At 43.2% G+C, this 50,237-nt stretch carries 40 protein-coding genes and 1 riboswitch; of the genes, 12 read left to right on the forward strand and 28 right to left on the reverse strand.

Features of this window, described 5'->3' with window-relative positions:
- Nucleotides 1–11 precede the first annotated feature (11 nt).
- Nucleotides 12–1,241, reverse strand: a complete 1,230-nt coding sequence (locus tag YK48G_RS11685; protein WP_203630889.1) for an MFS transporter — start codon at nucleotides 1,239–1,241, stop codon at nucleotides 12–14.
- A gap of 465 nt (nucleotides 1,242–1,706) precedes the next feature.
- Here YK48G_RS11685 and YK48G_RS11690 point away from each other — a divergent pair, with 465 nt between their 5' ends.
- Nucleotides 1,707–2,483: an acetoin reductase gene (locus YK48G_RS11690; protein ID WP_203630890.1), complete on the forward strand. Its 777-nt coding sequence runs from the start codon at nucleotides 1,707–1,709 to the stop codon at nucleotides 2,481–2,483.
- A gap of 54 nt (nucleotides 2,484–2,537) precedes the next feature.
- On the opposite strand, the gene xylB is transcribed toward YK48G_RS11690, so the two are convergent.
- Together xylB and xylA are read right to left on the reverse strand one after the other, a co-directional pair.
- Nucleotides 2,538–4,052, reverse strand: a complete 1,515-nt coding sequence (gene xylB / locus YK48G_RS11695) for a xylulokinase (RefSeq protein WP_203630891.1) — start codon at nucleotides 4,050–4,052, stop codon at nucleotides 2,538–2,540.
- A 115-nt stretch (nucleotides 4,053–4,167) separates the two neighbouring features.
- Nucleotides 4,168–5,505: a xylose isomerase gene (xylA, locus tag YK48G_RS11700; RefSeq protein ID WP_203630892.1), complete on the reverse strand. Its 1,338-nt coding sequence runs from the start codon at nucleotides 5,503–5,505 to the stop codon at nucleotides 4,168–4,170.
- A gap of 441 nt (nucleotides 5,506–5,946) precedes the next feature.
- Between xylA and YK48G_RS11705 the strand changes: the two genes are divergently transcribed.
- Nucleotides 5,947–6,387: an Lrp/AsnC family transcriptional regulator gene (locus YK48G_RS11705; RefSeq protein ID WP_203630893.1), complete on the forward strand. Its 441-nt coding sequence runs from the start codon at nucleotides 5,947–5,949 to the stop codon at nucleotides 6,385–6,387.
- 595 nt (nucleotides 6,388–6,982) lie between these two features.
- Nucleotides 6,983–8,380 (forward strand): amino acid permease, encoded by a 1,398-nt coding sequence (locus tag YK48G_RS11710; protein ID WP_203630894.1) that lies wholly within the window; start codon nucleotides 6,983–6,985, stop codon nucleotides 8,378–8,380.
- Between the two features lie 104 nt (nucleotides 8,381–8,484).
- Here the strand turns inward: YK48G_RS11710 and YK48G_RS11715 are convergent, their stop codons facing one another.
- Nucleotides 8,485–9,651, reverse strand: a complete 1,167-nt coding sequence (locus tag YK48G_RS11715; protein ID WP_203630895.1) for an ROK family protein — start codon at nucleotides 9,649–9,651, stop codon at nucleotides 8,485–8,487.
- A 284-nt stretch (nucleotides 9,652–9,935) separates the two neighbouring features.
- On the opposite strand from YK48G_RS11715, the gene YK48G_RS11720 reads away from it, so the two are divergent.
- Entirely contained in the window at nucleotides 9,936–11,315 is a 1,380-nt protein-coding gene (locus tag YK48G_RS11720; protein WP_203630939.1) for a sugar porter family MFS transporter, read from the forward strand.
- 267 nt (nucleotides 11,316–11,582) lie between these two features.
- Here the strand turns inward: YK48G_RS11720 and YK48G_RS11725 are convergent, their stop codons facing one another.
- From YK48G_RS11725 to YK48G_RS11740, 4 genes are all read right to left on the reverse strand, one after another.
- On the reverse strand, nucleotides 11,583–12,917 hold the full coding sequence (locus YK48G_RS11725; RefSeq protein WP_203630940.1) for a glycoside hydrolase family 30 protein: 1,335 nt from the start codon (nucleotides 12,915–12,917) through the stop codon (nucleotides 11,583–11,585).
- Nucleotides 12,918–12,995: 78 nt separating this feature from the next.
- Entirely contained in the window at nucleotides 12,996–14,216 is a 1,221-nt protein-coding gene (locus YK48G_RS11730; protein WP_373300223.1) for an MFS transporter, read from the reverse strand.
- A 186-nt stretch (nucleotides 14,217–14,402) separates the two neighbouring features.
- A complete protein-coding gene (locus YK48G_RS11735) occupies nucleotides 14,403–16,631 on the reverse strand; it encodes a glycoside hydrolase family 3 C-terminal domain-containing protein (RefSeq protein WP_232365369.1) in 2,229 nt (742 codons plus the stop codon).
- Nucleotides 16,632–16,740: 109 nt separating this feature from the next.
- On the reverse strand, nucleotides 16,741–18,735 hold the full coding sequence (locus tag YK48G_RS11740; RefSeq protein ID WP_203630897.1) for a beta-galactosidase: 1,995 nt from the start codon (nucleotides 18,733–18,735) through the stop codon (nucleotides 16,741–16,743).
- A 153-nt stretch (nucleotides 18,736–18,888) separates the two neighbouring features.
- On the opposite strand from YK48G_RS11740, the gene YK48G_RS11745 reads away from it, so the two are divergent.
- Nucleotides 18,889–19,767, forward strand: coding sequence for an AraC family transcriptional regulator (locus tag YK48G_RS11745; protein WP_203630898.1), 879 nt, complete (start codon nucleotides 18,889–18,891; stop codon nucleotides 19,765–19,767).
- A gap of 681 nt (nucleotides 19,768–20,448) precedes the next feature.
- Here YK48G_RS11745 and YK48G_RS11750 read toward each other — a convergent pair.
- A complete protein-coding gene (locus YK48G_RS11750) occupies nucleotides 20,449–22,974 on the reverse strand; it encodes an excinuclease ABC subunit UvrA (RefSeq protein ID WP_203630899.1) in 2,526 nt (841 codons plus the stop codon).
- Nucleotides 22,975–23,425: 451 nt separating this feature from the next.
- Here YK48G_RS11750 and YK48G_RS11755 point away from each other — a divergent pair, with 451 nt between their 5' ends.
- A complete protein-coding gene (locus YK48G_RS11755; protein WP_203630900.1) occupies nucleotides 23,426–24,196 on the forward strand; it encodes an acetoin reductase in 771 nt (256 codons plus the stop codon).
- Between the two features lie 324 nt (nucleotides 24,197–24,520).
- Nucleotides 24,521–25,372, forward strand: coding sequence for a hypothetical protein (locus YK48G_RS11760; RefSeq protein ID WP_203630901.1), 852 nt, complete (start codon nucleotides 24,521–24,523; stop codon nucleotides 25,370–25,372).
- Nucleotides 25,373–25,460: 88 nt separating this feature from the next.
- On the opposite strand, the gene YK48G_RS11765 is transcribed toward YK48G_RS11760, so the two are convergent.
- The 3 genes from YK48G_RS11765 to pyrF are packed head-to-tail and all read right to left on the reverse strand — an operon-like array spanning nucleotide 25,461 to nucleotide 27,751.
- On the reverse strand, nucleotides 25,461–26,405 hold the full coding sequence (locus YK48G_RS11765) for a dihydroorotate oxidase (RefSeq protein WP_203630902.1): 945 nt from the start codon (nucleotides 26,403–26,405) through the stop codon (nucleotides 25,461–25,463).
- The gene (gene pyrE / locus YK48G_RS11770) at nucleotides 26,395–27,042 is read right to left on the reverse strand and encodes an orotate phosphoribosyltransferase (protein ID WP_203630903.1); all 648 of its coding nucleotides are present in this window, start codon (nucleotides 27,040–27,042) and stop codon (nucleotides 26,395–26,397) included. The genes YK48G_RS11765 and pyrE overlap by 11 nt, the downstream gene beginning before the upstream one ends.
- Complete coding sequence (gene pyrF, locus YK48G_RS11775) at nucleotides 27,032–27,751, reverse strand: orotidine-5'-phosphate decarboxylase (RefSeq protein ID WP_203630904.1); 720 nt, start codon at nucleotides 27,749–27,751, stop codon at nucleotides 27,032–27,034. The genes pyrE and pyrF overlap by 11 nt, the downstream gene beginning before the upstream one ends.
- Before the next feature lie 763 nt (nucleotides 27,752–28,514).
- Between pyrF and YK48G_RS11780 the strand changes: the two genes are divergently transcribed.
- Both YK48G_RS11780 and YK48G_RS11785 read left to right on the forward strand, forming a co-directional pair.
- Nucleotides 28,515–28,745, forward strand: a complete 231-nt coding sequence (locus YK48G_RS11780) for an antitoxin of toxin-antitoxin stability system (RefSeq protein WP_203630905.1) — start codon at nucleotides 28,515–28,517, stop codon at nucleotides 28,743–28,745.
- A 115-nt stretch (nucleotides 28,746–28,860) separates the two neighbouring features.
- A complete protein-coding gene (locus tag YK48G_RS11785) occupies nucleotides 28,861–30,105 on the forward strand; it encodes an MFS transporter (RefSeq protein WP_308440183.1) in 1,245 nt (414 codons plus the stop codon).
- A 127-nt stretch (nucleotides 30,106–30,232) separates the two neighbouring features.
- Here the strand turns inward: YK48G_RS11785 and YK48G_RS11790 are convergent, their stop codons facing one another.
- Nucleotides 30,233–30,946 carry a thiaminase II/PqqC family protein gene (locus tag YK48G_RS11790; protein WP_203630906.1) on the reverse strand — a complete coding sequence of 238 codons (714 nt, stop codon included), beginning with the start codon at nucleotides 30,944–30,946 and terminating at the stop codon, nucleotides 30,233–30,235.
- An 83-nt stretch (nucleotides 30,947–31,029) separates the two neighbouring features.
- A riboswitch (TPP riboswitch) is annotated at nucleotides 31,030–31,120 on the reverse strand.
- Nucleotides 31,121–31,449: 329 nt separating this feature from the next.
- Between YK48G_RS11790 and YK48G_RS11795 the strand changes: the two genes are divergently transcribed.
- The gene (locus YK48G_RS11795; protein WP_203630907.1) at nucleotides 31,450–32,085 is read left to right on the forward strand and encodes an HAD family hydrolase; all 636 of its coding nucleotides are present in this window, start codon (nucleotides 31,450–31,452) and stop codon (nucleotides 32,083–32,085) included.
- Between the two features lie 93 nt (nucleotides 32,086–32,178).
- On the forward strand, nucleotides 32,179–33,057 hold the full coding sequence (gene pepI, locus YK48G_RS11800) for a proline iminopeptidase (protein WP_203630908.1): 879 nt from the start codon (nucleotides 32,179–32,181) through the stop codon (nucleotides 33,055–33,057).
- Between the two features lie 579 nt (nucleotides 33,058–33,636).
- Here pepI and purD read toward each other — a convergent pair.
- The 11 genes from purD to purE all read right to left on the reverse strand — a co-directional run bounded on the left by purD (nucleotide 33,637) and on the right by purE (nucleotide 45,355).
- On the reverse strand, nucleotides 33,637–34,878 hold the full coding sequence (purD, locus tag YK48G_RS11805) for a phosphoribosylamine--glycine ligase (protein ID WP_203630909.1): 1,242 nt from the start codon (nucleotides 34,876–34,878) through the stop codon (nucleotides 33,637–33,639).
- Between the two features lie 398 nt (nucleotides 34,879–35,276).
- Complete coding sequence (gene purH / locus YK48G_RS11810) at nucleotides 35,277–36,806, reverse strand: bifunctional phosphoribosylaminoimidazolecarboxamide formyltransferase/IMP cyclohydrolase (protein ID WP_203630910.1); 1,530 nt, start codon at nucleotides 36,804–36,806, stop codon at nucleotides 35,277–35,279.
- Nucleotides 36,806–37,393, reverse strand: a complete 588-nt coding sequence (gene purN / locus YK48G_RS11815; RefSeq protein ID WP_203630911.1) for a phosphoribosylglycinamide formyltransferase — start codon at nucleotides 37,391–37,393, stop codon at nucleotides 36,806–36,808. Before purN ends, purH begins: the two co-directional genes overlap by 1 nt.
- Nucleotides 37,394–37,395: 2 nt before the next feature.
- Nucleotides 37,396–38,406 carry a phosphoribosylformylglycinamidine cyclo-ligase gene (purM, locus tag YK48G_RS11820; protein WP_203630912.1) on the reverse strand — a complete coding sequence of 337 codons (1,011 nt, stop codon included), beginning with the start codon at nucleotides 38,404–38,406 and terminating at the stop codon, nucleotides 37,396–37,398.
- A gap of 10 nt (nucleotides 38,407–38,416) precedes the next feature.
- The gene (gene purF, locus YK48G_RS11825; protein ID WP_203630913.1) at nucleotides 38,417–39,859 is read right to left on the reverse strand and encodes an amidophosphoribosyltransferase; all 1,443 of its coding nucleotides are present in this window, start codon (nucleotides 39,857–39,859) and stop codon (nucleotides 38,417–38,419) included.
- On the reverse strand, nucleotides 39,844–42,075 hold the full coding sequence (purL, locus tag YK48G_RS11830; RefSeq protein WP_203630914.1) for a phosphoribosylformylglycinamidine synthase subunit PurL: 2,232 nt from the start codon (nucleotides 42,073–42,075) through the stop codon (nucleotides 39,844–39,846). Before purL ends, purF begins: the two co-directional genes overlap by 16 nt.
- Nucleotides 42,068–42,751 (reverse strand): phosphoribosylformylglycinamidine synthase subunit PurQ, encoded by a 684-nt coding sequence (purQ, locus tag YK48G_RS11835; RefSeq protein WP_203630915.1) that lies wholly within the window; start codon nucleotides 42,749–42,751, stop codon nucleotides 42,068–42,070. The genes purL and purQ overlap by 8 nt, the downstream gene beginning before the upstream one ends.
- Nucleotides 42,748–43,011, reverse strand: coding sequence for a phosphoribosylformylglycinamidine synthase subunit PurS (gene purS / locus YK48G_RS11840; RefSeq protein ID WP_203630916.1), 264 nt, complete (start codon nucleotides 43,009–43,011; stop codon nucleotides 42,748–42,750). The genes purQ and purS overlap by 4 nt, the downstream gene beginning before the upstream one ends.
- A complete protein-coding gene (gene purC / locus YK48G_RS11845; RefSeq protein ID WP_203630917.1) occupies nucleotides 43,011–43,751 on the reverse strand; it encodes a phosphoribosylaminoimidazolesuccinocarboxamide synthase in 741 nt (246 codons plus the stop codon). The genes purS and purC overlap by 1 nt, the downstream gene beginning before the upstream one ends.
- A gap of 1 nt (nucleotide 43,752) precedes the next feature.
- Nucleotides 43,753–44,886 carry a 5-(carboxyamino)imidazole ribonucleotide synthase gene (purK, locus tag YK48G_RS11850; protein WP_203630918.1) on the reverse strand — a complete coding sequence of 378 codons (1,134 nt, stop codon included), beginning with the start codon at nucleotides 44,884–44,886 and terminating at the stop codon, nucleotides 43,753–43,755.
- A complete protein-coding gene (gene purE, locus YK48G_RS11855; protein WP_203630919.1) occupies nucleotides 44,867–45,355 on the reverse strand; it encodes a 5-(carboxyamino)imidazole ribonucleotide mutase in 489 nt (162 codons plus the stop codon). Before purE ends, purK begins: the two co-directional genes overlap by 20 nt.
- A 277-nt stretch (nucleotides 45,356–45,632) precedes the next feature.
- On the opposite strand from purE, the gene YK48G_RS11860 reads away from it, so the two are divergent.
- Complete coding sequence (locus tag YK48G_RS11860; protein ID WP_203630920.1) at nucleotides 45,633–46,610, forward strand: aldo/keto reductase; 978 nt, start codon at nucleotides 45,633–45,635, stop codon at nucleotides 46,608–46,610.
- Between the two features lie 129 nt (nucleotides 46,611–46,739).
- On the opposite strand, the gene YK48G_RS11865 is transcribed toward YK48G_RS11860, so the two are convergent.
- The 4 genes from YK48G_RS11865 to YK48G_RS11880 form a co-directional block, all read right to left on the reverse strand.
- Entirely contained in the window at nucleotides 46,740–48,071 is a 1,332-nt protein-coding gene (locus tag YK48G_RS11865) for a dihydrolipoyl dehydrogenase family protein (protein WP_203630921.1), read from the reverse strand.
- An 88-nt stretch (nucleotides 48,072–48,159) separates the two neighbouring features.
- Complete coding sequence (locus YK48G_RS11870) at nucleotides 48,160–48,969, reverse strand: TraX family protein (RefSeq protein ID WP_203630922.1); 810 nt, start codon at nucleotides 48,967–48,969, stop codon at nucleotides 48,160–48,162.
- A 343-nt stretch (nucleotides 48,970–49,312) separates the two neighbouring features.
- On the reverse strand, nucleotides 49,313–49,876 hold the full coding sequence (locus tag YK48G_RS11875; protein ID WP_203630923.1) for a ferritin-like domain-containing protein: 564 nt from the start codon (nucleotides 49,874–49,876) through the stop codon (nucleotides 49,313–49,315).
- A gap of 9 nt (nucleotides 49,877–49,885) precedes the next feature.
- The gene (locus YK48G_RS11880; RefSeq protein WP_203630924.1) at nucleotides 49,886–50,110 is read right to left on the reverse strand and encodes a heavy-metal-associated domain-containing protein; all 225 of its coding nucleotides are present in this window, start codon (nucleotides 50,108–50,110) and stop codon (nucleotides 49,886–49,888) included.
- Nucleotides 50,111–50,237 lie beyond the last annotated feature (127 nt).

The following is a 50,237-nucleotide window of genomic DNA, read 5'->3' on the forward strand; positions in this document are numbered from 1 at the left end:
TAATTTAACGTTCAATCGTTATCTGAAAAAATGGCTACGTTAACCCGATCACGTTTATAAGCATAAATCACAACGCCAAGATTGATTAACACCAACAGCGTCGTCATCAAAAAGACGTATCGATAGTCCAAGACGCCAGCTACTCCAGAGGCTAGCATTGGTCCTACAACAGCACCCATTGCTTGAAATGATTGATTATAACTAAAGATTCGACTTACTGATCTGGCAGGTGCTTCCAAGGTCATAACGGTCTGCGTAATCGGTAGTAACGCTGCGTTAGCAATCCCGATTAAGAATCGCAGAACGCCTAACATCAAAACTGTGGTAACAAAAAACATTGGAAAGAAAACTAATCCCGAGAAGATGAGGCCGGCCAACAGAATTTTTTCAGGGCCAACGTGATCACCCAAACGCCCTAAGTAAGGGGCGGAAAACAGTGTCGCAATTCCAGGCAATGCCGCAATAATCCCACTGGCAAAGGCAACATTCCCGTGGTTGTGCATCAATTCTTTGACAAATAAACTAATAATTGGATTGATCGAAGTGGTTGCCGCCATAATGAGCATGGAAGAGATAATCATGGCGATGACAACCCGCTTGTGTTTAATGCCAACAAAGGCATCCTTAATCCCGGTTTTAGCCGTCTTCTTAGCTGGCTTAAAATCTTCTTTAACAAAAATCCAAGTTGATAACGAGGCTAAAAGCATCATAAAACCAAACATATAAAACGGCAGCCGGTAACCAAAAATCCCGGAAAGATAGCCACCGATGATCGGCCCAACTAATTGACCACCGACGTTACCGGTTGTCAGCGCGCCCATTGTCCGCCCACTTTGGTCACGGGGAACCTCGCTAGCCACTAACGCATAGGCATTATTAATGTAACCAGAAAAAGTGCCTTGAATCAATCGAATCGCAATTAACATCCACACGTTAGTCGATAAGCCAGTTAGCGTGGCACTAATTGTCATCCCAATCGATGCCCGTAGCAGCATTGGCTTTCGGCCAGTTCGATCGGCTAGATTTCCCCACAACGGCGACACAATCGCCTGACTGAGAAAGACACTGGAAAAGGCCAGGCCGGCGTATAAGGTCAATTGCCATTTTGGAAAATTACCCATTTCATTAATAAATAGTGGTAAAAACGGCATCGACATGCTGGCGCCGGCACCGGTTGCAAAGTTACCAAACCACAAAGCGTACATATTCTTTTGCCACTGTGGCCGTTTTGTTTTTGTCATTATTTCAGGATCCTTACTAAAATCGAATTTTTACATATAAATTTTATTATAACGATGGTGATTGTAGGTGGCAAGTTGTTTTCTGGTCGGAAAAGTTGCTGTAATCCTTTACAAGGGTTTACCACTGGCTCCCAATGACAATGAAAAAAATTACTGTTGCTATCAATCTATCGCCCCACTCCCCCTTGTTTGAGAAGTCACTGAGCGTTATTGGCTTGTTTATTAGGGGCTTCAACAAATGAACTAATTCACAGTCAAATCTTGTGCAATCGAATACCCCATGCCGTATTATGTAAGCGTATACAGATGTGATTCAATCAGTTTGTTTTTGTCAGCCGGGCTAAGTTATCGCATGGATGTAAGTAAGCTTCGCAAATGCTTCATTGAAGATTTACAAGCCAATCAGCCTATTTTACAGTTATGAGGTTCTTTGCACCGCTGACAGTTTTAGGGGAGGTATCAACAATGACAGAAAAAGTTGCGGTTATTACTGGTTCAGCTGGTGGCTTGGGGAAAGGCATCGCTGAACGACTTGCAAACGACGGCTTTGATATTGTACTCCACGATATCAATCAGGACCTGTTGAACGAAACCGAAAAGGAATTTACGGATAACGGTTTTAAAGTGACCAGCTTTGTTGGCGACGTTTCCAAACGCGAAGATCAATTCGCGCTGGTTAAGCATGCTGTAGACACTTTCGGTCGCCTCGACGTCTTCGTTAACAACGCCGGGGTTGAAGCCGTTACCCCGTTAATGGATATTGACGAAAAGGAACTTTCAAAATTATTCTCAATTAACGCTTTTGGGATGCTTTTTGGTACTCAAGCTGCGGCCGCTCAGTTCATCAAACAAGGTGGCGGTGGTAAGATTATCAGTGCATCGAGTATTGCCGGCCACGAATCATATCCAATGCTGGGCACTTACTCGGCTACCAAGCACGTGGTTCGTTCATTTACCCAAACGGCCTCAAAAGAATTAGCAAAGTACAAGATTAACGTCAACGCTTACGCACCCGGCGTGGCTAAAACAAAGATGTGGGATCGAATCGATGCCGAAATGGTTAAACAAGACCCATCGCTGAAACCAGGCGACGCTTTTGCCCAGTACACGGCTGATATTTCATTAGGCCGTTACGAAGTGCCAACAGACGTTGCCAACTTAGTCTCATTCTTAGCATCACCGGATTCTGACTACATTACCGGCCAAACAATTCTGGTTGATGGCGGAATGGTTTACAGATAAATTTAATGGCGCATACAAAAAGAACCGCCCTTCAAAATTCGGGACGGCTCTTTTTTATTGTGCTTCATTTTCTCGACGATAAGCCACTAGCTCATGAGAAATTTGCTTGGTACTTGGATAAATTTGCTTGTAAATCTCATGAAGCTGCTGATATTTCGCAACCTCATTTTCTTCAGGTAAAAAGACATCCTTAAATTTCACGAAGACCTTGGTGCAATCTTGCATCGTTTGGAACCAGCCAAGACCAACGGCCGCTAACATTGCCGCTCCAAGACCCGGTCCCTGCTCATTTTGTAAGGAAACAACTCGGGTGTTAAAGATATTGGCTTGAATCTGCTGCCAAAGCGGACTCTTGGCGCCGCCACCAATGGAAACGACGGTATCAAATTTGGCGCCCTCTTTTTCGTAAATATCCAAAAGATCTCTAAACGAGAAGATAATCCCTTCAAGAACCGCCCGAACAAAGTCGTAGCGTTGATGAATCCCATCGATGCCGATAAAGCTACCACGAATGTCAGCATCGGCGTATGGTGCCCGTTCGCCGACAATGTACGGCGCAAACAGCAAGCCATTAGCCCCCACCGTTGATTGTGCTGCACTTTCGACCACGTCCGTAAAGTCTTCTTTTTCAGCGAAAGTCTTTTTAAACCAACTGAGCGAGAACCCGGCTGCCAAAGTAACGCCCATTGAATAGTAGGCATCTGGAATGGCATGGTCTTCATATTGTAAAACGCCCTGGTAGTTGGTTTGCTTTTGAGGTTCGTATTTCAAAATCACCCCAGAAGTCCCAATACTGGAAAGGACTTTTGTCGGGCTATCGATTCCAGCACCGACTGCGCCACAAGCATTATCAGCACCCCCACCAAACGTCACCGTATCGGTTGATAAGCCGGAATACATTGAGTACCATTCATCAATGTTACCAGTGTTGTCGATTGAACGCACTAACGGTGGGCACAAACTGACTGGAATACCAAAAGCATCAAGAATTTCTTGACTCCACTCCTGTTGGTCAACGTCCAACATCACCGTGCCAGTCGCATCCGAATAATCAATTGCGAGCTTGCCAGTCATTCGGAATCTCAAATAATCTTTTGGTAAAAGCATGGTTTTGGCTTTGGCAAAGATTTCCGGTTGATTTTCCTTCACCCAAAGTAATTTAGGCAGCGTGAAGCCTTCCAGTGGTTGATTGTGAGTGATTTCAACAAAGCGATCGCCCATTTTAGCCATAATTTCTTCACGTTGCTTAGTCGAACGGGTATCGTTCCAAAGCATTGCCGGTCGCAATACTTGATTGTTTTCATCCAATAGAACCAAGCCATGCATTTGACCGGAATAGCTGATCCCTTTAATTTGTTCTGGTTTAAGCGAATCATTTAAAATGAGTTTAACAATCGCCACGGTTGTCGCGTTAACCCAATCATTGGGATTCTGCTCAGCATAGCCTGGCTTGGGTTGGTTTAACGGGAAATCCATTCCTTCTTGGGCAATGATCTCACCAGCTTGGGTGACGGCCGAAACTTTAACGGCGCTGGTGCCAAGATCCACTCCTAATACACAGTCGGTCATGTATGTGATCCTCCTTCAAGCATGCACTTTAATTATCGTCACAAAGGGGCCGGGAGCAAAAACCAACGTTTTGTCCCAGCCCCTCACATTGTATTTTACTAAATTCCTACCATTATTACTTTAGTGTTTGAATAATGTAATGGTTAATTGTATCTTTAATTTCTTCCAAGTGATCTGAATGAGTTGCGTCTCGCAGTTCTTTTTGGGTCTTATCAAGGGAGTAATTTTCAAGATCGGCCATCGTTGCTTTGCCGCTTTCGATATCAGCGCCAATGCCTGAATCAAATGAACTGTAGCGATTCTTGATGATGTTGTCAAGGACACCATCGTCTTTCATGGCAACGGCAACCCGCAAACCTGCTGCGAAGCTATCCATACCAACAATGTGGCCATAGAAGAGGTCTTCTGGTTCAAATGATGAACGACGTGGCTTAGCATCAAAGTTCAAGCCGCCGCGAGGGCCAATGCTGCCATTTTCAACCACTTCAGTCATGGCTGCGGTTGTTTCATAAAGGTTTGATGGGTATTCGTCAATATCCCAGCCGATTAACTTGTCACCTTGGTTAGCATCAAGAGAGCCCAACAAGCCGGCTTCTCGCGCAACGCGGATTTCGTGTTGATAAGTGTGACCAGCCAAGTTTGCATGGTTACCTTCCAAGTTCAACTTGAAGTCTTTGTCCAGACCATATTCTTTCATAAAGGCAATCGTGGTTGCGGCATCAAAGTCGTATTGGTGAGTGGTTGGTTCCTTTGGCTTTGGTTCGAGTAACATTTGCGCATCAAAGCCAATTTCGTTGGCATAATCCTTAGCCATGTGGAATAATTTAGCAGCGTGTTCCTGTTCACGCTTCATGTCAGTGTTCCAAAGGGATTCGTAACCTTCACGACCACCCCAGAAGACGTAATTTTCTGATCCAACCCGCTTACCAATTTCAAGGCTGTGCTTCAATTGGGCAGCTGAGTAGGCAAAAATGTCAGCGTATGGTGACGTACCGGCACCTTCAACGAAACGTGGATTGGTGAACAAATTTGATGTATTCCAGAGAACCTTCATACCGGAGGTCTTTTGGTTTTCAACAATCTTGTCAACTACTTTATCGAGGTTCTTGTTAGTTTCACGAAGCGTGTCACCTTCTGGAGCCAAGTCACGATCGTGGAAGCAAAGAAAGTCAACACCTAATTTGTCGTAAAATTCAAAGGCAGCATCAACTTTGGCCAATGCTTGGTCCATTGGATCAGTGTACTTGTCGTAAGGACGAAGAGCGGTACCATCGCCAAACGGATCGACTAATCGTTGATCAAATGTGTGCCAGTATGCGACGGCAAAACGTAACCAGTCACGCATTTTTTTGCCACCCACAACTTCATCAGGGTTGTAATACTGAAACCCCAAACCTGATTTTTTATCTCCGGTACCAACGTACTTAATTTTATCGACATTCCAATAACTCATTTAGAAGTCCTCCAATTTTTAATTAGTTTGTTTGCGCAACCAACTTACAAAATATATTCTACAACATTAAAATCATTTTGCAAGCCCTTTCAACGACTTTTTTTATAAATTCCGCAAAGGCCTTTATTCACGCTGGATTCTGCAAGGTGATATAATGGGATTTAATTCTTTGTTAGGACAGCTCCGCAAAGCAGAAAGCTGCACCTAAGGCCACTTGTCCAAAAATCCAAGCCCGGGATTTCCGGCCAAGTGGCCTTAGGCTCCGCTTTCTAACCGCTTTGCTTCGCTCACTGGTTTTAGGACAGCTGCGCAAAGCAGAAGGCTGTGCGTAAGCACCTTGGGCAAAAATTCCAAACCCGGGAATTTCTGCCCAAGGAGCCTTATGCTCCAGTTTCTAAGCGCTTTGCTTCGCTCACTTTAATGAAAGGGGAAGTGAATTGAATGGATCAATTAGACCGGAAGATTCTTAACATTATTCAAGAAGATGGCCGCGCTTCTGTTAAAAGTATCGCCGAACGCTGTTTTATTTCTGCCCCTTCAGCTTCCGTTCGACTACAAAACTTAGAAAATCACGGTTTCATCAATGGTTATACGGCAAACGTCAATTATGAAAAATTAGGTTATCTCATCAAAGCTTTTGTTCGTTTGGACGTTAGCTATAAAGAGCTGCCAAAATTCATTAAGTTTATTTCAAAAGTCCCCAACGTTGTGGAATGTAATTACATTACTGGGGACGCTGCTGTTCAGCTAAAAGTCTTTTATAAAACAATGACCGAACTAAACGAATTTAATGCGTCACTAAAGGAATTTGGTAATACCCACACCAACGTCGCCTTCACTACAAACATTGGACCACGCCCACTAAAGCTACCTGAAAAATAATGCTGGCCGGATAACGAGGCAGCGTATTTATTTGATCTGTATTAATTGCGTCCAGAGTCATCACAATAACTTACGGAATCATGTCGAACACATACAAAAGAAAGTCAATATCCACGCGATATTCGCTTTTTTGGTGTTCCTCATAATTAACCGGGATAATTAATTGAATCCCTATTTGAACTTATTTTGTCGGCACAAATCAAACGGCTTCAAATCTGGACACCAATCATCCAATGCTGAATGGTTTCAATCATAACTAACACATGTTTACCAAGTGATCGCTTGATGCAATTTCTCGATAAAGCCAAAACAATTGACACTTTTTTAAGTGAGGGCTAGTTTCCACTTTAAGAATGGTGGTTTTTGCTAGCTTCTCAGTCATTTTGTCACAGCTTTGAAAAAAATATTTTATTTTCATAGGCATTCACTTGAATATGCCTAATTTTCATCAAAAATATTTTAAAATTACAAAATGATGTTAAAACTTTCTTCCGAAAATGCCATCACCGTTGTCTTTCATGGTAGGATAATGCCAATTCGATTAGGAAGTTTCTAATTAAAGCTATTATTTAATTTCTGGAAGGAAGTTGTTTTAATGGAAAAATCTCAGATTACTGAAAATGCAGATGGGACGATGCGTTCTTTAAGCAATCGTAACGTGCAAATGATTGCGATTGGCGGCACGATTGGAACCGGCCTCTTTCTTGGCTCTGGCACAACCATCAGCAAGACTGGTCCGTCTATTTTACTAGTCTACTTAGTGCTAGGAATCTTTTTCTTTTTAATGATGCGAGCAATCGGTGAAATGCTCTATTCTGATCCTTCGCAACACACGTTTGTCGCCTTTATCACCCGCTATTTAGGCCCTACCGTTGGCCATTTTACCGGTTGGACTTACTGGTTGGGATTGTCATTTTGTGCCATGGCTGAAATTACTGCGATCTCTACATACATTCAGTTTTGGTTTCCCAACATTCCTTCGTGGATTATTCAACTGGTCTTTTTAGGCACCTTAGCATCGGTTAATCTAATCGCGGCTAAAGTCTTTGGCGAAGCGGAATTTTGGTTCGCCTTGATTAAAATTATTGCTATCTTAGCCTTAATTGCGACCGGGGCATTCATGATGATTAGTCATTCAACCACGCCGCTGGGGCATGCTTCAATCCAAAACATTTTTCATAATTTTGCACTATTTCCACACGGTAGCTTAGGCTTTATTTCTGCTTTTCCAATGGTTTTCTTCGCCTTTCAAGGCATCGAGTTTGTCAGCATTACAATCGGTGAAGCTGAAACGCCCCATCGAATCATCAAAAAGGCCGTTAACGAAACGTTATTAAAGATTTTGATCTTCTATTTTGGCGCTTTAATCGTTATCATGGGCATCATTCCTTGGACCCATTTGACCGCCGCTAGCAGCCCATTTGTTCAGGTGTTTAAGTTAGCAGGCTTTCCAGCTGCCGCTGCGATTATCAATTTCGTGGTTTTGACGTCGGCTTCTTCGTCACTAAACAGTTTTATCTTTTCAGCCGGCCGGCACCTTTACCAGCTCGCCCAAGAAAATCCTGAGAATAGCTGGATGCACCAACATGTTGCCAAGATTTCTAAGAATGGGGTTCCCGCTGCAGCGATTATCCTATCGGCCCTCTTCCTGTTGATCACCCCCTTAATGAGTTTAACCAGTGCGACCGCTTCAGTCTTTACTATCGTTGCCGGCTCATCAAACGATATGTACATCATCGTTTACGCGCTTGCCATGATGGCCCATCGCAAGTATCGTGAATCCACTGATTTCTTGCCAGACGGTTTCAAGATGCCATGGTATAGCATCACGAGTCCTTTGACCATCGCCTTCTTTGCCATCATCTTTATTACCCTGTTCTTCATTCCACAAGATATTATCGGCGCTGTCGGTGCCATTGCCTGGACTGTTGTTTTTGGCGGGATTACTTACCTGCATCAACGCAGTGTGGTTACGGCTAACGCAGAACAGTAAATTGATAGTTACTCCTCCAATATATATAAAAAAGCATTCACCAAACTAATGAGCATGGTGAATGCTTTTTGTTTTACAAGCAGCATCAACGTTTATCAAACTACTTATTCCTGAATCGCAAATTCCAAATTATAATCATCCATATCCAAAACTCGATGGGTAACGACGGAACAACAGCCCAATAAAGTTGCATAACCAGAATGAACAATCAGTCGAATTGGAATCTTCATCCCTAACTTACTGGTATTAGCAACAACTTCATCAAATAGCGACGGAATGGCCTCAATCAATGGCGAATTCAAGTAAAGTTCTTCAGGTGCAAAACTAATCGCAACGTTATAAATCACCCGAGAGATGGCATAAGTAAAGTGAACAAGCTCTTTTTGAACAATTTGATCACCAGCTTGGTTCATTTGAACTAAATCTTCGCGGGTTAGGTGCTCGTGCTTTGTCTGAGCTTCCACTTGATCGATAATTGCATCTTCGGAACAAAAATCTTCAACTTTATCATTCTTATTATCCATGAAGTTCTCAGTAAACATCAATGAGCGGCCAATTTCCCCCGCTTCACCATTAAAACCCCGGTACAACTGTTTATTAAGAATGATGCCGGCACCAATTCCTTTATGAATACTAATCGCGATGATGTTGTCCTTATCCTTGCCATCGTTAAAGTCCCGCTCGTAAATGCCGGAGAGATTAGCCTCATTTTCAAGGATGACCGGTACATGATATTTCTTTGAGTAACGATCAGCCAAATCGACCCCATCCATATCAATAAAGGGCGAATTAACAATCTGATTATCCTGGACGATTCCGTGAATTGAAAAACCAATTCCCAGTAGACCGTGTTTGGTTTTATCACTTTGCTTTGAAATCTTAATTTGCTGATCAATCATTTCAAGAATCTTATGAATATCTCTGCTACCAAGCTCAATTCGTTGATAGTAAAAGACTTCGCCATTAATATAGTTGCCCATCACGTGAAGATGGCGAAACCCAAGATCAAAATTAATCGTGTAGCCATAATGTTCATTGATCTTTACCAAAACCGGCTTTCTGCCACCAGCACTGGTTGACTCTCCTGAACCAACCTCTTTTAAAATACCTTTTTCGTCCAGCTCATTATACAGAGCTGAAACCGTCGATTTGTTCAAATTCAACGTTCGCGAAATATCAATCCGCGAAATAATTTTATTATTAAAAATTTGTTGGAGAACCAGATCCAGGTTCTGCTTGTGAAACAGCTCCCTTCCCGTAGCATTTGTCATCGAACTCATTCCTTCCGTTTTGTGTTTTAATAATCGGCTTCATTCACTAACAGTATACTTTACAACTAGTATACCAAGTTTGGCAATAGTGGTTATCAAAAGTATAAGTTGCTAATACAAAGTGAAAAAAGCACCGAAATGTAAGCGGTTGCTTTTCAAAAATACTTGTGCTATGATCTTTGGCGTTGAAAAGTTTTTCTATTAAACCAACCATCTTAACCGTTTCACAAATTTTAACATAAGGAGTGCAGAATATGGAAAATTCTTCAAAACCACAAGTTAAGATTCATAAAGTCTCATCAGCATTTGTCTACTTCTTTGGCGCTTTGGGCGGACTACTCTTCGGCTACGATACTGGCGTTATCTCCGGCGCCATTTTATTTATTGAAAAACAGCTTCACTTAGATTCTTGGCAGCAGGGTTGGGTTGTGAGTGCCGTTTTACTTGGAGCCATCCTTGGTGCCGCTGTAATTGGTCCAATGTCTGATCGCTTTGGTCGTCGAAAACTTGTTTTGTTATCTGCTATTATCTTTTTTGTTGGGGCAATTGGCTCTGCCTTCTCACCAGAATTTTGGACATTAATCCTATCACGAATCATTTTAGGAATGGCTGTTGGTGCCGCTTCCGCTTTGATTCCAACTTATTTGGCGGAATTATCACCGGCTGATAAACGAGGTTCGATGTCAAGTCTCTTCCAATTGATGGTCATGACCGGAATTTTCTTAGCCTACGTCACCAACTACGGTTTATCTGGTTTTTACACCGGCTGGCGTTGGATGTTAGGCTTTGCAGCCATCCCCGCCGCTTTACTCTTCTTCGGCGCATTAGTCTTGCCAGAAAGCCCTCGATTCTTGGTTAAGGAAAACAAACCAGAAGAAGCTCGGCAAATCTTAACCATCATGAACAAAAAGAATACAGCCGTCGTTGACAAAGAACTGGCAGACATTAAAGAACAAGCTGCCATTAAGAGCGGTGGCTGGAAAGAATTATTTGGCAAATTGGTTCGACCGTCACTGATTATTGGTGTTGGTCTAGCAATTTTCCAGCAAGTGATGGGTTGTAATACGGTGCTTTACTACGCCCCAACCATTTTTACCGACGTGGGTTTTGGCGTTTCGGCCGCATTAATTGCCCACATCGGAATCGGTATTTTTAACGTGATTGTAACAGCCGTCGCCGTTGCCATCATGGACAAGATTGACCGGCGGAAAATGCTCAACATTGGTGCCCTTGGAATGGGAATTTCGCTATTAGTCATGAGTTTTGCCATGAAATTCTCCGGCCAAAGCTTAACTGCGGGCGTTATTTGCGTTATCGCTTTAACGATCTACATCGCCTTCTTCTCGGCAACTTGGGGTCCAGTTATGTGGGTCATGATTGGCGAAGTGTTCCCATTGAACATTCGTGGATTGGGCAACTCTTTTTCAAGCGTTATCAACTGGAGTGCCAACATGATTGTCTCTTTAACGTTCCCACCATTGCTTGACTTCTTTGGCACTGGTAGCCTATTCATCGGCTACGCTGTTCTCTGCTTCGCTTCAATCTGGTTCGTTCAAAAGAAAGTCTTCGAAACTAGGAACCGTTCACTCGAAGATATCGAAGAAACTTTGCGAATGCGAATGGCTAAATCGGATGCGGAGGAAGCAGCTACGCATACTAATTAAATAAAAGATCTGAAAGCAAAAGCTGAGAATCGTATAAAAACGTGATTCTCAGCTTTTTTGTGTAAGAATAAACATAACTTATTATATTATTGTCATAAACTAAGTCATCAGAAAAACTACGACACAAATGTTATATGGCCAGTAGGTCTTAAGAAACTATTCATCGTTTTGCTTCACTAACTACAATTCCCACAGCGGTTAATTCTCGAATGAATCCTCTGAAAAGCTAATTAAAACCTGCAATCAAATTATTTGCTACAAATACCATCAATCAATCACAAACGTATTAAAAGAGTTAGGTGCTAATGTGGCCTTTACTCCCTTGCTTGGTTGTTGGGGGTCCGCAAACGTGAATGGCAACGCACGTTTCAATGCATTTTGAACAACAAGTACAATTGAACCATCCGGATTACGAAATGCCATTCCCATTGAATGAAAATGCCCTGTCGTTCCAAGAACTTTTGCTCCAGGCTGAATATAATGCGCATAATGTCTCATCACATAGTACTCTGGGTTACGCGTAACTTCATGAGTCTTAGAATCAATCGAAAACATTGAATTTTGATGCCACCCCCAAGTGCTAACAGAGTCACCCAAAATGATATTCCAGTAAGTATATGCGGTTGCACCAGCAGTAAAGTAATGATTTACCAAATGGAACACATATTCAGCGTAATCCCAGCTATTTTCACCAAATCCACATTCTGATTCCGTTTGGATCAATTCAATTTCTGGCCACGAAGCATGCGTCCGTTCGATCGCGTGTTGTCCTGCCCATTGATAGCCAACGCCTTTAATATATTTGCGCGCCTCATCATCAAACAAAATGTTATCAAGGTATCTGTTATAATTATCTAATTTTACACCAGTTGAAGTAAATGACATGTCTTCTGGGCCATTTAATGTCCCAAGAAAAATCTCCGTATCTAATCCTGCTTTTTCAAAAGTTGGGCCTAAATAGTCACGAATGAACACCCGAAGGTCATCGCTACTCCAAACACAGGAAGGAAATTTTTGATCAGCAAAAACTTCATTTTGCGGACAAACTCTTTGAATATGAATTCCTTGTTCGGCATAAGCTTGAATATACTTCACAAAATAATTAGCATATGATTGAAGATTTTTTGATGTCATTACAATTTTTCCGAAATTATAAGCTTTGGGAAACTTCATCCAAGTAGGCGGTGACCATGGACTTGCAAATAATTCGAAGTCTGGCTGATATTTCTTGGCATTCTGAATATAAGGGATTAGCGTCTTTTTATCATGATCAATCGAAAATGATTTGAGATCGTAATCCCCGTCATTTTCATCATAACTATACCAAGATTCCGCAAAATCATTTGCAGCAATCGGCGTTCGGTTGAAACGAAAGTTTAATTCATCTGGTGAAAAAAGGTCATGATAAATCTCTTGTTGTTTATTCTTATCGAGCGTATTAAGAGGTAGATAACCCAATTCATTAAAACAGCCTCCAAACCCCCGTAATTCCTGTAATTCTTTACCAGTCAATTGTAAATCACTTGATGAAACAGCTATAAAGGCTTCTGGTTCTTTAGTTGTCAAATAAGCATCCGGTGTGCTTTCAATCCATTCTGTCATAGTATCAGCATCCTCCTGTTTTATTATCATCTGAACAAATCTGATTAAACCAATGCAACTTGATTAGTAGAACATCAATTATTTGGTTGAACGAATCATCTGAATAAAAATGCATGCAATCAGCGCAAATGCGATTGCGGTTGGAAAAACCAAATTGTAGCCGCCTGCAACCACTAAGGCACTTGTAACAATTGGACCAGCCATCTGACCTAAAGTTGTCGCAATATTTAAAATTCCAAGATCTTTTCCAGCCTCTTCCTTTGAAGGTAATACATCAACATTTAGAGCCTGGTCAACAGCTCCATACACCGCATACCCTAAACCGGCAAAGCCAGCAAACATCATCATTGAAGCAGGAGATTTCAAAATCCATGGTAACAAGTAACCAACCACAAGCAATATAGAGGCAACAATAACTGGCAATTTTCGACGACCAATAAAATCAGAGATAGCCCCTGATGCAATCGATCCAACAAGTCCAACAGCCATTGTTATTACTGACATCACGGAAATAGTAGCAGCTGCCCCAGTCTTACTTTGTCCAATAAAACTTTCCAAAATGTATAATTGATAATTTAAAATCATGTAGTAACTAAAAATCAATAACGTTCGTCCAACAAAGGCTAACCAAAAATCTCTTGCACCCTTTACCGGTGGCCTGAACGAGGCTATCAGTTCACTAAATCCGCCTTTAACCGCTGGCATATCTTTAGCTGATTTTTCGGACGGCCATACAATTACTGTACATATACCAGCAATTCCCATTAAAATTCCTGCAATCACAAATCCAGGCAACTGGAGCGTGATAAACCTTGCACCAATCAAAGTTCCCAATGAGGTTCCTACTGTAGTACCAGCAGACATAAAAGCGGACATTGTTGCACGCATATCGTCGGGAACTCGATCAGAAAGCGTCGCAATTACTGGTGCAATCATCATATTCAATCCCACCATACTGATACAGTACATAATTCCAATAAGCCAGGGATTACTCAAAAGCCCAATAAGAAATAATGATAATCCTCCTACAACCCCACCACTAATGACCCATGGGGTTCGCCGTCCCAAACGAGACCGGGTTCGATCTGAAAGATTTCCAAATATAAGATTAGATAACAGGGATGCCACTGCGGTAACTGCATTCAAGACGCCAAAAATTGCAGTTGAAGCGTTGGAACCTACAAGATCTTTTAAATGTTGAGGTAATAGAACTGAGGAAACAATCCCCAATCCACCCATCCATAATAAGGCAAAAATAAAGAAGCTCAGTGAAAATCGAATTTTATTTCTCTTGCTCATTTTATCTTCTACTTTATTGATAATTGGTTCTACTGGCCGGTTAATTTGTTTTTCCATATCGATTTCTTCCTTTTATTTAAAGATTAGAAGTTACAAATGGCCATTGATTACGCTTTCATTTTTATTAAATGCAAATGCTATCCTTATTAGTTCACAGATGTTAAAAAAGGAGCTCTCAGTAGTTTGTTAATTATTAGCCATTCTAATGAATTTATTAACTTGCGCAGTAGTCGCGCCAAGCATCACCGCCGAACGAAGTGGTATATTTTCTAACAACTGCGCATTACTGTTTGAATTTTCTAAACTGTTGATTAATTTGTCTAAACCGGATTCTTTTAGCGAACTAGTTAAATCTTGCCGTTTGATAATATCTGAAAAATACGTATTGCCACTAATTTTTTCCTTAACCAACTTATTCCACTGAAGTGTCAATAACTGGCTAAGTTCAATGTTTTGTGATGATTTCCCAATCAAAACTTCGTATACACCATTGTCCATTTGCCAAGCATGCGTTTGTTCGTTATACCAACTAAAATCACGTCTAGAAAGTGTCATCCTAATCCGCTTAGATTCCCCAGGTGCTAACTGAATCTTTGCAAATTCACGTAATTCTTTTGCAGGCTTTTCAATCTGACTAGCATGATTGGCAACGTATAACTGAACAATCTCTTTACCAACTCGTTTGCCAGTATTTCTAACATCAAGACTAATTGCGACTCTTTGATTGGGTAACTGTTCCACCTTCAAATTTTGATAGCTAAAGGTTGTATAACTTAATCCGAATCCAAATGGAAACTGAACAGGTATTTCTTTGAAATCATAATAACGATAGCCTACATAGATACCTTCTCGGTAATTTTCGTATAGTAGATTTGCATTGAACGTCCCATAAGTCGGTGTATCTTGAATCCTCATTGGAAAAGTTTCTGCTAGTTTTCCACTCGGATTTACCTCTCCAGTTAAAACATCCCAAGTTGCCTCACCAACTGCTTCGCCCGCTAAATAAGTTTCTAATACTGCTCTGACCTGTGAAATCCATGGCGTGGTAACTGCTGACCCATTTTGCAAAACAACAACGACATTTGAATTTATTTGAGTTATCGCCCTAATTAGCTTATTTTGAGCGGCTGGTAATTCAATTGTTGTCTTATCAAAGCCTTCAGACTCAGCTGATTCTGGTACACCAGCAAATATGATGACTTTATTCGCTGCTTTTGCGGCTTCTACTGCCTGATCAATTAATTTATCGCTAAACTCACTATTATCTAAGGAATATCCTTGAGCATAGCTAGCTTCAGGATAAAGCTTCTTTCCAATCTCCCAAGGCGTGGTAATTTGAAACGCATTCACATGAGAACTTCCACCTCCTTGATAACGTGGTTTCACAGCTAATTCCCCGATTATTGCCAGCTTTTCCTGAGAACTCAACGGCAAAATATCATCTTGGTTTTTCAAAAGTACCATACTTTCTTCTGCCGCTTCACGAGCAAAATGATGCTGTTCACTCTTTTGATAACTAATTTTCCCATCATCATTAAGTTCAGAATATCGATTAACTAGAGATAAGATCCGTCGGCATGTAATGTTTAATTCTGACTCAGATAACCGGCCATTTTGGACTGCCTCAACAATTTCATCAATTGATTCTTGACCCTTTCCTGGCATTTCCAAGTCTAAACCAGCTTTTAAAGCGGCAACATGATCTGCAACTGCACCCCAATCAGACATTACTAAGCCATCAAATCCCCACTCATTTCGCAATATATCAGTTAGTAGACGCTTGTTTTGAGAATTCAAGGTGCCATTTATGGCATTATATGAACACATCAAAGTTGCTGGGGATGCCTTCTTAACAATCCGTTCAAAAGCTGCAAGATAAATTTCTCGCAAAGTGCGTTCATCAATTTCTGACGAAACCGTAAAACGTTGATTCTCCCGGTTGTTAGCCGCAAAGTGCTTAACACTTACACCTATTCCTTGTGATTGAACGCCTTTAACGTATGCTGTACCCAATTCTCCAGCAACTAAAGGATCTTCAGAAAAATATTCAAAATTTCTGCCCGCCAGTGGACTGCGCTTAATATTGACACCTGGTCCCAATACAACACCCACATCATTTGCTTTAGCTGCAATTCCTAAATGCTTGCCAAGATTACTTAACAATCTCCGATCAAATGAACTGGCAGTTAGCGCTGCAGTGGGAAAGCTAATTGCCTCCACACTGTTGTTCAATCCTAATGCGTCAGAACTATCAGCTTGTTTCCGTAAACCTGACGGGCCGTCTGTCATCATAACTTGACTAATACCAAGTCGTTTAATGGCTTCAGTAAACCAGTACAGTTTGCCACTCACTAGTCCGGCCTTTTCCTTTAAAGTTAATTGATTAACTATTTCACTTATATTGTTGGTCATCATTAATTATCTATTTCCTCCTTGTACACTGCATACTCAAATTCTTAGCTTACGTTCAATCCTCTGATCCAAGCAACGCTAAACGACCCGATATTGCAATCCAAGCATTTCCTTATGTCTCTATAATTGCTACTCCCCAAGGCTCTAATGACAACGGTCCAGAAACCTTGCTACCCCTAATTAATTCATTCCCGGTTACAGAATTATGAGTGGTTTGCACTACTCCTGAATAGTTAAAATAAAAGGTGATTTGCTTTCCAAATTCATTTATTGCCTGTTTTACAATGATTGGAAAGTCTTCAGAAGTTCTTCGAATGCCAACTTCTTCAACGAACGCTTGAATGATCTGATGAATAACTTCTTTGGAAGGTAAGCAACCAATGTAAATTGTGGCTCCCTTGCCGAAGGTATTCTTAGTAATTGCCGCGTAGCCTTGCCAATTAGGATCATCATAACTGGCAATTACTTCTGCCGTATCCGGGATCAACAATTCCATCCAGTCTTTCAAAAGAAGGTCACTCGTGGGATTAATGACCTGACTTTCAGGAACAAGCCGACAACCATCTGGGTCAACAAACAATTCATAATGGGCACCAATTGACTTACTAATTATCCCTGGCTGTACGTCTGTGCGTACCTTTACATGTTCATCTGTAAATCCAGATTTAAATGTGTAAATGACGTGACCACCGGCTTCAACATAATCATTTAATTGAGATAAGAAAATATCACTAACGCTGTATAATGCTGGCACAACAATTAACCGATAATTGTCAAGCTGAATATGATGTTCATCAACGATGTCCGTACGAACATTTAACTTGTAAAACTCGTCGTACAATAAGCGAAAAGCATCATTATAGTTTCGCTTATCTGAAAACGGGAAATTCTGAATCGCTGAAAGGCTTTGATTACTAACTAGAAAAGCAACATCCGCTGTTACCTTTAGATTTACAATGTGTTGCGACAACTGTTTAAACTGTTTACCTGTTTCAACAACTTCGTCATACACTGGGTTTGGCTGAAAATCATGGCTCAATATTCCCTTCCAAAATGTTTCAGCTGAATTATGAATCGAATGCCAATGCCAGTATTCAACCATATTAGCTCCGGAAGCGATGTGGCTAAAAGCAAGCTGTCGTAATTGCCCAGGATATGGTACCTGTTGCTTAAATGCTTGAGCTTGCGTTTCAAGAACCAAGTAATTATCATGCTTCAATGATCGCATTTCATCACCAGCGAATGAAATTTCAGCTCCCGTTAAGTGCTTTCGTGATGGATGATAAACATCCACCCCGGCATAATCCAAGGATTCACTCGCTTTAAAGTGATCCACTTCCGGTTGAATTCCAAATGAATAACCACGCCATTCAAAATCAAAATTATGCGTAATAAATTGATCAGAAAGACGATATTCAGCCACCAACTCTACCTGCCATTTCAGATATTGATTAACCAACTCTCTTCTATATCGATCAAACTCTGCTTGCAAACTTCCATTGATGGTTCCATCCATCGACGGGAAGTCCTCCCAAGAGTTAATTCGATTACTCCAATAATCTAATCCGAATTCCTTATTAAACTTATCTAAATCGTTATTGAACTCTTTTTTAATAAATTGAACAAAACCTTGCTGAACGTTTTTGCTTGACGTGCCATAGTATTTGGTCTCGTTATCTACTTGATAACCAATGACTGCAGGATGCCTAGCAACGTGGCTTACCATCTTTCTAATAATTCGCTCAGCATATCTCAGAAACGCAGGGCTAGAGATATCAAATATTTGTCTAGCACCATACGGCTTTCTATGACCGTCAACTTGAACCATAACTTCAGGATACTTTTTAGATAACCAACTAGGGATTGCATAAGTAGGGGTTCCAACAATCACACTAATACCTGCTTGATTCATCGCATCTAAAACTTTATCAAGGGTTGAAAAATCAAATACGCCATCTTCAGGTTCATAAGTACTCCAAGTACTTTCGCCAATCCTAACAACATTGATATTTGCTTCAAGCATCATCTCGATGTCTTTGTCGAGACGGTCATAGGGAAGATATTCATAATAATAAGCCGCTCCATAAAGTATTTTTTTAAATGACATTTCAAACCTCCAATTTCACCTTTTGGAAAGCGCTTTCTAAACAGCTATCATTATGTAGTATTTGAACAATAAATAATATTGCCAAATCGAGCTTGTAATTGTTCAAATATGACATATAATGAAATTCACTATTAGTTGGTTTGGGAGGATAATATGGACTTCTTGAAAAATGCAAAGCGTTTACCTGTAATTGACTGGAACCTAACCTTTTTTGGCGCCCATGAACAAAGAGTTCCCGATAACTGGGCGGTTCCGACAGAAAAGCATTATGCTTTCGAATGTGTTTATGTCATTCACGGCACCGAAAACATCCAGATTCAGCATCATCACTATCAACTATATGCAGGCGACTTTTTCTTAATTCCTCCAGAGTTCGTCCATAATATGTCAGCGGGAAAAGATTTAACATATTTTTGTTTTCATTTTGACATTGATGATCCGCAGTTGAAGGTTCAATTGATTAGGGGACTGACTTACTATCACCCATCTAGTTCACCCCTCTGCAAGAGTCTCAAAAAACATTTAACAGGCTTAGATGACTTAATTCGTATTGGGAATTTCGATTTTAATACAAAGATGGTTATCCAAATTGAATTATCAAAGATCCTACAAATCTTTTACAACGCCACTGTTAAATCCCGGAATCGTAATTCATCAACTTCAGTAGAATACTCAAGAATGATTGCTGACTATTTGAAAAATGCCTTAACCAATCAAATCCTCAGTTATATAAAAAATGGCTACTTAATTGATGAAACAAATGGATTAGTCGAAAAAGCAATCAACCAGGTTGGGATTAGTGATGGCTATGGCTTTAGAGTTTTTAAACAGACCTATGGCATCTCACCACGGGAGTATCTCTCAAAGTTGAAAGTCAATGAATCAAAAAAATTATTAATTAAGCCTCAGTATTCCATAAGTGATATCAGTACAGCACTGGGATACACTGATTTGGCTAACTTTAGTCGTCAATTTAAAAGATGGACAAACCAATCTCCAAGAAATTGGCGGAATCAACATGAGTCCGATTAAGTATAAATATCATTTCTGGATAATTATATGTCATATAAGGAATATTTATATCATGTAAGCTGCATGATGTAAGCTGCATGCTATTCATTATTCTGAAATTGAAGTATTAATCGATGCTGGTTTCAAATGAATAAGCAACTTTGTATTCTCTTAATTGGCTTGGCTGAGACTGATTCTAGATAGACATTGTTTGGATGACCTCTATTGTTATACCCATGTTAATTAAGTTTATTCGCACGAATATTAATCGTCCTATATCGATAAAGGGCACTGTTACCAACGTAAAACTGTTTTCATCATATACAGACTTAATTTTTAAAATTCATTTCCATATCATCATTGACTACATGACAAGTTCAAGAACCAAAAATGCTTGTAATAAATTAGTCACAACCACTAAGAGCATCCATGAGCTATTTGGGAAGGTTGGCTATGTTCGAACTAGTTATTTCTCAAGATTATCAAAGATCATGTTGTTTTATCTCTACTTCCATAGCGTTAGGCTAACAGATTGACGTGCAAAGCATAATGTTACGAAAGATTTTTCAGGACAATAAAATAACGAAAGAGCGATAACCAGATAATTGTCCAGGCATCGCTCTTTCGCTGTTCCCCCAACTCTAAAAAATATTAGACACTCATGACATTCATACATACTTTATGATTTTATCCATCATACTTTTATTTTTCATACCTCTCAAAATGCGCCCGCAAATACCGTGCCGTCAAGCTCCGTGATTGCTCTGCCACCTCTTTTGGCCGGCCCTTTGCCACAATTTGGCCACCTTGTTCACCGCCACGGGGACCCATGTCAATCATGTAGTCGGCATTCGCCATCAAATCAAGATCGTGGGTAATCATCAACACGGTCGCTCCCTGATCAATCAATTGGGAAAAGACTTTCAAGAGGACTCGTACGTCTAGCGGGTGTAGCCCCACCGTTGGCTCATCAAAGATAAATAACGTGTCAGTTTGCCGCCGTTTCATATGCGATGTCAGCTTTAATCGTTGGGCTTCTCCCCCTGATAAACTTGGGGTTGCTTCACCGAGGTGTAAATAACCAAGGCCCATCTGTTTTAATACTTGCAAGGTCTGGCCAACTGAACTATCAGCGGGAAATAGCTCAATTGCATGGTCCACATCCTTATCCAAAACGTCGGCAATCGTCATTCCATGCCATTTTACTTTTAAAATATTCTGATTAAATCGTCGACCATGACAAGTTGGGCAAGTTTCAACCATGTCTGGCAAATATTGAATATCCAGCGAAATTTCCCCGGTCCCGCCACAAGTTGGGCAAGCACCCTGCTTATTATTGTACGAAAAATAGCTGGAAGTATATCCCGCCTGCTTAGCTTGGGGCAAGTCGGCATACAATTTCCGCAAATGATCCATGATGTTCGTGTAAGTTGCTACGGTTGAGCGCGCGTTTTTACCAACTGGGGTAGCATCGACACTCACCACGTGCTTTAATTTTGCTGGATCAAATTGTGAAATGTAGCTCGGCAGCGATCGGTGCTGGAACTTTGCTTTAAACGCAGCCAATAATCCATCTAGCACCAGTGTCGTTTTGCCAGCGCCAGAAAAGCCGGTCACCGCAATCAATCGATTAACTGGAAAGGCTACAGCCACATTATTCAGGTTAAACCTGTGCGCAATCGTCAATTTAACGCTGCCTTTCGCAAACCCATCCTCCTTGACCGGGGTGCGGGTCATCAACTCACCTTCACCAGTTAAAAAGGGGCGAATTAGTGAGTGGCGACTATGATAAATCTGTTTGGGCGTCCCTTGATCGATAATTGTCCCCCCGTTTACACCCGATCCCGGGCCAATTTCAATAATCCAATCGGCCGCGTCAATGATTGCCGTTTCATGGTCCACGACGACCAGCGAATTTCCCTGATCGATTAACTGGTGAAAAATCTTAATTAAGCCAGAAACGTTGTCGGGGTGCAAGCCGACTGACGGTTCATCAAGGACATAAAGCACCCCGGTAGTCTGGGTTCGCAAAGTTCGACCCAGCTGAATACGTTGGAGTTCACCCGTTGAAAGGCTGGCACCAGCTCGATCCATCGTTAGATAATCGAGACCCAAGTCCAGTAATGGTTGCACTTGGTTCAATAATTCGTTTGTTAGGTTACGGGCCAAATCCTGCATATTGTCAGGCAACCAGGCCTTAATTTTGTTCACAAAAGCAGGTAAATCGCTAAGTGGCATTTGACTGGCTTCAGCAATATTTTTGCCAGCCACTAGTTGATTCAACCGGTCTGGATTTAACCGAGTCCCGTGGCATACCGGGCAGGTGAAGAAACGATAAAATCGGTTGAGGCGTTTCAACGCAATCTCGCTCTTGGTCGTTCGCATGCTGTCTTCAATTGCGTTATAGGCATTTTCGTACAGGGCATTGTTCATATGGAAAACCCGTCCATTTTTACTGGGAATGTCAATCGCAAAATGTTTCTGCTTGCCATGCAAAACCATCTCACGTTCCTTATCAGTTAACTGATTATAAGGCACGTCGATGCGAACCCCCGCTGCTTGGGCAACAATTGGCATAAAATTACGGCCCGGCGTCCGCCAAGCCGCCACCGCCCCATTTCGAATCGTCTTGGTTTCATCCCCAATTAGAGTATCTGGGTCAATTTGCTTGGTAATGCCTAACCCCTGACAATTTTGACAAGCCCCGTCTGAATTAAACGCAAAATCTTCAGCGCTAAAAGCATGAAATTTCACGCCACAAGTTGGACAAGTGATCACGCCCATCGTCTCGTCTTGCTTATCCATTGCTTCAGCAATCTTGATGGTTGGCGGCACCTGATGGCCGTTGGGGCATTTAGGTGACCCCAAGCGTGAATAAATAAGCCGCAATACGTTAAAGATCTCTGTCATCGTCCCTACTGTCGATCTGGCACCAGGAACGGTCGGCCGCTGACGCAAAGCAAGCGCCGAGGGGATATGCCGAACTTCTTTAACGTCAGCCCGGCCCACTTGGCTAATCCGCCGCCGGGTGTAGGTTGCCAGAGAATCAAGATAGCGTCTGGCACCTTCTGAGTAAAGAATGCCCATTGCAAGTGATGATTTGCCGGATCCCGACAGTCCAGAGATTGCCACGAATTGATGTAAAGGGACGTTAACTGATATGTTCTTGAGATTGTTTACGTTGCCGCCAACGACTTCAATCTGAGTTGGCTGTGAGCTATATGGCATGACCGTACTCCTTTCAAAATTGCGTTAATGGTTATATTGTAGTACAAGCTAGCCGCATCCGTGAAGGCAGGATCGTTTCAAGATAGTTGACAAACCCGCTAAGCCCTGCTATTTTATCAGTGTTGTCTCATTTATTTTTAATATTGTTCATCAAACAACTTGATTCGGAAAGTAGTCCTCACCATTGTTCAGAGAGTTGGCGGCTGATGGAAGCCAACCTTTGTGTGGGAAGCGAAAATGACCGATGATTGGCTGTCGCGATTAAGAAGTTAAAAGCGACAGACGGAATGGTCCTCGTTATCAGACACACCATTTCTTATCAGGAATGGTTAATGAGACTTTTTAGGGAACTAATTAAGTGAACTCAGGATGGTATCGCGATGAAGCGCTTCTGTATGATATACGGAAGGGCTATTTTTATATAAAAAGTTAAATTAAAGGAGAGATCTCAATGACAAAATTAGCAATTGTAACGGGTGCGGGTCAAGGAATTGGCGAAGGAGTTGCTCACAGATTGGCAAAGGATGGCTATGCAATTGCAGTGGCCGACATTAACCAACGAACTGCCAAGAAAGTTGCCAAGGATTTAAAGGATAACGGTTATCAAGCCAAGGCTTACTACGTTGACGTTGCTCATCGAGAAGAAGTGTTTGATTTGGTCAAGAGCGCCGTCAATGATTTAGGAGAACTCGCCGCTTTCATCAATAATGCTGGTGTGGCTTTCATTGATCCATTTGTCGACTCCCACCCAAATGACGTCGAGCGCTTATTGGACGTCAATTTAAAGGGGACTTACTGGGGCATCCAAGCGGCCGCCGAACAATTTATTAAACAAGGTCACGGTGGCCGAATCGTGAACGCCGCTTCCCTAGCTGGCGTAGAAGCTTCGGCGCTGCAAAGTGCCTATTCTGCTTCTAAGTTCGGCATTCGCGGCCTCACCCAGTCCGCTTCAAAGGAACTGGCAAAATACCAGATCACGGTCAACGCTTATGATCCAGGGATTGTTCGAACGCCTTTGCGAGACGGAATCGATCAAAGAACGGCAGAAATTAAGGGGATATCGATCAAAGAACAACAAGCCGACGCGCTTTCAGAAATTTCTTTGGGTAGAGAAGCAACCCCAGCAGACGTGGCCGAAGTCGTTTCCTGGTTTGTTTCGAAACACGCCGCTTATATCACCGGCCAATCATTGCTTGTGGACGGTGGGATGAGATACCAATAATCGTAATTGAGCCAAAAGGCGGAAGTGCCAAGACCGCTTTTGATATCAGGCAGTCTCCCAAGCAAATAATTACCTCACTTGTTTACATCATGTTAATGTTGGTCTAAAGGTGAATCAGACAAAGCCGGCTTAAAAGAAATTCCAATGCACCAGCTTGGCAAACCAGAACGATTAGTGGCTAATTATCTTGCCTCAGACGAAACCAGTTACGCATTCGGCCAAATGTTTACAGCAAGCGATGGTTATCCAATGAAATAAACATGAGTTATCTAATTCAATAGATGGTTTCGCTCACTTTATTAATACAATCCTAGGAGAAAAAATATGCGATCAAACACATCCCATTTAGCAAAACAACTAACCATCATGCTTGGCATTGGCGCGGCAATGTTTTTAGCTTCAACCATCTCCGCTCACGCCTACACCAGCTTAGCCAACAATTCCAACATTCAATACGTTAAGGTCAAGCGACCACTCTTTACTGGTCAATACACGAAGGTTAACGGTAAGAAAGGCCATAAAATCATCACTCCCAAGGGAACAATTCTCAAAGTTGAAGGGGTTGTTGACACGCCTAACAATCACCAGGCCAGCGTCCAACTAAGCCGTGGCGCCATTAGCTACCAAAAACAACAACGCATTTATCAGGCAACCAAACCGTCAAGCGCTTATATCAAACCATATACGACTAAGTACTTCACGCCATATAAGCTCCGTTTGCCAGTCCGAACCCAAGCACTCCAAGCCGGCCAAGGATTCACCAACACTCAAGCTGGTTACTACAAACCAATCTTCTACATCACGCTGGACGGTTACCTGCAATATTACACGACTGCCAGGCTAAAACATTACGGCATTCAAAATAGCTGGGAGTCAACCAAAGAAGTTGCCGCAGTCGACAACCCTATTTGGACAATTAAGCCGAGTGCTGCTGAAAAGATTAGTTCATTTAAATCAAAAGGGAACACTTCTTATATTTACTACAAACAACCAATCAAAGGCCTTCCCCAGAAGAAGGTGTCAGCTAGGAATTACCGACTAACCATCAAAAAGGGGCAAACCCGCAACCATACTTGGCACTATGGTGATGAAGACTTTCGCCTAGGGATTTGGACACCCTATAACGTTGGCGGCCAGCCATTTTATAACTTAGTGGAAGTTTCTGAAGGCGATTAGTAACCCAACATTTGAACAAATAATCCTTTATAAACCGAAAAAACGGCTACGAGCAACTCAACTTTGCCCATAGCCGTTTTAATTTTGTTTAAATTGTTTTTAGCTTCCCTCTAAAGTCAGCCAATGTCTGATAGCCCTTTTGAGCCATCAATTCCGTCAACTCTTTAGAAATCCGTTCAAAAATCGGGGTCCCGTCAAACCCGAAGGCTGTCCCAATTTGAACTAAGTCGGCACCACAAAGGACGTGTTCAAAAACGTCTTTACCAGATTTAATCCCACCAGTGCCAATGATTGAAATCTCTGGCTTTAACCGCAACCGCAGTGCCCGCACGTTAGCCAAAGCAGTTGGTTTGACGTAATCGCCACCTAGGCCGCCAAAACCGCCCTTTGGTTTAATGACCACTGACTCCGTTTCTGGATCAACCACCAAGCCATTACCAATTGAGTTGATTGAATTAATGTAGGTAATTGGAAAATCATTCAAAACGTCAGCAATGCCATCAAACTGATTAAAGTCAAAATATGGTGGTAGCTTTAATCCCAATGGTTTCTTGAAGAATTTGAAGGTGGCAGCCAATACATCCCGAACAGCTTCAAAATCATATCCTAACTGAGATTTTCCAGCAATGTTTGGACACGACAAATTCAACTCAGTCAAGCCACTAAATGAGCTGGCCTGGACCTTTTTTAACATCTCAATGTTCTGGTCGATCGATAAGCCAGCCACTGAAAGAATCACCTGTTTGCCGTGGTTCCCTTGCTTTTCTGTTGCGAACTTTAGGTAATAATCGAGCCCATGATTTGGCAAACCCATCGAATTGATGCAGCCCATCGAAGTTGCCTTCATGCGGGGGCTTTCGTTACCCTTTCGCGGCTCTGGGGTGGCACTCTTGGTGACACAGCCACCGGCATCAGAATCTAATATCTTGTCTAGTTCTTCAGTTGACGCACAGCGGACGCCGGCCGCGTTTAGCAGTAAATTATCGAATTGATAGTCGCCAATGTGTGAGGCCAGTGAAATATTAGTTTGCATGAGCTTCCTCCCGCTTTGTCCAATCCCAAGGTGCCTTGTGCCAAGTTGACAACCGTGAATATTCTTCGTCTGAGAATTTGTTTTCTTGATGTCCCTGCTTAATCAAATCGGCATAGCTGAGCAGCGGCACTAATTTGGTATTGGCGGCCGCGAAATTCTTGTCGGCATCTGGAAGCCCATACGTGAAGACGGAAGCCACGCCAATTACATTAACCCCTTCGTTTCGAACCGCTTTGACAGCGCCCAAAACACTGCCACCAGTGGAAATCAAATCGTCAATTAAGACCACCTTGTCATCTTGGTTGATCCGACCTTCAATTTGCTTACCGGCACCGTGGTCCTTTGGCTTGGCCCGCACGTAAATCAAGGGCAAATTCAGTCGTTCAGCCACCCAGGCAGCGTGGGGAATTCCAGCCGTTGCGACACCACCGATGACGGTTGCTTCTGGATAGTTTTCTTTAATATTCTCAGCGAGCCCGTCAGCAATCATTCTCCGTAAATCAGGAATTGAAATGGTGAGCCGAAAGTCAGTATAAATCGGGGATAAAATGCCACTTGCATACCGGAAAGGTTTTTGAAGGTTAATACTAACGATTTGGTGATCGATTAATGATTGAATGATTTGATTAGTTTGCATCATGCCACTCCTTTAAAAGTTTGTGATAAGCCGCTACCGGATCTTCTGCTCGAATGATTGGCCGACCAACGACCAAAGCGGAACTGCCGTATTCGGCAGCTTGTTTGGGTGTTGCGGTTCGTGACTGGTCGTCCTTAGGAAAGTTGGCGGGCCGAATGCCAGGGGTTACGTACAAGAAATCATCACCAACTTGTTGCTTCAGTGAGCTCACTTCCAGCGGGGACGTAATGACGCCATCGGCTCCGGAACGTTTTGCCAGCTTAGCTAAGGACACCACTTGATCGACCATGTCCAACTTGCAATTTTGTTCATTTTCCAAGGCATCTTCTGTAATCGAAGTTAATTCAGTCACCGCTAGTAATTTGGGGGTTGGCACGCCAGCCTCTTCACTCCCCAACTCCAAGCCTTCTTTAGCAGCCGCAATCATCGCTGAGCCACCGAGGGCATGAACCGTCGTGTAAGTCACGCCCATGCGGCCAATCTGCATCATCCCCATTTTGACCGTGTTGGGGATGTCTTGTAGTTTGAGATCCAAGAATACTTTAAAGCCCCGATCCAGTAAGTTCTGAACAATTGCGGGGCCTTCACCGTAGAACAATTCCATGCCAATCTTAACCGTCATTTCTTCATTGGTTGGGAATTTATCAATGATTTTGACTAAGCCTTCCCAGTTCCAAACATCCAGCGATACAATTAGTGGTCCTCTCATGATTAACCTCCATTATGATCGAAAAAGAGCCCGAGACAGTAGACCTGGCATCTGAACACACCAGTCTCCACAAAATCACGGACTCTTCGATTAAATTGTCGTCCGCTTTTGGCCTCTCTGAACCAAATTAAAGCTCTTTTATTTGCTAATAACTTTATCACGTTGGCGGCAGGAGTTCAAGCAGATTTTTGCTCACCATCCCCATTGACAAAATTAAACCAGCCTCGCATGCTGGAAAATACGATAACCCTTGATGGCATTATCCGTAAACGAGGTGATCGATAATCAAACGATATTCAAAGGTCGCAATTACTGCCTTAATCACCATTTTAATTTATTTTGGCTGGTCAATCATTAATTTTGACAACTATGCGCAATCATATACGCAGCAATATCTCAACGCCCAATTGAAAAGCAAGAATCTTACCAAGTTAAAGGCTGTTTGTGCTGACCGCCACACCTATCATTTTTTACGACGTCAAAAAACGGTTACTGTAAAATTCACAACGGATAATCAAGGAAGTGGCGATTTGGGATATTATGCAGCAAAGATTAATTCCAGCAAATACTATTTTGTAAACTTAAAGATAAAGGCAGTCATTCCAAATCACGTTAAGCTAACTGGCATCCGATACGATAACAATTAACGATGAATTTACTGGCGGTCTTAGAAGCGCACTTCAGCTCTGTTGAGGCTTATTAATTGAACTCGTCAAACTTTTTTTGTAGCATAGTCTTAATTCAATTGAAAGAAGTGATTGCGATGCCAGTTAAGTTTCGAAGCGTTGGGCAAACTCGGGGACTGTCAATCCCCAGCAGCATCATCCCCCTTGCCAATCAATTTAACATTTTTCAAGGCAAAGACAGGGTCATTGTCTTTACACCCAAACATGAGAACCCGTTTCATCAAGAGGCGTTCGTTCAATCCCACGACTTTAGTCAGCCGGAAGCGTTTGGTGGAAATCTGATTGGCGCAGAGATTCCGCATGACTAACTCACCGTCATCAATTCATTTGATGAGCCGCCTTGCAATTCGCCAACATCCATGCCATAATACGAACAGCTTAAAAATAAAGAATGTCCGCGAGCATTCATTTGGAGGATTAAACATGGAAAATACAAACACAACACTTACGCACAGCCGGACTTTTTCTAAGAATCAGAAATGGGTGATTGCTTCAACCAGTTCTGGATTCGCATTGGAAAACATGGATGTGCTCTTTTTATCGTTTGCGATGAGTTCAATGATCAGCCAGCTGCACTTAAGTGGTGGCGCTGCCGGGTTGATTGGCTCAATCACTAACTTGGGAATGTTGTTTGGTGGGATTATCTTTGGCTTGGTGGGTGACCGCTTTGGTCGGGTTAAGACATTTACATACACGATTTTTATTTTTGCGTTTGCTACAGCAATGATGGCCCTCGCTAATAACATTGCCGTTATCTACTTGCTAAGATTCCTGGCCGGCATTGGGGCTGGCGGTGAATATGGCGTCGGCATTTCGATGATCGCTGAATCGTTCCATAAGAACCAAATCGGCAAGATGACCTCAGTTGCCGCAATTGGTGGCCAAGTCGGTGCCATTTTGGCAGCCGTTACCGCTGCGCTAGTTATCCCCCACTTAGGTTGGCACGCCTTGTTCTTGGTTGGTATCGTGCCAGTTGTCTTGACCTACTTTGTCCGTCGGCATTTAACCGAAACCGCCGAATTTGTTCAAGCCAAGCAGCAAGAAACTGAGTCCACGACTAAAGCGGTTTTCAAATACATGTTCAGTTCACCAAAATTAGCTTACCAAAGTTTTGCCTTAATGATCATGACGACCGTTCAAATTGCCGGCTACTTTGGCCTGATGAATTGGCTGCCCATTATCGTTCAAAAGCAGCTTGGTCTAAACGTTTCCGGTTCATCACTTTGGATGATCTCAACGATTATCGGTATGAGCTTGGGGATGATGACGTTTGGCTCAATCCTGGATTTCTTTGGTCCTCGACGCGCATTTGGCATCTTCCTCATTGCTTCGGCCGCAATGGTCTTTACCATTACCCTGGCCCACAACACCGTTTCACTATTAATCATTGGCGCAATCGTCGGATTCTTTTCTAACGGGATGTTTGGCGGTTACGGTGCGGTGATCAGCCGATTGTATCCAACCGAAATTCGGTCAACCGCTAACAACGTGATTGTCAACATTGGCCGAGCCGTTGGTGGCTTTTCATCCGTTGTCATTGGTATTTTGATGGATCATTATTCACTCACCGTTGTAATGGGCTTCTTGTCAATTCTCTACATCGTCAGCTTTATCACGATGATTACCTTACCCGGATTAAAACAGTTAAATTCGCGTCAAAAAGCCTAACCACGGTTTCTATCAATCATTTTAAGTCATTCATCGTTCCTACTTAATTCAACCCAATTATCAAAGGAGTTCTGCCCCTTAGCCTCAAAAGCTAAGAAAGTCAGAACTCCTTTTTAGTATTGTTAAGTTAAAGTAGTGGGCCGCCATCCCCCTTTAGAGCCGCTTGCTGCCAATCATTCCAAGTCAGTTGTTTATATGCGGCGTCAAAGAAATACCATTCTAAAAGACAACTCTTTAAGAAGGTTTGCTTGGCCTGCTCTTGTTCACGGGGCGTAGCGGATTGAGCTTCATGATCGATGATATTAAAGAACTGCTGGATAAAGCCGTTGGGGCCAAGAAACGCATCGCCACCCATTGTCAAAAAACTTCGAAACGGCTCCTTATCAACCCGGGCCTGCCCGGCAACAAATTTCCCCAGCTCAATGTACAGCCACTCCCCTGCCGCAAACGATGGCAGAATTTGTAGCACACTGTGGGTTTGAATTGTTGCGCTCATGTGTTGGCGATACAGCTGGTTAATCGGCTGGATGGGCGTTTGCTTCAACGTCTCCCAATTGTGGGGCATTGATTTGGGCTCACGGTCCAGCCAGTCCCGTAACATGGTTAACTGCAGGGCTTGGCGTTGATGAAATAATAACGCCTGCTCAGTGGTCGTGCTGGCATTAATCAATGCGTTAATAATGCCAACCTCGTTGTATTCAAACGCGATATCCTGCTCATCGTAATATCGCAGTTGCTCGGAAGATAAGGTCGCGTGGATAATTCCCTGAACAAAGGGATGCTTTTCACTCGCGATTAAGTACGGCTGGGCTTCAAACAAAATATCTTGGGATAGTGGCATGGCAATGTTTCCTCCTTGAGTGGCGCCGGTCGCCTCATCACCAAAATGCCATCCTTCCCAATTTAAACGCCACCTGTATTGGTAACAATTTAATTGCGTCTTCCTGCGACAGTCCTAACTGCATCAGGTTCAATGGGTATCATCTCAGCTGTTAAAGCACCCCAGACCACGAATTATTTGTGTAACACCCTTTATTATAATAGGCAATCATTGAAAAACAACCATCTATTTGAAGTGTCAAATTTACTTTAAGCCTTTCTCAAAAGAATCGCTTTCACCGCTTTCTTCCAGGCCCACTTGTATCTTCCCGCCACGTGGTTGATAATAGATGGTAAAGTTTTTAATTAGGTTATTTATCTTGATGTGGACAGCTGTGCAAAGCAGAAAACACCACGTAAGCATCTCTAACTTGAATCTCGGGTCCGGGGATCCCCGTTAGAAAAGACTTATCTTCGGTTTTCTAACTGCTTTGCCTCGCTCACTTAAAAAGGGAGTCAATCAGTATGGAAAAAATCATTGCTTTTGACATGGATGGCACCACCGCCGAAACGTTTCCGGTTATTTTCGACTCGTTTAGAAAAACCGTTCATGATTACACAGGTAAGTGGATCAGTAATCAAGTGATCTTAGCGCAGTTTGGTGCCAATGAAATTGGCATGTTAAAGAAATTGATTCCCAATTATTCAGATGAGGTCCTCGAAACGTTCCATCGAAATTATCACAGTGCCCACATGCTGCTTCGAAAACCGTTTGATGGCATTAACGACCTTTTACATATGCTCCATGACCACCACGTCATCACCCCGATGATTACCGGCAAAGGTGAGCAAAGTTTACAAACTAGTTTAGAAGCCTTGGGGTTAGTCGACCAATTTGATCCAGTTTTATCAGGATCGCCAGATGGGTCGATTAAAGCCTCCCAGTTCACCCAAGTCCTAAACCAATACGACTTACCAAAGGAACAGATGGCTTACATTGGTGACGCGACAAGCGACGTCAAGGCCTGCAATGACGCTGGCATTAAGTGTTATACAGCCGCTTGGTCAATTAACGCTAAACCAGCCGAAATGGAAAAATTAAACCCTCACGAAGTCTTTACTTCCGTTGAACAGTTACGTGATCGATTATTAGAAGATTAAAGTAATCTAATTTTAGTCCTTAATCTATCTGTCACTAAGTGTATAATCAGTTCCAGTAGAACTAATTCTAAATAGAAGGGATTTGATGATTTCATGAAAATCAAAGAAGGCTACATGCCGTTTAAGGGTTACAAAACATATTACCGAATTGTTGGTGAAAAAACGCCTGGGAAAGCCCCGCTGCTGTTAATTCACGGTGGCCCCGGCTCTTCGCACAACTATTTTGAATTAATGGATGACTATGCCGACACTGGCCGCCAATTAATTATGTATGATCAGGTTGGCTGTGGAAAATCATCGATCCCAGACGACGACTCCGTTTACGTCAAAGAAACTTGGGCCGAGGAATTAATTGCATTACGTAAATACCTCCACCTAGATCAAATTCACATGTTGGGTCAATCATGGGGTGGGATGCTGGAGATGTTATACCTTACCCACTACAGCCAAGCAGGCGTCAAAAGTGTCATGATCGACGGCTCGCCAGCGTCGATTGATCTTTGGCGAAAAGAGCAGCACCGCCTCATCAAATACTTAAGTTACGAAGACCGCCAGGCAATTGCTGAAGCCGAAAGGACTGGTGATTTCACCAACGTCAAATACTTAGCTGCTAACGATCGCTACATGGAGCGCTATTGCTGGGACGACCCGGACGAAAACTCGCCGGAGCCATTGAGACGGCCAACTAACGGCAAAAAGGCCAGTTTAATTGCTGAAGGTCCCAACGAATTTACGGAAAACGGCACGATCGGTGACTTTGACGTGACCGATGACCTTAAGAACATCCACGTTCCCGTTTTGGTCACTAACGGCACTGACGACCTTTGCACACCGTTGATTGCCAAATCGGTGTATGATCATATCCCAGGTGCCAAGTGGCATCTATTTGCGAACAGCCGGCACTTGGCATTGTTAGATCAGCATGATGAATTTATCAGCGTGTTGGATCATTGGTTAAAGGCAAATGACTGAGAAATAAAGCATTCGATTAGCTGGCCAAAATACGCCGCCGTGATTAGCCTATCTAAGTAATCACGGCGGCGTATTTGGTTTGATGCCCTTTAGTAACAATCTTGCACTGGGTCAATGTTGCCTATAAAAGCCAGCTATTGAAGAAGTATAGGATAATACAAATGATGCCAGTTAATGCTAGAAATTTAAAGTATCCCCCCAATGTAAGTAAATGCCACTTGAAGCCTACTTGAACTAGAGTCCCTAGTAATGCTGCTAAGATTGCGATGATAATATAAATAACAATCATAAGAATGCTCCTTAATTTATAGTTACTTATATTTAAGCATGTATAAATTTCTTTTAGAAGCAATCATTTTCACCTATCACATTCACTAGACAACTATTAATCCGCTCCTTATCGAGGATGACTTGGAAAGCCATTGCCCGATTCTTGATTGGTAAACCTGCCAACTATTTGGTGATTCGTTTAAAACAGTGCAAAAAATAATCCTCGTTCTACAAGTATTGTAGTTCGAGAATTATGATGTCTTAATTCGTTTCAGTTTAGCTGAAAACACCGCTACTCTTACAGGAGCCTTATTGACTCACTTCAATATCCCGAAAGCCAATATCCTTGCGATAATAAAAGTTTGCCAAATCAATTCGACTTAGTTCAGCGTACACTTTCGCCTGGGCACACTCCAAGGTTGCGGCGTGATTATAAATAGTGAAAATTCGGCCGCCAGAACTGTAAAGGCGGTGATTTTTTTCAACGACACCAGCATAAAAAACATTTTTCGGCAGATTGGGTAATTCAATATCCTGCTGTGGCGAAGCCGGATAACCTGGGGCTGCAACCACGACGCCTAAGTAAAATTCCCCAGTTTGCCATTTCACGGTTGGCATTTGGTGATTAATCAAATCAATCGTCATTTGGTAGAAATCGCTTTGCAACTGTGGTAATAAGACTTGAGTTTCCGGGTCGCCCAACCGCAGATTATATTCAATCACTTTGGGGCCGGCATCGGTTAACATGCAGCCAATGTAAATTACGCCGGCAAATTCCAAATTTTCCTTAGCCAGGCCGGCCATCGTTGGTTCGACGACCTGTTGAATGGTGGCTCGCTGAACTTCTTCATCAATATGGGGAACCGGCGAGTAGGCTCCCATCCCACCGGTGTTCGGCCCAGTTTCGCCTTCATGAATTTTCTTGTGATCCTGTGAAATCGGAAAGATGACTTTCTGATCGCCGCCGACAAACATCATTAATGAAAATTCTTCACCGCTCAGAAATTCTTCGATAAGGATTTCATCGGATCGCTGGAAACTGGCATCAATTGCCCCGCGCAAATCATCAATGTCTCGGACAATCGAGACACCTTTGCCAGCTGCCAACCCATTTTCTTTCACGACAACCGGCAACGCCAATGTTCGCGCGTATGATTCGGCTTCATCGGCATCCATAAACGTCTTGAATTGGGCAGTCGGGATCCCGTTTCGGTTCATGAACTTCTTGGCGAAAGTTTTATCACTTTCCAGTCTGGCTGAAGATTGATTAGGCCCAAAGATTTTTAATCCGGCCGCTTGAAATTTATCAACAATCCCCATCGCCAACGGGACCTCTGGGCCAACAAAGGTCAAGTCAATTGCCTTGCGCTGAGCAAAAGCCAGTAACTTGGCAAAATCCAATTCATCAATATCAACCAGCCGAATATCATCCTGCTTCATTCCCGGATTGCCCGGCGCACAATAAACCGCCTCAACCTGTGGGCTCTTTAACATTGTCGCTGCAATTGCGTGCTCCCGAGCACCGGAGCCGATTACTAAAACGTTTGCCATGAGGAATCTCCTTTGTTTAATCATTTTTGACTATGTATAGAAGGCTGAATTCTCAGCCTTTGTTTGCATTACTGTGTGATTACGTTTAGGAATGACGGGGCGTTTAGGTATCCTAGCTAAATGATGCTCCGCCAAGCGGTTAGAAGCCTGCGGATAAGCACCTCTATCCCTCAGACTAGGACTGCTCCACCAAGCAGCTTTCAAGTTTGCCTTTCTTGGCAGCCGAGCGGAATGATGCTCCGCCAAGCAGAAACTTCCACATAAGCACCTCTACCCCTCAGATTAGGACTGCTCCACCAAGCAGGGACTTGTATCTAAGCAGCTCTGATCAAAAATGAAAACCACATTTTCGACCAGAGCTGCTTAGACTCCAGTCCCTAACCGCTTGGTTCCGCACACTAATGCCTGAAATGCCGAACCCCTGTCATCACCATCGCAATCCCGAATTTATCGGCCATCGCAATTGAATCCTTATCCTTAATACTGCCACCTGGTTGGATAATTGCTTTGATATCGTGTTTAGCTGCATATTCCACGCAATCGTCCATTGGGAAGAACGCGTCTGAGGCCATAATGGCGTTTTCATAGCCGTCCTTTGGCATGGCCTTTTGAATCGCAATCTTAGCTGAATCAATTCGGTTGGGCTGACCCATCCCGACTCCCAGCGTCTTAGTGTCAGTAGTCACAACCACCGCGTTACTCTTAACGTGTTTAACAACGTGTTGGCCAAACTGTAAGGCTTTTAGTTGTTGTTCGGTTGGTTGAACCTTCGTAACAACTTTGAAATCAGGAATCTGGTCAATCTCATGATCACTTTCTTGAATGAGCATCCCGCCGCTAACGGTAATTTCTTCAAAGCGATCTGGTTGATCACGGTGGCTGAGGTCTGCCTTGAGCAAACGAATATTTTTCTTCTTAGCTAAAATTTCAAAGGCTTCATCTGAGTAAGCTGGTGCAATGACAATTTCCAAGAAAATCTTGTGCATTTTTTCAGCAGTTGCCGCATCAATTTCCCGGTTAACCGCAATAATCCCACCAAAGATCGACATTGGGTCGGATTCGTAAGCCTCGTCCCACGCTTTTTCAATCGTGTCGGCCACACCAACGCCACAAGGATTCATATGCTTCATGGCAATCACGGCTGGCTGGTCAAATTCGGCTACCATATTTAACGCCGCGTTGGCATCCTTAATGTTGTTGTACGACAGTTCCTTGCCGTGAAGTTGGTTCGGAATAATTGATAACTTTGAAGGCAGTGGTTTACGGTAAAAGGCTGCTTTTTGATGACTGTTTTCGCCGTAACGTAAAGCCTGTTGCTTTTCGTAGGTTAACGTCAATTTTTCTGGAAATTCTTCTTCGGTCATGTAATTTGAAATCAATGCATCGTAAGCTGCCGTGTGTCTAAAGACTTTCGCCGCCAAATGTTTTCTGAAGTCGGCATCGTCGGCGTGCGCTTTCAAAGCATCAATCACTGGCTGATAATCAGCCGGGTCAACCACCGTTAAAACACCGACAAAATTTTTGGCCGCCGCCCTCAACATTGAAGGACCGCCAATGTCAATTTGTTCAATGGCTTCTGCTTCAGTGGTTTCTGGCTTCTCGATCGTTTGTTTAAATGGGTACAGATTTACCGCCACTAAGTCAATTGGCGTAATTCCAGCTTCGCTTAATTGCTTCATATGATCCGGATTATCCCGCTTAGCTAAGATCCCCGCATGAATCTTTGGATGAAGCGTCTTGACCCGGCCATCTAACATCTCTGGAAACCCAGTCACGGCTTCAACGCCAGTCACGTCAATGCCGGCCGCTTCTAAGGCCTTTTTGGTGCCACCCGTTGACACAATCTCAAAGTCTAATTCCTTTAATTGCTTGGCAAAATCAACTAAATGACTTTTATCAGAAACACTTAACAGAGCTCTTCTTGACATTAAATTTCTCCTCTTTCTAATAATTGTTTAATGACTTCTGGATATAACTGATGTTCAGTGGCATGAATCCTTGTTTCCAAATCGCTTAACTTGTCGGCTTTGTAAACCGGCACTTTTCTTTGAGCAATAATTTTACCAGAGTCAATCCCAGAATCCACCCAGTGAATTGTCACGCCGGTCGTGTCAACGCCGGCTTCATAAGCGTCTTCAATCCCATGGCGGCCAGGAAACTTAGGTAGCAAGGCTGGATGAATGTTAACAATTTTGCCCTCATATTTGGCAAGTAAAGTTGGCCCAATAATCCGCATGTAGCCAGCCAAAATAATAAAATCAATCCCAGCTGCAGCCAATTTTTCAGCGATCACTTTTTCAGCAGCTGCCTTGTTTGGATAATCCTTAAAATGGATCACAAACGTTGGCACCGATTCTTTTTCGGCTCGAGCCAGCACGTGAGCTTTGGTGTGATCACAAACTAGTAATTTCACTCTAATTGGCAAACGTTCCTTTCTGAAAGCCTCATAAAGGGCCGTAAAATTGGTTCCTTCGCCGGAAGCAAAAATAGCAATGTTCTTAACGTCTGATGTCATGATTAATCCTTTCGAATAAGTACTTCTTTGAATCCGGAAACGAGTCGGCCCACTTGATAGACTGTCTCCCCAGATTTGACTAGTGCTTCTTTTACTTGAGCCACATTTTCTGGATGAACTGCCAATACCATTCCTAGGCCCAAGTTAAAAGTATGCTTCATGTCGTCAAACGATAATTGTCCAAGCTTTTGCAATTCAGTCATTATTGCCGGCATCGGCCAAGTATTCGTGTTAAACTCAGCTGCCAGATTTTCCGGTAAAATCCGCGCCACATTTTCCGGCAAGCCCCCGCCAGTAATGTGGGCAATCGACGCGATAAATCCCTGTTCAACCAGTGGTAAAACCGATTTAACGTAGATTCGAGTTGGTCGCAGTAACTCATGTTTGAGATCGCGATCAAGTCCTGGTAATTGATCCGTCAACTTGTAATCGTGCTGCTTGAACAAAATGTCTCTTACCAGGCTAAAGCCATTCGAATGTAGCCCATTTGATGCTAACCCCAGTAAAACATCCCCTTCGCTTAAATCAGTTTTCTTCAATAATTGTGATTGATCAGCAATCCCCACTGCAAAGCCGGCCAGGTCATAGTGACCATTGGTGTACATATCCGGCATTTCAGCGGTTTCGCCACCGATTAGCTTAGCCCCAGCTTCAGAAACTCCTTTAACGACCCCGGCAACGATGTGCTTGGCTTGGTCCGGGTCTAGATGACCAACCCCTAGGTAATCCAAGAAAAACAGCGGCTTAGCACCTTGGGCAAGAATATCATTGACACACATTGCGACTAGATCAATTCCCACCGTTTCGTTGAGCCCAGCTTGAATCGCAATCAACAATTTAGTCCCAACGCCATCGGTGCCAGAAACTAAGACTGGTTCTCGATAGTCGCCAAGCGCTAGTGGAAACATCCCACCAAATGCACCTAATTCGGTATTTTTTGAGAGACTCTTAATTTCATTAACTAACTTGTAGCCAGCGTTAATATCGACGCCGGCTTTTTTGTACGCGTCCATCTAAATGACCTCATCTCATCTGTTGTAGTTGCGCTTGATCACGATCATATTCTTCTTCATAGTCGTATAAAGGCGTTGGGTATTTACCATCAAAGTAAGCAACACACAGGCCTTTGTTCGGTGCGTCAGTTTTTAGATTAACGGCATCAACCACTCCTTGAACGCTTAAAAAGCCAAGGGAGTCAGCGCCAAAAATCTCACGCATTTGTTCAATCGTCTTGTTGGCCGCAATTAATTCACGGACGTGTTGAATGTCAATGCCGTAAAAGCACGGATAACGAAGTGGCGGTGACGCAATCCGCAAATGAACCGAAGCGGCACCAGCATCTTTCAGCAATTTGACAATCCGGCGGCTGGTGGTACCCCGAACAATTGAATCATCGACTAAAATGAGGTTCTTGCCCCGAACAACACCTTTGACAGCTGAAAGCTTCATATTAACGCCCTGCTCGCGAAGCGCTTGGGTGGGCTCAATGAACGTTCTGGCCGAATATTGATTCTTAACCAAGCCCATTTCATACGGCAAACCAGATTCTTGGGCGTACCCCATTGCCGCCGACAGCGAAGAGTTGGGCACCCCAATCACCATGTCAGCATTATCAACGGGCTGTTCTTGGGCAAGCCGAGCTCCCATGCGTTTGCGGGCCGAATGAACGTTAACCCCATAGATGTCAGAGTCTGGCCGGGCAAAATAGATGAATTCCATCGAACAAATCGCCAACTGGGTATCGGTTGTGTATTGGTCAACCGTGATGCCGGCGTCGTCGATCTTAATCAATTGACCGGGCTGAACATCAAACTTGAATTCAGCGCCAACTGCGTCTAGCGCACAAGTTTCACTGCAAACAACATAAGCACCATTGGCCAATTGACCAACCACCAACGGCCGAAAACCATTGGGGTCAAGGGCGGCATAAAGGCGATCTTTAGTCATCACCAGGTAGGCAAAACCACCCTTAATGACGTTGAGGGCTTCTTTCATTTGGTCATCTAAATTATCCGCTTGGCTTAAACGAATCAAGTGCATCAGGTTCTCAGTATCAGAACTTGAGTGGTAAATGGCCCCGCGATCTTCCAAGCGCCTCCGAATTGAAATGGCGTTGGTTAAATTCCCGTTATGGGCTAAAGCAAACTGGGTATCGCTAAAATTAAACGGGAGGGGTTGGATGTTTTCAAGCAGATTACTGCCGGCGGTGGAATAACGCACGTGACCAATAGCGGCAGAACCAGTCATTTCTTCAACGGCAGTCGGTGAGTCAAATACATCGGTTAACAAGCCAAAGCCACGTTTGGTCGTGAGATGCCCGCCATTATTAACGGTAATCCCAGCCCCTTCTTGGCCGCGGTGTTGAAGGGCAAATAAGCCAATGTAGGTCAATTTGGCCGCATCTGGGGTTCCCCAAACACCAAAAATGCCGCACTCTTCATTTAAACTTTTTACTTCAGCCGGCATGCCAATGCCCCTTTCCAAATAGCCAGTGCTTTGTCACTGTCTAAATCAAAGTAACCATCGCTAGCTTGAACAAAGAAATGATTATCATCTGTCACTTTACCAAGTTGATATGCTTCACTACCGACTAATTGTTCAAAGGCTGCCTGCTTGTCTTGTGGCACTGAAACAACAAACCGAGACTGACTTTCCGAGAAGAAATCGGCAACGGTTAGGTCACTTGCCAACTCAACCCCTAATTGGCGGCCAAACGTACTTTCGGCAATTGCGGTAATCAAGCCACCCTCAGAAATATCGTGGGCGGACTGAAGGAGTTTGGCTTGAATGGCCTTGGTAACCAAATGTTGAATCTTCAGTTCATAATCTAAATCAAAGTCAAATAACTGACCGAAGATTTGGCCGGTTTGCATTTTTTGAATCTGGGAACCGTTAAAGCCGGCATCGGTCTTGCCAATCACGTAAACTAAATCACCCGCCTGCTTAAAATCTTGGGTAGTGATGTGGTCGATTCCCTTAATGAGGCCAACCATGCCGACCATTGGGGTGGGGTAAATTGGCACGTTGTCATATTCGTTATTTAAGGACACGTTACCGGAAATCACTGGTGCTTCGAACTTTTCGCAGGCTTCGCTCATTCCCATAACTGCTTGGTCCAGTTCGTAAAATTGATCCGGCTTTTCTGGATTACCGAAGTTCAGACAGTCGGTAATGCCAAGCGGTGTCGCCCCAGAAGCAACAATGTTTCGCGCCGCCTCAGCAACCGCCATTTGACCACCAATTCGGGGGTTCAAATAAAGATAGCGTCCGTTAACATCCGTGGTAATTGCCAACGCTTTATCATGATGGCGAATGCGAACCACGGCCGCGTCTGATCCCGGCGCAACCACCGTATTCGTTTGAACTTGCGTATCGTAGGTTTCATAAATACTTTCTTTAGAAGCAATCGTGAGTTGCCCTAGCATTTGCTTAAGAGTTGCAGTTGGATTGGCAATTTGCGGTTGATATTGATGAGCATCAGCGTGTTTTAAATGTTCCGGAACCGCTGACTCCCGGTGATAAACCGGCGCCTGGGCGGCCAACGAATCAACTGGCACATCGGCAACTAACTTGCCGTGATGCAATAGCCTGTACTGATGACCTTCGGTGACGTGGCCAATCACAACCGCATTAACACCCCGATCTGCAAACACTTGAAGCACTTCATCTTCGTGGCCAGCCTTCACGCACAATAACATTCGCTCCTGTGACTCTGATAACATTAATTCAAAGGCTGACATCCCGGCTTCTCGCTGCGGTACCAAATCAAGATTCAATTCCATGCCGTTACCGCCCGCTTTAGAGCCCATTTCGGCTGAAGAAGAAACCAACCCAGCAGCTCCCATATCCTGAATCCCGATTAAAGCTTCTGCGTGATTATTAATCACATCCAAGCAGGCTTCCATCACTAATTTTTCTTCAAATGGATCGCCAACTTGAACAGCTGACCGTTGGCTTTCATGTTCAGAATCAAATTGGAATGAGGCAAACGAGGCACCGTTAATCCCATCGCGGCCAGTTTTATGACCCACATAGACGATACTATTACCGACCCCTGCCGCAGCACCAACTTCAATCTTATCAAGATCCATCAAACCGACAGACATCACGTTGACTAGCGGGTTGTGGGCATACGCATCGTCAAACGCAGTGTCGCCACCCACCGTTGGAATACCAATACAGTTGCCGTATGCACTGATGCCGGCAACAATTTGTTGAATAAAGTATTTATCCGCATCGGTTTTGGGTTCGGCAAATCGCAAACTATCTAAACTGGCAATTGGCCGGGCACCCATTGAAAAAATATCGCGGAGAATCCCGCCAACGCCGGTCGTTGCGCCTTGGAAGGGTTCAACGGCTGAGGGATGGTTGTGACTTTCAGCTTTGAAAACAACGCCCTGGTTATCACCAATGTCGATGATGCCAGCCCCTTCGCCAGGGCCTTTAACGACGTGCTTGCCCTTGGTAAAGAACTTCTTTAACACTGGTTTAGAATTCTTATAAGAGCAATGTTCACTCCACATGCCGGAAAATAGCCCCACCTCAGTGTAATTAGGCAGCCGATGCAACACATCGTCCTTAATTAACTGATACTCGTGGTCGGTCAAGCCCATGGATCGATACAACTGTTGATCCCTGATTTGTTCCGGTGTTGCTTCTACTTGTTCTGCGACTTTATTCATAGATAACCCCTCGACTCTTAATGTGCTTGACGATTGATTGAAAGACCCCCTTGCCGTCACTTGAACCCAACACATCTTCCACGGCGCGTTCTGGATGGGGCATCATTCCTAATACGTTTCCTTGCTGATTCACAATCCCGGCAATATTATCAACACTGCCATTGGGATTGTTAGTGTACTTAAAGACAATCTGATCATGGGCAATCAAACTCTTGAGGGTTTCTTGATCACAATAATAGTTACCATCACCGTGGGCAATTGGTAAGCTAATCAGCTGCCCCTTTTGATACTCCGAACTAAACAAACTGTGATTATTATTAACGACCAAGGTTTCATCTTTACAAATGAACTTGGCTGAGACATTTTTTTGTAAACTGCCAGGAAGCAAACCAGCTTCAGTGAGAATCTGAAACCCATTGCAAATTCCCAAAACTGGTTTACCGCTTGAAGCAAACTGTTGTAGGGCCGGAATAATTGGCGAAAAACGGGCAATCGCGCCGCTTCGCAAATAATCTCCATAAGAGAAGCCACCAGGAATTAGTGCGGCGTCAAAACCGGCCAGTGACTCCTGTTTGTAAGAAACCAGTTCAACTTCTTCTTTGATAATATCCTTAATGGCGTTATAGAGATCCATCTCACAGTTTGAGCCTGGAAATTCAAGAACCGCAAACTTCATTGAGCCGCCTCCGCATCTTCAATTTCATAGTGGTAATTTTCCATGTTGTAATTAGCAAGTAACTTGTCACAAATTTCGTTGATTTCATGATCCATTTCCGCCTGGGACTTGCCGTCAGCCACGGTGAGTTCAAAATACTTACCTAACTTGACGTCTTCAATATCCGCATAACCAAGCCGTTTGAGTGCTTTGTGAACGGCTTCTGCTTCGGGATTTAGAATTGACTGTTTGTAATTAACGTAGACTTTGACTAATGCCATTAGTTAACACCTTCTACTTTCTCTAATCGGCCAAGCAATTCTTTATATACTGGCACCAGTTCGCCAAGCCCTTTTCTAAAGACATCCTTATCAAGCGATTTTTTGGTCTTGCGGTCAACGAGACGGCAGCTATCTGGTGAAATCTCATCGGCCAAGATCAGTTTGCCGTCTCGGTCAATGCCAATTTCGACTTTAAAATCAACCAGATCAATCGCCATTTTGTCAAAGATCTCCTTGAGACGGTTGTTGACCATTAAAGCAATTGCGCGAATCTGATTCATTTGATCTTCAGTGGCAATTTTTAATGCTTCGACTTCAAAGTCATTGATGAAGGGATCGTCTAATTCATCGCTTTTGTAATAAAATTCAGTGATGGGTTTGTCGAATTTCAGCAAATGCTTGACCGCAAACCGCTTTTCAAAGCTGCCTGAGGCAAAATTGCGAACGACCGTTTCTAATGGAATAATTTTGACCCGCTTAACCAATTGGTTGTTCGCATCGAGTTGCTTAATAAAGTGATTTTCAATGCCATGTTTAGCAAGATCAGTAAAAATGAGGGCCGAAATTTCGCAGTTGGTTTGACCCTTACCAGCCATCTGAACCTTTTTCTTACCATTAAAAGCGGTGACTTGATCCATGTAGTGAACCCACATGATATCAGGATCGTTGGTCGTAAACATTTCTTTGGCTTTGCCCTTGTATAAAAGGTCTCTTTTTTCAATCTGAGTTAAATCAGTCATTTTAATTTTCTCCCTTTAACATGTCAGTTGACTTCAACAAGTCGTCAATGTGATCGCCAAGCACCGTGACGTGGCCCATTTTTCGCTGCGGCCTGATTTCAGCTTTGCCATAATCATGAAAGTGCCACTCTGGATGCGTCTTCAGTAATTTACGGGCCAGCGTTAAATCCGTTCCGAGGAGGTTACGCATGACAGCTGGTTGCGTTTGGATAACCGCTGGAATCGGTAAGCCACAGATACTCCTAATATGAGCCTCAAACTGAGAAATATTGCATGCTTCAATCGTGTAATGGCCGGAGTTATGTGGCCGTGGCGCTAGTTCGTTGACCATAATATCTTGATCATCAATTACAAACAGTTCAATGCCTAAAACCCCGTACAAATCAAGGCTGTTGGCAATCACTTCCGCATAGTGGCGTGCTTTTTGATGAACCGTTTGTGAAAATTGGCCTGGGGCAATTGTGGTATGCAAAATGTGATTTTTATGACGATTTTCAACTAACGGAAACGTAATCACCTTACCGTTCAGATCCCGCGTCACCATCACCGAAGCCTCAGCGATAAATTTCTGGCGGGCTTCCAAAATACAGGGCTGTTGCTCGTACAATTCAGCAGCTTTATCCACGTCAGCTGGCTCATTAATATCCATTTGGCCGTGGCCGTCATAGCCGCCGGAAGTCGTCTTTAAGATTGCTGGGTACCCGACTTTTTCAACTGCGGTGAGCATACTTTTACGATCAGCCACCGCTGCAAACCGGGTTACCGGCAAGCCGCAATTATGAATAAACTTCTTTTCGTTTAAGCGTTCACCGGTAATGTGTAAAAGATTGACCCCCTGAGGCAATTCGGTTACTTGATTGGCTTTGAGTAATGAGGCCTCATCAACGTTTTCAAATTCATAAGTTAGCACATCAGCTTGTTGCGCTAACTTCATGAGGGCTGCCACGTCATCGTATTCGGCAACAATTTGAAAATCGGCTACTTGCCCAGCAGGTGCCTGCGGGGTTGGATCAAGAATTCCAACATGATACCCCATTGATTTGGCGATAAGCGCCATCATTTGCCCCAATTGGCCGCCGCCAACAATGCCGATCGTTGCTGGTGGCAGGATTGTTTTAATCGAATTGCTGCTCACTGTTTTTGGCCTCCACTTTTTGTTCGTGTTTTAATGCTTGAAGCTTGGTTTCAATTGACTGATCAGTGGTTGCTAAGATCTGGCCAGCAAGCAATGCCGCATTTTTGGCACCAGATTCACCAATGCTAACTGTTGCCACAGGTGCCCCAAACGGCATTTGAACAATTGAAAGTAACGAGTCAACACCGTTTAATGTTCGGGTTTTGATTGGCACTCCAATCACTGGTAACGTCGTGTTTGCCGCAATCATCCCTGGCAGATGCGCAGCGCCACCAGCTCCGGCAATGATGACTTTTAGGCCTTTATTTCGAGCTGATTTGCCGAATGCCTGCAATTCATCTGGCATCCGGTGGGCTGAAATAACGTGCTTTTCATAGGGAATCCCCAGCTTTTCTAATTGTTCACACGCTAATTTCATTGTCGGCCAATCAGAAATTGACCCCATTGCCACTCCGACGACGTTCGCCATTTTTAACACGCACCTTTTCGAATTTATTTTGTGTCTAAATCATACTTGGCCCAATTTCGAATGTCAACCCTATTGTTCGTGTTTTGATTGAATTTAATGGATTTTCGCAGATAATTATTAACTTTTTTATTAATTCACGAACTCTTTATGAGTATAACGATTTAACTTCGTCTTTTTCGTTTGGTCTGCTAAAAGGATTATTAAAAACAAACGTTCCCGCCATTATCGAAAAATGTTAAAATGAATTTACAGAATAGGATAATTGGAGGTTATATGCATGAAATTCCGAACACTTGGTAAAACCGGTTACTCAATTAGCGAAGTTTCTTTGGGAACCTGGCAGTTGGGCGGTAAGTGGGGCACCCCATTTGACCCCAAAGACGCCGAGGAAACTTTGAGCGAAGCCTATGATCATGGCGTTAATTTCTTTGATACGGCTGATGGCTATCAGGATGGTCAAAGTGAAAAGACGGTCGGCAAATTTGTCCGATCCCATCCAGACGTTCATTTCACCACCAAAATTGGCCGCAAGGAATCCCCATTAACTGTTGAACATTTCAACCCTGAGCATCTTACCCGTTACGTTGACGAGTCGTTAGCCAACATGGGAGTGGACGCTTTAGATATGGTCTTGCTGCATTGCCCACCCATGCAAACTTATTACATGCCTGAAACCTTCTTTACAATGGATAAACTCAAGCAGGCTGGCAAAATCAAGCATTACGGTGTCAGTGTTGAACGGGTTGAAGAAGCTATCAAAGCAATGTCTTACGATATTTCGGCCGTTGAGATCATTTTTAACATGTTCCGGCTGCGTCCCGCCGACTTATTCTTTGACCTGGCTAAGAAAAATAACATCGGCATTTTGGGCCGCGTCCCATTGGCAAGTGGCTTGTTAACCGGCAAATTTACTGCCGACACTAAATTTGCCCCAGAAGATCATCGAACCACCAATCGAAATGGTGAGCAATTTGACAAAGGGGAAACCTTCTCTGGCGTCGATTATCTGACGGGGGTTAAGGCCGCTAACGACTTAAAACAGCGATTGGGAACTGATAATCTAGCCGCCACCGCCTTACGGTTCATTTTGATGTACGATGCTGTTTCGGCAGTCATTCCTGGCGCCAGCAATCCAAGCCAAATCGACCGCAATACAACGGCCGCTGACCTGCCGCCACTGAGTGATGAGCAAATGCAGGTCGTCCGCGATGTCTACGATCAATACATTAAGAACCCAGTTGAATACTTGTGGTAAAATAATTCCTTATCAGCGAACTATTTTGCTGACCAACAAAAAACGGGCCGACAGCCATCTGAGACTGTCGACCCGTTTTATGATATTGATAGTTTTTTAATAATCATTATGATTCAAATTCGTAAAGTTTTATAGTTGCCCCATCGTATCAGCCGCAATTGACGGGAACAACGTCACCAGCCGCCCCAGTTGATCAGCATCTAATTTAAATTCAATAGCTGGCAAAAGCGTATTGATAGCATCTTCTGCTTGATCACTCATTTCCGTAGCGCCTACTAACTGGTGCTGCTGGTTGTAAACTAAAACATTATCCCCTAATGTTTCTTTAGTAACTTGGCGATACCAGTCATCTGGCAAGTGGTTAGTTGCCGTTTGATAATGCTCATTTTGAGCTGCTTCATCCGGAGAAACCCCTACTTTGGCAATTCTCGGTGATGTAAAGACAACTGATGGGATGGCCGGATACTTGATTGGTTCATCACTATCGCCGGCAAAGTGATGCATCAGATACATTGATTCAAAAATTGCGGTTGGGGTAAGCTTTGGCTGTTCTTTATCAATCACGTCTCCCGAAGCGTAAATATTATTCACGTTCGTCTGAAGATGATCATTAACCGCAATGCCATTTGTACTGTAGGTAATACCAACTTTGTCGAGGCCAATCCCATCGACGTTTGGCTTTCGTCCAGTCGCGTCCAAAACCCAATCAGCATCAAGCTGGGCATCATTATAGTGAACAACAACGCCATCGGTTGATTTTTCAAGCTGAGAAACTTCCGCGTTGTAGATAAACTTAACACCACGGGCTTTCAAGTCAGCAACTACTTGGTCGACAAAGGGCTGATAGAATTTTCGCAATACGCGATCACCATGGGTCATCACCGTGACATCAGCGCCAGCAGCATTGGCGATTGTCGCAAATTCCATGCTAATATATCCGGCGCCAATAATCACAATCTTTCGTGGCAAATGTTTCAAGTTCATAAATGCTTCACTGTCATGGGCAAGCTCTTTGCCGGGAATATCCAGTCGATGTGGATGCTGACCAGTTGAAATGACAATATTCTCAGCCGTCTTAGCTTGATCGTCAACCATTACCGTATGAGGGTCCGATAAAACACCGTAACCCTTAATGAGATCAATATGAACCGACTTCATTAAGCCCGCAATCATATCCGGCAATGGATCAATTACCTCGTGCATGTGTTTTTCATTTTGTTCCCAATTAATTGAAATGCCACCGGTGACAATGCCATTCATTTGTTCCGTTAATCGGGTCAATGCTACCGGCGCATCCAATGTAATCTTGGCGTTACATCCTCTATTCGGGCAGGTGCCGCCAATGAGGTCATCCTCAATCACACCGACCTTTTTACCGCGAGCAGCCAGTGGAATGGCCCCATCAAAAGTGCCGTGTCCACTGCCAATGTATAAAACATCATAATCATATTGAGTTGCCATAAACATCCCTCCGTTATCTTTCACGACTCGACTACAAATTAATCGTACCCCGAGAGAAATTCACAAGCAACCAAATTGCCTCTCATTTTTAAGCTCGAACGCCTAATAATGAGGCCAAAATATATAATATCCAAATGTGAAGGGGGTAAAAGGCATAAAAGAAGCCCTTCATGCTCTTTCCTAATTGACCATTGTACATTGCCAGTGGGATGATTGCCAAAATCATCATCCATTGAGTATTTTGCGTCAATAATTGACTGAAATTAAAGCCGGTTGCAATTAAAGCAAAAGCGGCAATCGCGAGTAATTGCCAACGACGATCTTTTCGAAGCAAATACATCACCGGTCCTAAATATAGGAAAAAGGAATTTTCAGCCGTGATCGGCGTCGGCACAGCCAGCACAATGGCCTTGGAAATCAAATTAAGCTGCGTTGAGCTTAATAAAAATAAAACCAGGCCCCCAAAGATTAGCGGCATTAACACGATTCCAACCCCGGCAAAAGTTTGTCCCAGCCGATGTTGTTTATGGCCGTTGGCAATGGTCTGGAATCCATACATCGTTAAAACACCAACAAATAAGTCACTAAAAATATTATTTATCAATCCCAAATGGCCAACGCTGAAAAAATGTTGAACGATGATATTACCAATACCCATTATCCAAAACCCAATCAGAAGCCGTAATAAATAACGCTTTTGATCATGGGTATGGGTAAAGCCTTCCACACTTAAAAACATAAAAATTGTGGCAACCGGCCGGCCAAACCAATCCAGCCACCCAGGCGCCCCGGCTGCCGAAAACATTTCGTGGATGTGATCAATTAACATGAATGTAATTCCCAAGACCTTAATATCAAAATTAGTGAGTCCGTTTTTTCTAATCGCTATGCCGTTCATTCTAAAATCCTCCGCCTCATCATTTTGTTATTTGGTTAATTATATGAGTAACTAACTAAATGCTGATGTTAAATTTAACGCGGCCAGCCAGATTTGTCAATGAAAAAAGCAAACCTGTTAACAAAATTGCCAGATTAGTATTCGCGTCACCTCCGACTATTACTTTGATTAAGGCAAGCGATTAGGCCAATGTGTGTAATCAAAAAGTGGTTCTTGATATTGAAGTCTTGGAGTACCTCCAATATCGAGAACCATTTTTCATTAAAATATTTAGTTATATTTTTGAAGACTAAGGCATGGTGGCAACCGATATAGCTCCTTCAAACCATCCGACTCAGACTTGCTAAAAGTCATCTTCGTCTTCTTCGTCTAAGCCAGCCCGAGGCGTGTTGCCCAACAGCGCTTGCAGCGAGGCGATGTTGTGATTGTTTTCGCCAAGTAACCTAGTCAACATCGCTGCTAAAACCGGTCGATCTTCTTTTTCAGCTAATTTAATCGCTCGAGTGACAAACAAATTTTCGGTATTATAATCATGGACAAAATTATCAATTAGCCACTCAGCTGAATGATATTTATTTTCACCGTTTTCCGTCAACATGGCATACTCGCTGAATTCCGTTTGGGTTGTCGGCGTTAATAGGTTTTCATCGACCAGAGTCCGACCTAATTCATCTTTTTGCTGACTTGCTTGAACGAGCAAGTCTCCAAAGTAGACTTTCAGCGAATGCGCATCCATTCCCTTAACATACCATTTGGCTTGCTGCAATTTATCGATAAGGACCACCAAATTGGCAACAATGTGACCGCTCATCGCCCCTGCCGTCGGGGTATGATGATCAATATCGGCTTGCTTAACTTCTTCATCAAATAAATCTTTGGGTGTTTTTTCAATATTTTTAATTGTCATGGGTAATCCTCATTCCTTTACTTTCATTGATTGAACTTCATATCCCAAGCTAGTGATGGTATCCGCTAATTGATCGGCAGAAATTTGATCACCATCAAACTCAGTTTTCACCTTGGCGGCGTTAAATAATACCTTCACATTTTCAACGCCCCCTTGTTTTTCCAAAGCGCCTTGAATCTTTTGCATACATGCCGGGCATGATAATGCGTCTAATTGTAAAATTGCTTTACTCATTATAGTAACCTCCATTTATGACTTAATTGTTATTTTGTTCGTGAGTTTGGGCCATGTTGGGCGGGGAGCATTTTGGGGCAGTTTGGATTAGGACAGCTGCACAAAGCAGAAAGCTGCGCGTAAGCCT

The organism is Lentilactobacillus fungorum, assembly GCF_016860605.1.
GTDB lineage: Bacteria > Bacillota > Bacilli > Lactobacillales > Lactobacillaceae > Lentilactobacillus > Lentilactobacillus fungorum.

Excerpts from the sequence above, each read along its gene's own strand:
- YK48G_RS11740 (WP_203630897.1), bottom strand. The coding sequence starts at position 18,735 with ATGTCATTTAAAAAAATACTTTATGGAGCGGCTTATTATTATGAATAT.
- purM (WP_203630912.1), bottom strand. The coding sequence starts at position 38,406 with ATGGACGCGTACAAAAAAGCCGGCGTCGATATTAACGCTGGCTACAAG.
- YK48G_RS11880 (WP_203630924.1), bottom strand. The coding sequence starts at position 50,110 with ATGAGTAAAGCAATTTTACAATTAGACGCATTATCATGCCCGGCATGT.
- xylB (WP_203630891.1), bottom strand. The coding sequence starts at position 4,052 with ATGACCGACTGTGTATTAGGAGTGGATCTTGGCACCAGCGCCGTTAAA.
- purD (WP_203630909.1), bottom strand. The coding sequence starts at position 34,878 with ATGGCAAACGTTTTAGTAATCGGCTCCGGTGCTCGGGAGCACGCAATT.
- YK48G_RS11795 (WP_203630907.1), top strand. The coding sequence starts at position 31,450 with ATGGAAAAAATCATTGCTTTTGACATGGATGGCACCACCGCCGAAACG.
- YK48G_RS11765 (WP_203630902.1), bottom strand. The coding sequence starts at position 26,405 with ATGCAAACTAATATTTCACTGGCCTCACACATTGGCGACTATCAATTC.
- purN (WP_203630911.1), bottom strand. The coding sequence starts at position 37,393 with ATGACATCAGACGTTAAGAACATTGCTATTTTTGCTTCCGGCGAAGGA.
- YK48G_RS11760 (WP_203630901.1), top strand. The coding sequence starts at position 24,521 with ATGCGATCAAACACATCCCATTTAGCAAAACAACTAACCATCATGCTT.
- YK48G_RS11755 (WP_203630900.1), top strand. The coding sequence starts at position 23,426 with ATGACAAAATTAGCAATTGTAACGGGTGCGGGTCAAGGAATTGGCGAA.
- YK48G_RS11745 (WP_203630898.1), top strand. The coding sequence starts at position 18,889 with ATGGACTTCTTGAAAAATGCAAAGCGTTTACCTGTAATTGACTGGAAC.
- YK48G_RS11790 (WP_203630906.1), bottom strand. The coding sequence starts at position 30,946 with ATGCCACTATCCCAAGATATTTTGTTTGAAGCCCAGCCGTACTTAATC.
- YK48G_RS11725 (WP_203630940.1), bottom strand. The coding sequence starts at position 12,917 with ATGACAGAATGGATTGAAAGCACACCGGATGCTTATTTGACAACTAAA.
- purF (WP_203630913.1), bottom strand. The coding sequence starts at position 39,859 with ATGCCGGCTGAAGTAAAAAGTTTAAATGAAGAGTGCGGCATTTTTGGT.
- YK48G_RS11860 (WP_203630920.1), top strand. The coding sequence starts at position 45,633 with ATGAAATTCCGAACACTTGGTAAAACCGGTTACTCAATTAGCGAAGTT.
- YK48G_RS11875 (WP_203630923.1), bottom strand. The coding sequence starts at position 49,876 with ATGACAATTAAAAATATTGAAAAAACACCCAAAGATTTATTTGATGAA.
- pepI (WP_203630908.1), top strand. The coding sequence starts at position 32,179 with ATGAAAATCAAAGAAGGCTACATGCCGTTTAAGGGTTACAAAACATAT.
- purE (WP_203630919.1), bottom strand. The coding sequence starts at position 45,355 with ATGGCGAACGTCGTCGGAGTGGCAATGGGGTCAATTTCTGATTGGCCG.
- purH (WP_203630910.1), bottom strand. The coding sequence starts at position 36,806 with ATGTCAAGAAGAGCTCTGTTAAGTGTTTCTGATAAAAGTCATTTAGTT.
- YK48G_RS11785 (WP_308440183.1), top strand. The coding sequence starts at position 28,861 with ATGGAAAATACAAACACAACACTTACGCACAGCCGGACTTTTTCTAAG.
- pyrF (WP_203630904.1), bottom strand. The coding sequence starts at position 27,751 with ATGAGAGGACCACTAATTGTATCGCTGGATGTTTGGAACTGGGAAGGC.
- YK48G_RS11780 (WP_203630905.1), top strand. The coding sequence starts at position 28,515 with ATGCCAGTTAAGTTTCGAAGCGTTGGGCAAACTCGGGGACTGTCAATC.
- YK48G_RS11870 (WP_203630922.1), bottom strand. The coding sequence starts at position 48,969 with ATGAACGGCATAGCGATTAGAAAAAACGGACTCACTAATTTTGATATT.
- purQ (WP_203630915.1), bottom strand. The coding sequence starts at position 42,751 with ATGAAGTTTGCGGTTCTTGAATTTCCAGGCTCAAACTGTGAGATGGAT.
- YK48G_RS11730 (WP_373300223.1), bottom strand. The coding sequence starts at position 14,216 with ATGAGCAAGAGAAATAAAATTCGATTTTCACTGAGCTTCTTTATTTTT.
- YK48G_RS11705 (WP_203630893.1), top strand. The coding sequence starts at position 5,947 with ATGGATCAATTAGACCGGAAGATTCTTAACATTATTCAAGAAGATGGC.
- purC (WP_203630917.1), bottom strand. The coding sequence starts at position 43,751 with ATGACTGATTTAACTCAGATTGAAAAAAGAGACCTTTTATACAAGGGC.
- YK48G_RS11690 (WP_203630890.1), top strand. The coding sequence starts at position 1,707 with ATGACAGAAAAAGTTGCGGTTATTACTGGTTCAGCTGGTGGCTTGGGG.
- purS (WP_203630916.1), bottom strand. The coding sequence starts at position 43,011 with ATGGCATTAGTCAAAGTCTACGTTAATTACAAACAGTCAATTCTAAAT.
- YK48G_RS11750 (WP_203630899.1), bottom strand. The coding sequence starts at position 22,974 with ATGCCATATAGCTCACAGCCAACTCAGATTGAAGTCGTTGGCGGCAAC.
- xylA (WP_203630892.1), bottom strand. The coding sequence starts at position 5,505 with ATGAGTTATTGGAATGTCGATAAAATTAAGTACGTTGGTACCGGAGAT.
- YK48G_RS11715 (WP_203630895.1), bottom strand. The coding sequence starts at position 9,651 with ATGACAAATGCTACGGGAAGGGAGCTGTTTCACAAGCAGAACCTGGAT.
- YK48G_RS11865 (WP_203630921.1), bottom strand. The coding sequence starts at position 48,071 with ATGGCAACTCAATATGATTATGATGTTTTATACATTGGCAGTGGACAC.
- purL (WP_203630914.1), bottom strand. The coding sequence starts at position 42,075 with ATGAATAAAGTCGCAGAACAAGTAGAAGCAACACCGGAACAAATCAGG.
- YK48G_RS11735 (WP_232365369.1), bottom strand. The coding sequence starts at position 16,631 with ATGATGACCAACAATATAAGTGAAATAGTTAATCAATTAACTTTAAAG.
- YK48G_RS11710 (WP_203630894.1), top strand. The coding sequence starts at position 6,983 with ATGGAAAAATCTCAGATTACTGAAAATGCAGATGGGACGATGCGTTCT.
- YK48G_RS11685 (WP_203630889.1), bottom strand. The coding sequence starts at position 1,241 with ATGACAAAAACAAAACGGCCACAGTGGCAAAAGAATATGTACGCTTTG.
- pyrE (WP_203630903.1), bottom strand. The coding sequence starts at position 27,042 with ATGCAAACTAATCAAATCATTCAATCATTAATCGATCACCAAATCGTT.